Origin of the sequence: Labedaea rhizosphaerae (assembly GCF_004362825.1) — a bacterium.
Classification (GTDB): domain Bacteria; phylum Actinomycetota; class Actinomycetes; order Mycobacteriales; family Pseudonocardiaceae; genus Labedaea; species Labedaea rhizosphaerae.
On record NZ_SNXZ01000012.1, the window covers coordinates 1 to 57671 of the forward strand.

At 67.1% G+C, this 57671-nt stretch carries 33 protein-coding genes and 4 pseudogenes (1 of these 37 running past the window's edge); 26 read left to right on the forward strand and 11 right to left on the reverse strand.

The features are described 5' to 3' along the window. Window positions 1-209 precede the first annotated feature (209 nt). Complete coding sequence (locus EV186_RS40395) at window positions 210-1793, reverse strand: NF041680 family putative transposase (protein WP_243754529.1); 1584 nt, start codon at window positions 1791-1793, stop codon at window positions 210-212. A gap of 366 nt (window positions 1794-2159) precedes the next feature. Here EV186_RS40395 and EV186_RS40895 point away from each other — a divergent pair. The 6 genes and pseudogenes from EV186_RS40895 to drmB form a co-directional block, all read left to right on the forward strand. Continuing rightward, window positions 2160-2366: pseudogene (locus EV186_RS40895) on the forward strand (NaeI family type II restriction endonuclease); the annotation flags it as partial. 107 nt (window positions 2367-2473) lie between these two features. After that, window positions 2474-3415 carry a hypothetical protein gene (locus EV186_RS39745; protein WP_208116005.1) on the forward strand — a complete coding sequence of 314 codons (942 nt, stop codon included), beginning with the start codon at window positions 2474-2476 and terminating at the stop codon, window positions 3413-3415. After that, complete coding sequence (locus EV186_RS37480; RefSeq protein WP_133854308.1) at window positions 3412-4929, forward strand: hypothetical protein; 1518 nt, start codon at window positions 3412-3414, stop codon at window positions 4927-4929. Before EV186_RS39745 ends, EV186_RS37480 begins: the two co-directional genes overlap by 4 nt. Continuing rightward, window positions 4926-6623, forward strand: coding sequence for an NERD domain-containing protein (locus tag EV186_RS37485; protein ID WP_133854309.1), 1698 nt, complete (start codon window positions 4926-4928; stop codon window positions 6621-6623). Before EV186_RS37480 ends, EV186_RS37485 begins: the two co-directional genes overlap by 4 nt. 5 nt (window positions 6624-6628) lie before the next feature. Next, entirely contained in the window at window positions 6629-10072 is a 3444-nt protein-coding gene (locus EV186_RS37490; RefSeq protein ID WP_208116006.1) for a helicase-related protein, read from the forward strand. Further along, on the forward strand, window positions 10069-12009 hold the full coding sequence (drmB, locus tag EV186_RS37495; protein ID WP_133854311.1) for a DUF1998 domain-containing protein: 1941 nt from the start codon (window positions 10069-10071) through the stop codon (window positions 12007-12009). The genes EV186_RS37490 and drmB overlap by 4 nt, the downstream gene beginning before the upstream one ends. A gap of 798 nt (window positions 12010-12807) precedes the next feature. Here the strand turns inward: drmB and EV186_RS37500 are convergent. Further along, complete coding sequence (locus EV186_RS37500; protein ID WP_133854312.1) at window positions 12808-13530, reverse strand: MvdC/MvdD family ATP grasp protein; 723 nt, start codon at window positions 13528-13530, stop codon at window positions 12808-12810. 1289 nt (window positions 13531-14819) lie between these two features. Between EV186_RS37500 and EV186_RS37505 the strand changes: the two genes are divergently transcribed. Then, window positions 14820-15269 (forward strand): response regulator, encoded by a 450-nt coding sequence (locus tag EV186_RS37505; protein ID WP_133854313.1) that lies wholly within the window; start codon window positions 14820-14822, stop codon window positions 15267-15269. A 301-nt stretch (window positions 15270-15570) separates the two neighbouring features. Further along, the gene (locus tag EV186_RS37510) at window positions 15571-16029 is read left to right on the forward strand and encodes an NAD(P)/FAD-dependent oxidoreductase (RefSeq protein WP_133854314.1); all 459 of its coding nucleotides are present in this window, start codon (window positions 15571-15573) and stop codon (window positions 16027-16029) included. Between the two features lie 56 nt (window positions 16030-16085). On the opposite strand, the gene EV186_RS39295 is transcribed toward EV186_RS37510, so the two are convergent. Beyond that, a complete protein-coding gene (locus EV186_RS39295; RefSeq protein WP_166659523.1) occupies window positions 16086-16232 on the reverse strand; it encodes a hypothetical protein in 147 nt (48 codons plus the stop codon). A gap of 1247 nt (window positions 16233-17479) precedes the next feature. Here EV186_RS39295 and EV186_RS37515 point away from each other — a divergent pair. From EV186_RS37515 to EV186_RS37530, 4 genes are all read left to right on the forward strand, one after another. Next, window positions 17480-18181: a hypothetical protein gene (locus tag EV186_RS37515; protein WP_133854315.1), complete on the forward strand. Its 702-nt coding sequence runs from the start codon at window positions 17480-17482 to the stop codon at window positions 18179-18181. Window positions 18182-18251: 70 nt separating this feature from the next. Beyond that, a complete protein-coding gene (locus tag EV186_RS37520) occupies window positions 18252-19523 on the forward strand; it encodes a glycosyltransferase family 4 protein (protein ID WP_133854316.1) in 1272 nt (423 codons plus the stop codon). A 41-nt stretch (window positions 19524-19564) separates the two neighbouring features. Then, window positions 19565-22105: a tetratricopeptide repeat protein gene (locus EV186_RS37525; protein ID WP_133854317.1), complete on the forward strand. Its 2541-nt coding sequence runs from the start codon at window positions 19565-19567 to the stop codon at window positions 22103-22105. Next, the gene (locus tag EV186_RS37530; RefSeq protein WP_133854318.1) at window positions 22041-25103 is read left to right on the forward strand and encodes a CHAT domain-containing protein; all 3063 of its coding nucleotides are present in this window, start codon (window positions 22041-22043) and stop codon (window positions 25101-25103) included. Before EV186_RS37525 ends, EV186_RS37530 begins: the two co-directional genes overlap by 65 nt. 6 nt (window positions 25104-25109) lie before the next feature. Here EV186_RS37530 and EV186_RS37535 read toward each other — a convergent pair whose 3' ends face one another. Both EV186_RS37535 and EV186_RS37540 read right to left on the reverse strand, forming a co-directional pair. Continuing rightward, entirely contained in the window at window positions 25110-28946 is a 3837-nt protein-coding gene (locus EV186_RS37535; RefSeq protein ID WP_133854319.1) for a CHAT domain-containing protein, read from the reverse strand. Further along, the gene (locus tag EV186_RS37540; RefSeq protein WP_133854320.1) at window positions 28943-29299 is read right to left on the reverse strand and encodes a CATRA system-associated protein; all 357 of its coding nucleotides are present in this window, start codon (window positions 29297-29299) and stop codon (window positions 28943-28945) included. The genes EV186_RS37535 and EV186_RS37540 overlap by 4 nt, the downstream gene beginning before the upstream one ends. Before the next feature lie 36 nt (window positions 29300-29335). On the opposite strand from EV186_RS37540, the gene EV186_RS37545 reads away from it, so the two are divergent. Continuing rightward, window positions 29336-31594, forward strand: coding sequence for a CATRA conflict system CASPASE/TPR repeat-associated protein (locus EV186_RS37545; protein ID WP_166659524.1), 2259 nt, complete (start codon window positions 29336-29338; stop codon window positions 31592-31594). Between the two features lie 226 nt (window positions 31595-31820). Here EV186_RS37545 and EV186_RS37550 read toward each other — a convergent pair whose 3' ends face one another. Continuing rightward, window positions 31821-32252 (reverse strand): hypothetical protein, encoded by a 432-nt coding sequence (locus tag EV186_RS37550; protein WP_133854322.1) that lies wholly within the window; start codon window positions 32250-32252, stop codon window positions 31821-31823. Window positions 32253-32988: 736 nt separating this feature from the next. Here EV186_RS37550 and EV186_RS37560 point away from each other — a divergent pair. The 7 genes and pseudogenes from EV186_RS37560 (at window position 32989) to EV186_RS37590 (ending at window position 40140) form a co-directional block, all read left to right on the forward strand. Beyond that, the gene (locus EV186_RS37560) at window positions 32989-34248 is read left to right on the forward strand and encodes an MFS transporter (RefSeq protein ID WP_208116007.1); all 1260 of its coding nucleotides are present in this window, start codon (window positions 32989-32991) and stop codon (window positions 34246-34248) included. Between the two features lie 8 nt (window positions 34249-34256). Further along, the gene (locus EV186_RS37565) at window positions 34257-35135 is read left to right on the forward strand and encodes a cupin-like domain-containing protein (protein WP_208116008.1); all 879 of its coding nucleotides are present in this window, start codon (window positions 34257-34259) and stop codon (window positions 35133-35135) included. Continuing rightward, entirely contained in the window at window positions 35132-36382 is a 1251-nt protein-coding gene (locus EV186_RS37570) for an 8-amino-7-oxononanoate synthase family protein (RefSeq protein ID WP_133854323.1), read from the forward strand. Before EV186_RS37565 ends, EV186_RS37570 begins: the two co-directional genes overlap by 4 nt. Further along, entirely contained in the window at window positions 36379-37233 is an 855-nt protein-coding gene (locus EV186_RS37575) for an HpcH/HpaI aldolase/citrate lyase family protein (RefSeq protein ID WP_133854324.1), read from the forward strand. The genes EV186_RS37570 and EV186_RS37575 overlap by 4 nt, the downstream gene beginning before the upstream one ends. After that, on the forward strand, window positions 37230-38165 hold the full coding sequence (locus EV186_RS37580; protein ID WP_133854325.1) for an acetaldehyde dehydrogenase (acetylating): 936 nt from the start codon (window positions 37230-37232) through the stop codon (window positions 38163-38165). Before EV186_RS37575 ends, EV186_RS37580 begins: the two co-directional genes overlap by 4 nt. Before the next feature lie 5 nt (window positions 38166-38170). After that, a pseudogene (gene dmpG, locus EV186_RS37585) lies at window positions 38171-39214 on the forward strand (4-hydroxy-2-oxovalerate aldolase); the annotation flags it as partial. Continuing rightward, complete coding sequence (locus EV186_RS37590) at window positions 39211-40140, forward strand: ornithine cyclodeaminase family protein (protein WP_133854327.1); 930 nt, start codon at window positions 39211-39213, stop codon at window positions 40138-40140. The pseudogene dmpG and the gene EV186_RS37590, both read left to right, overlap by 4 nt. A 1-nt stretch (window position 40141) precedes the next feature. On the opposite strand, the gene EV186_RS37595 is transcribed toward EV186_RS37590, so the two are convergent. Continuing rightward, the gene (locus EV186_RS37595; protein ID WP_133854328.1) at window positions 40142-40633 is read right to left on the reverse strand and encodes a MaoC family dehydratase; all 492 of its coding nucleotides are present in this window, start codon (window positions 40631-40633) and stop codon (window positions 40142-40144) included. A 29-nt stretch (window positions 40634-40662) separates the two neighbouring features. Here EV186_RS37595 and EV186_RS37600 point away from each other — a divergent pair, with 29 nt between their 5' ends. The 4 genes and pseudogenes from EV186_RS37600 (at window position 40663) to EV186_RS37615 (ending at window position 46322) form a co-directional block, all read left to right on the forward strand. Beyond that, a complete protein-coding gene (locus EV186_RS37600) occupies window positions 40663-41997 on the forward strand; it encodes a hypothetical protein (protein ID WP_133854329.1) in 1335 nt (444 codons plus the stop codon). 49 nt (window positions 41998-42046) lie between these two features. Continuing rightward, window positions 42047-42211, forward strand: a pseudogene (locus tag EV186_RS37605) (transposase); the annotation flags it as partial. A gap of 483 nt (window positions 42212-42694) precedes the next feature. Then, on the forward strand, window positions 42695-42889 hold the full coding sequence (locus EV186_RS37610) for a hypothetical protein (protein ID WP_133854330.1): 195 nt from the start codon (window positions 42695-42697) through the stop codon (window positions 42887-42889). A gap of 238 nt (window positions 42890-43127) precedes the next feature. Further along, the gene (locus EV186_RS37615) at window positions 43128-46322 is read left to right on the forward strand and encodes a hypothetical protein (protein ID WP_133854331.1); all 3195 of its coding nucleotides are present in this window, start codon (window positions 43128-43130) and stop codon (window positions 46320-46322) included. 567 nt (window positions 46323-46889) lie between these two features. Here the strand turns inward: EV186_RS37615 and EV186_RS37620 are convergent. Both EV186_RS37620 and EV186_RS37625 read right to left on the reverse strand, forming a co-directional pair. Continuing rightward, a complete protein-coding gene (locus EV186_RS37620; protein WP_133854332.1) occupies window positions 46890-47366 on the reverse strand; it encodes a protein kilB in 477 nt (158 codons plus the stop codon). Between the two features lie 509 nt (window positions 47367-47875). Further along, a complete protein-coding gene (locus EV186_RS37625; RefSeq protein WP_133854333.1) occupies window positions 47876-51148 on the reverse strand; it encodes a tetratricopeptide repeat protein in 3273 nt (1090 codons plus the stop codon). 127 nt (window positions 51149-51275) lie between these two features. Here EV186_RS37625 and EV186_RS37630 point away from each other — a divergent pair, with 127 nt between their 5' ends. Both EV186_RS37630 and EV186_RS37635 read left to right on the forward strand, forming a co-directional pair. After that, window positions 51276-52568, forward strand: coding sequence for a helix-turn-helix domain-containing protein (locus EV186_RS37630; protein WP_133854334.1), 1293 nt, complete (start codon window positions 51276-51278; stop codon window positions 52566-52568). Window positions 52569-52606: 38 nt separating this feature from the next. Beyond that, window positions 52607-56230, forward strand: coding sequence for a TIR domain-containing protein (locus tag EV186_RS37635; RefSeq protein ID WP_166659525.1), 3624 nt, complete (start codon window positions 52607-52609; stop codon window positions 56228-56230). A 303-nt stretch (window positions 56231-56533) separates the two neighbouring features. On the opposite strand, the pseudogene EV186_RS37640 reads toward EV186_RS37635, so the two are convergent. Together EV186_RS37640 and EV186_RS37645 are read right to left on the reverse strand one after the other, a co-directional pair. Continuing rightward, window positions 56534-56701: pseudogene (locus EV186_RS37640) on the reverse strand (IS5/IS1182 family transposase); the annotation flags it as partial. 55 nt (window positions 56702-56756) lie between these two features. After that, window positions 56757-57671, reverse strand: the 3' portion of a protein-coding gene (locus EV186_RS37645) for a phospholipase D-like domain-containing protein (protein ID WP_133854336.1). Its footprint extends 348 nt past the window's final position; the window shows 915 of its 1263 coding nt (coding positions 349-1263); its start codon lies beyond the right edge, outside the window; its stop codon occupies window positions 56757-56759.

The following is a 57671-nucleotide window of genomic DNA, read 5'->3' on the forward strand; positions in this document are numbered from 1 at the left end:
GCCATCCACCCAGCCTGACCGCCAGTCGATCACCCACCCCGAACGCTGACCGGCGTGTCACCAAACCGGCCAACGTTCATGGACAGAGCACTAGGGATACTTCGACGAACTTGGGATAGCAGCAGGTGCCAGCGCGTTGACGCTGCTACCCGCTGCAACGCCGGTTCTTCCACGTCGAACGGCTCAGCCAGCATGTTGCTGATGTCCACTCACATCCGCAGCAGCCACGATCGCCTCCGCGCCGCGGTTCGTCGTCGCGAGCGAGCCACGACGAAAAGATTGGTGCCCGTCATGCTCTGCACCATGACTGCGGCCGGCTTGCTCCTGATCCTGGTAGACGTCACTAACCCTGGAGACCGGATCGAGCTGCTCAAAACTGGGCGGGGTCGTGGGTTGTTGGGCTTGGTCTTGTTGCCGCGCTTGAGCTTTTGGGCGTTTGGGCTGGTGATGGTGTGGACGTCGTGGCGTGGTGCGGGTTGGTGGTTGGGTTGTCCAGCTGGGCGTCCGGGGCCGGGTCGGGAGGATTTCGGGACACGGGCGGGGCAGGCGAGTTGTGGAGGTAGGTTCCGAAATCCTCGGCGGACTCTGGCTGGGGTGAGTCGCTGGGCGGCCTGGGGTTTCTCCCAGGGCCGGCGGAGGTCCGCGGTGTGATCGCGGGCGAGGCGGAGTTGGGTGTAGGCGGTGATCAACAGCCAGGTCCAGCGGTCTGCCGCCTGGGGTGAGCGAAGTTTCGGGGTGGTCCAGCCGAGGGTTTGTTTGAGCATGCGGAAGGTGTCTTCGATGTCGAAGCAGCGCAGGAACGCCTGCCAGGCCAGATCCACCTCAGCCGGGGTGAGGCTGGTGCCCGAGTGCCAGAGCCACATGGGTTTCGGGATCGCGCCGGAAGGCAACCGCTCGACCTGCAACCGGATCACGGTTCCCTCGATGATGGGTAGCGCGCCATCGTGACCGGCCCAGGCGATGCGGTGGGTCAGCCGTGGGTGCAGCCGGTCCCAGGCCCGGATCAGCGCAGGACCATAGAGCCGGGTCGTAGTCTCGGTGAGAACATCCGGCTCGCCCCAGGTATCCGGGTCACCGAAGACGAACTCGCCGCCGTGACGTCGGGGCCTGCCCCTCGTTCGCGGCATGGCGGGCGGTTGGGGCCGGACCGGGCGGTGCAGGACCCGATCCGAGCGCATCCGCACCAGCACCGTGATCGGCAGGTCACCCAGCACGTGCGCCAAACGCGGGCCGTCATAGCCGGCGTCGGCGACCAGCAGAATGTCCGGATCGCCTGATGACCAGTGCCCGGCAGCGATCAGCCGGCCCACCACCCCGCGGATCTGCCGGGCGGTCACGCTCGCGGCGTTGTCTCCGGGTGCGAGCCGGACGACGTCCAGCGGCGCGGTCCACGAACCACGGCCGGTCTCCAACGCGACCACGACCGAGTAGGGCCAGCCGGGCACCATGATGTGCTGGTCTTTGCCGCGGCCGTAGGTGTGACACAAGATCCGCTGCGAACAGGTATGCGCTTCCGGGCGCAGCCAGCAGGTCACATCCACAGCCAGCACCAGCCGCCCATCCGCGGCCCGGGGAAGCGACACCGACGCAAGCGCGGTGCGCAGCCTGTCGGCATCCACCGACCCGCGAGCCAGTGCGGCGTAGCCGCTGCCATGGCCGCGGCGATGCTCACCGACCAACGACAGCTCCGCGACCGACCGCACCGGCCCCTCAGCGCATAACACCGCATCGGTGAGCTCGAACAACGCATCCGCCCGCCGGGGCAGGCACCGATAGAACTCCTGCCGCAACACCGACAACTCCCCGGACATACCGGGACCACCGGCGTGGTGCACACTGATCAACTGAAGCCCTTGGCTCGATCTTCCCTCTGTCGCAAGAGGAATGATCAACCAAGGGCTTCACTCATGATCAACAGGGTCACCCGTCAACCACCCAGACGTTAAAACTCAAGCTAGTCTCTAAAACTGATTGAGGTTGTTGACAGTCTGGGCTACTGAACAGGCCAATCAGGTCGCCAAACAGACCGCCGCTGACGGCCGCCACGACGCGGAACAGCGGCGGATCACCGAGCTCTCAACTCCGGCGTGAATCGGGATGCCAAGCGGACGCTCTCGGCCTCCCGGAGGAAGGCGACCGGATGAAACCACCGCGACGCCCCGCTCCCGCAGAACACCCTGCTGCACGTGCCGGAGGGCGACGTAGACACCGTGTTTGCGTTCGGCTGGGGCACATCCCGCGTGAGTGAGCTGTTCCGGCGGGATTCCGACCGGATCATCGGCGAGGCCGCGGTGGCGACCGCAGCGGCACAGCTGGATGTCACCCGGCGTGTCCGAGGCAGTCAGGGCGGGTCTCAGGGTCCGTGACTTGGTCGCGATGACCGCATCCGGCGAGGCGATCGATTTCCGTCAGCCCCCGCCTTATTATCCCTTCGGAGTGGCCGAGACCACACCCCATGGGAGGAGTACGCGGCATGCGCAGGGAGGACGCGGGTTCGCGCACCGTGATCGGCCTCGCCGACGAGGCAGGCGCAGCCATTGAGCCGGCGGCTTGGGCGGAGCCGCTCGTCCAGCTCGGGAAGGTGGCCTGCGGGCGGCTGCGGGATCTTGGTGGCAGGCAGCTAGTCATCGCCATTTCTGTACCATGTCGGGACTACGCTGCTGCGCTCGTGGCGTCTGGATGGGCACTGGCGGCTCCCGCGCCGACGGCGGAGGCGCCGATCGACGTCTTCCGCAGGGTTACGGCGGGAACGCCCCTGCGAGTCGTCACCGAGAGGTTCGTGGCTGCAGGCCCGTTCGGCTGGCTCGATGAGGAACGCCCTGACCCACGAGTGTTCGTCGCAGGAAAGACGGTGCCAGTCGAGCGGTACAAGGTGGCCACGGTCCTGCGCGACCCCATCGAGGCTGTCGCGAGCGACCTGCCCCAACCTGGTTTTCTGGGACGCGAGCCAGCCGTTGCATCTACCTGGCTCGCGCGGATTGCTGAGCCAGCCGCTGACCTCGCACTGGTCGGCACCGCGTCGTGGCTGCGCGAAGACCTGGCCGCATATGTCGGGAGTCCACGCCCGGCGACAGCCACCGCTGTCCCCCTTGCGAACTACGTGTTGCCGGAAGGGCGTCAGGCGGCGACGTGGTCGACCAGGATCTACTCGGCCTCCAAGCTGGCCGACGAGCTGCCGATTCCGAGGTACTACCGCGGGGTGATCTTGGATGGATACGGTGCCATTAAGTACCTCGACAACATCGAGGCGCCGGTTGTGGTGTGCGTGATCGACAGGTCGGTCGCCGATGAGTCTGCGGCCGAGGTTGTGATGCAGGCGCGTAGCGCGAACAGCCGACCAATTTCTCTCCGCGAGGAATACGGCTGGCGACCACCTGCGGGGGTCGAGGCCCTCGCATTCACGGTGGCCCTATGAGCCGCATCCGCGATGTCATGCTTCGTTATGAAGCGGCAGCAATGGCTCGACACCACGGCGTCGAAATCCTTTCCGTAGGTGACCCCGCAGGAGCTGAGCTGAATCAGGCTGTGCACCGGGTTGCCTTCCTGATGCAGGAGAACGGCGCCGATGTATGGGGCGGCCTTTTTCGTGCCGTCAACGCGCTACGCTGGCGGCGCCTGACGCAGATTCAGCCCGGTGCTCTGAACGATGCGGCGCGCGAGGCGGCGGACGGGACGATTCGGGAAGCTGGCCACCTCCGGCGCACCGTTTCTGATGAACGGCTGCTTGATCAGGTGATAGCGGCGGCTCACTGGGTGCTGGGTGCTGACTCGCCAGCCGGGGCGCTCTTGTTGGAGTCGATCGAGGAGGTCGGCGCCGCGGGCTGCATCGTCATCGCCGGCAGCCGCGCCGCCCAAGCGGGCATGCGACCATGGCTGCGTGAACACGGCGTGTCCGTGTTCACTTTCGGGGACTTGGGTCTTGGAAGTGCCGACATTGAGCAGGCATACGTCGTCGGACCGCCGCGGTTCTTTCCGTCGACGCTCGTGACCGCCCCGCCCACCGGGCAAGTCTCATTCGTGGCGCCAGCCTGGTTCCGTGACCGCGCGCTCCCAGTCTCGCGGCTGGCTGTCTATGCCGAAGGCGCGCTTCGGGTCCAGTCCCATATCTCCCCCATCGGTGACATGACCGAGCCTGTCACGTCGGTCGCCGAGGCTGACCTGCACGAGGACGTCTACGCCCCCGAACCGAACTGGGACCGTCCAGAGGCGCCTACCCGCGAGCCATCCAACGATGAAGTCGAAGCGAGCAAGATCCTCCTCGGCGGTGGATACGCGATCTGGCTCGATGACGGCGAGCGCATCCGCACACTGGATCCGCGCCAGCCGACCGGAGAGCGTGTCACATACACGCCGGTCGATCGCGTGATGCCGGGCACGTACCTCGTCCTCCGCGTCGGCGCCACTGAGCGCCACGCGATGCACGACGCGGCGTTGGCGCTGATCGGCAAGCGTGCCGCGAGCACCGCTGCGACGCAGGCCGCGTGGAAGGACGGACTCGCGGCCCGCATCCAAGCGCGCGGACGCAGCGAGGTGGTGAGCCAGCTCCGTGCCCTCGGCGTTAAGTCAGCTCACCGAGCGCCAGCCTGGACCGAGCCGACGTTGATCTGCCCAAAGAATGATCACGACCTGACGCTATTGCTTGGCTGGCTCGACCTGCAACCCGAGCCATCGCACGGAAATGCGGTGCGGCTCCGGCGGGCCTTGCACCGGGCCAGCGCAGCGCTGCGCGAGGAACTTGAGACGGCCGCCGCCAAGGCCGACCTGGCGGCGCTGGAGGCGGACGGTCACTTGCGGCTCGACCTGGAGCGGGAGGGCTTCCGCGGGATGGTCGTCGCCCGCGTGCTCGCGATCTCTCCCTATACGGAGATTGTTGCCCGCCAGAAGGCACGCGTGCCGTTCCGGGACGGCGGTGCGTTGTGGCTCGAATGATCCCGGCCTACTTCCCGGAATCGTCACCCCCCGGCGAGAAGGCCCTCTACTCTGCGCTCGCCGGGTGTGAGGGGACCGACGGCTGGACGGTTCTCCACTCGGTGGGCATCGCGGACCACATCAAGAATCCGCAAGGCGAGGCCGACTTCGTCGTCGTCGTGCCGGAGCAGGGCGTGCTTGTTATCGAGGTCAAGTCGCACCTGACCGTGGAGTACCGCGACGGGGTTTGGCACCTGGGACGAGACAAACCGACGATGCGCGGCCCGTTCCGGCAGGCGAGTGATGCGAAGTTCAGCCTCCGCAACTTTCTGCAGCGCAAGCAGATCGATGTGAGCTCGCTGCCGGTCGTCAGTGCGGCCTGGTTCACTGCGGTCCGCGCCCGGGCCTCCCTGGGCAGCTCGCCTGAATGGCACGTGTGGGAAGTCCTCGACTCTCAAGACCTCCGGACCGGTGTCAAGGCGGCAGTACTCCGGACGCTTGCCGCAGGCCGAGCCCACCTTGAGGCCACGGTTTCTGGCTTCGTGTCTGGTGGCGGGCGGCCTGACGCGGCAACTGCGCAGCGTATCTGCGCGGCGCTGCGTCCGACGTTTGAGTTCGGCGTCGTCGCCGGTGATCTGCGGCGCGCACGCGAGGACCAGCTCGTCCACTTCATCGCCGAGCAGTTCGACGCACTTGACGCGATGGCCGATAACCGAGCGGTGCTCTTCACGGGGCCGGCAGGATCCGGGAAAACGCTGCTCGCCATGGAAGCGGCCCGGCGCGAGATCGAGATGGGCTACAGCGGAAGGTTGATCTGCTTCAACCGCTTCCTCGGGCAGCGGCTTGCAGCCGACATGCCTGGCAACGAGCGCCTCGTTGTGGGCACCCTCCACCAGCAGATGCTCCGCGTGGCCGGGATCAGCGCACCGGCTGGAGTGGACACGGACTTCTGGACCGAGGAGCTCCCCAGCCTGGCCGTGGAGGCAATCGCCGAAGCCGGCGATCAAGCAGCGGCAGATTTTCTGGTGGTCGACGAGATCCAGGACGTCGCATGCGAGGGCTATCTCGATGTGCTGGACCTGATGCTTAAAGGAGGACTGGAACGGGGCAGACTGCTGCTGTTCGGCGACTTCGAGCGACAAGCCATTTACGAAGGTGCAGACGGGCGTCAATTGCTCCGCGACCGGGTCCCCCGCCTGACGAGCAGCAGGCTCGGCTACAACTGCCGGAACCTGCCCAGGATCGGATACATCGTCAACCGGTTCAGCGGTCTCAAACCGGGTTACGAACGATTCCGTCGAGCCGATGACGGCACCAATCCGGAATGGCGGACCTACCGAGCGGGAGCAGACCAAACGCCCAAGCTGCTCGATGCGATCCACACGCTGCGCGACGAGAACTACGAGCTGCACGAGATCGTTGTGCTCAGCCCGCTCGCCGAAGGCTCTGTCGCTGCATCGACAACAGATGGTTGGTTGCGCCAGGTGCTCCGGCCAGCTGACGGACGCCCGCGCAAGCGCGGAGAGCTTCAGTTCTCGACGATCCAAGCATTCAAGGGATTGGAAGCACCGGCCGTTGTCGTGACCGATCTTGATCGGACCGTCGTCCCCAACTTCGACTCAGTCATGTACGTGGGGCTGACGAGAGCGACCGACCGCCTGTGGGGCGTTATCGAAGAGGGAACCCTCCGAGCCGGGCTGGAAGGAACGCTGTGACTGGGGTGGAAGCACGCGACATCGTCCAGGCCGCGGTACGACGCGAGGTCTTCGGTCCGCCGCAAGGCGAGGCGCCGATGGGTAAGCCGATCGACTGCTCGGGTCCGACCTACAGCTTCGACAAGAAGGAGGACGCCGACGGCCAGTTCCACGACCGGGACACACTCGAGGAGGTGCTGACCCGGTCAGACCCGATTCGTCGCTACGGGATCGGCGTTCTGTTCGGTGGTGCGAGCACGGCGGGCACCGCGATCGCAGACGAAGAACCCGTGGTGATCCCCGGTCTCGCCGAAAATGAAGACAACCCGGACGCCGATCAGCCGCCCGTTACCGTTGAGGGAAGGCTACGTCACGACGAGGCTGACTCGGACGACTTTGACCTATCAGACGCCAACCGCCGCAGGCCGGCGGCGATGGCGATCTCGTTCAAAGTGCGGGTACCCGTCGGCGGCGCCTTGAGTGTCAGCGTCGCCGGAGCGTATTACGATCGTGTTCGCGTGACCATTCCCGCGGTCGCCACGCCGCGCGATTGGTGGGTACGGCGGCCGTTTGAGCTCATCGGGGAGATACCTGGCGATACCGTGCTGCGCGACCTGAATCAGTTGAAGGTGGTCCCAGCCAAGGCCGTCGCCCTCAACAGCAAGCTGCCGCCAACGCGGACACCGGCGGTGCGGGTCTTCAGCCGAATGGTGCCGCGCGAGACAAGCGAGGACCTGCGACTCGTCACTGTCGCCGTTGTGAACGAGGCGCCAGAGACCGGCGCGGCCAGTGCCTTCTTCCAGCTCGACTTCATGGTGACTGCGACGAATGGCGTCGCCATCGAGCCGTATCCGGACGTGGATCAGCCAGATAGCGACGATGAGGAGCGGTCCATCGCGTTGCTGTACCGAAACCGCCGGACGTACGCGATCGGGCATGGCTGCGCAGCAACCTGGGGCGGTTCGGACGGCGTTGCTTGGGTCAAGGCTGACCCGGTGCCGACGTATGAGGTGGAGAGCCTCACCCCCGATGTCGTCGAGAAGCACCCTGATGGCACGAGGACGCCGGTGAGCGTCAGCATGGCGGCGCTGGCTGACAACACCCCCGAGGGACGCGCGCAGGTTGAGACGGTACTGCGCCTCTACAGCAGGTGGATCGAAGAACGCCACGCACTGGTTCCCGGCCTGGAGACGCAGGCGTTCCGCGACACGGCCATCCGTCACCTCGACCTATGCAGAGACCAGCTCGCGCGCATGGCGGAAGGCTGGCGGCTCGCTCAGACGGATCCGCTCACCGCTCGGGCCTTCCAGCTCGCCAACTACGCGATGCTGTTCCAGCAGGTCCGCTCGCGACTGAAGCCCCGCGATGTCATCCGTAACCGTGACGGTATCTACCGGCCAGAAGGCGCCCACCCAGACGCTAAGCCGGGCGAGCGCGACGGCATGTGGCGTGCGTTCCAGATCGCGTTCGTCCTCGCGAGTCTGCCCGAGCTGGTCAACCCAAAACACGAGCGGCGGCCACTCGTCGACTTGATCTTCTTCCCGACGGGTGGCGGCAAGACCGAGGCCTACCTTGGCGCGGCGGCCATTTCGCTCCTCGCGCGTCGCTTGCGCAACAAGGACGACGCCGGTACGGACATCCTGATGCGGTACACGCTGCGGCTTCTGACTGCACAGCAATTCCTCCGAGCGTCCTCCCTCATCTGCGTCCTCGAAGATATTCGATCGAAGAATGAAGACGAGCTCGGGACGGCGCCCTTCGGCATCGGCGTCTGGCTGGGCGGTTCATCGACACCCAACACTTGGAAGGACGCAAAGAAGAGCCTCCGGGAGTTGCAGTCCAACTACACGGCCTCCAACAAGTTCCTGCTTCTCAAGTGCCCGTGGTGCGGTACCAAGATGGGACCGATTCGGAACAAGAACGGCCAAGACACAATCGGCTACGTACTGGCCGACCCCAAGGTCGTATTGCGCTGCGTCGACGACGAATGCCGGTACGGCGGTCGGCGCGGACTTCCGGTCCACGTCATCGACGAGGACATCTACGAGTCGCGTCCCTCGATCGTGATCGGCACGGTCGACAAGTTCGCGACGATGACCTGGCGGCCGCAGGCTCGGAGCCTGTTTGGGCTCGGTGACGACGGCGAGCGCGTCGTCTCGCCGCCCAGCCTGATCATTCAAGACGAGCTGCACCTGATTTCGGGACCGCTCGGCTCCATGGTCGGCCTCTACGAACCGGTCATCGACGACCTGGCGACCGACCGTCGCGGCGACGACCCGGTGCCCGCCAAGATCATCGCGTCGACGGCCACCGTTCGAAGGTACGAAGATCAGATCAAGGGTCTGTTCGGCCGCAAGAAGGTAGCGCTCTTCCCGCCCCACGGCATCGAGGAGGGGCACTCTTTCTTCGCAGAGCCAGCCACCGTCGACGGCGAGCGTGCCCCCGGGCGGCGCTACCTCGGGATCATGTGGGCGTCAGATGGATCAACGCAGACGGTTCAAACCCGCGTCGCCGCCGCCACGCTCCAGGCAGGGACATCGATCCCGGAGGAGTTCCGGGATGGCTACTGGACCAACCTGAACTTCCTCAACAGCCTGCGCGAGCTCGGCAACACCGTCTCGCTTCTGGAATCGGACGTGCCCGACTACCTGGTCGGTTTGAAGCGCCGCGACGGCATCACCCCACGGTGGCCACGCAATACGATGGAGCTAACGTCACGTCGCCGGAGTGACGAGATTCCAAAGGCCATCCAGCAGCTCGAAACTTCGCTGCCATCGGATGATTGCGTCGACATCTGCCTTGCCTCGAACATCATCGAGGTCGGCGTCGACATCGACCGGCTTGGTCTTATGACAATCGTTGGCCAGCCCAAGACCACAGCGCAGTACATCCAGGTAAGTGGTCGCGTCGGCCGCAAGGCCACAGTGCCGGGCCTGGTCATCACGATCTACGGCGCCACCAAGCCCCGAGACCGCTCCCACTACGAGCGCTTCCGCACCTATCACCAGCAGCTCTACGCGCAGGTCGAACCAACGTCGGTGACACCTTTCGCCGAGCCCGTCTTGAAGCGCGCGTTGCACGCCTCGGCCATCGCTCGGATGCGCCAGCTCCAGCCGGCACTCGAACCAAATCCCTTCCCGAAGGACGACTTCGACGCAGCGATCGAGCTGATCCGAACACGAGCCGAACTCGCAGACCCCGAAGAACTCACGATCTTCGACCACTGGGTTCGAGCGCGGTCGCGGCAATGGGACACGGGCGAACGGACAGTGTGGGCCGCCAGCACGTACTTCGACGGCGATCCGAAGGAAGGCATCCTTCTTCCTGCCGGTTCGCTGGCTGATCCAGATAACAAGGCGCTGGTGTGGGAGACGCCGCTCAGCATGCGCAGCGTCGATGCCGAGTGTCGGCTGAAGGTGTCGCAGGCCTACCTCATTGAGGACGCTGGACCCGAGGAGGGGGACCTATGAGTACTGGCAACATGCGGCGGGCGCAGCTCGTGACGCCATTCGGCGTCGGCGCCATGAGCGTGCTCGTCGACGGCACATCCGTGATCACCGCGGGGCTGGATCACTGGTTCCCAAAAAGCGACCCGACTTTCGCACCTGAGGACTTCATCGTTCATGACTGGCGTCTTGAGTCCCGCCTGAAGGTCAAGGAGTTCCGCCTGCCGCCGGACTATCGGACCCAAGCAGGTTCAGACCCCCGGAACGTCCGGCTCACGGTGCCAGTGCTCCGATTCCCATGCTGGTCATTCTGCATGTATTGCAAGCGCTTGGCGCACAAACCGCTGAGTTTCCAGGACGTCGTGCGCTGTGACGATCCAGCGCACGAGGGTCGCAAGCGCAAGGGACCTCGCATGTCGCAGGTGCCCTTCGTCACCATCTGCACCGATGGGCACCTCGACGACTTCCCCTTCGCCGAGTGGGTCCACCGCAGCCACAACCCACGTTGTCGCGGTGTGCTCCGGCTGTTCTCAATCGGTGGAGGCGGCCTCGAAGGCCAGGTCGTCCGCTGCGGCTACGACGCGCAAGGCAAGCGCGACGAGAGGCTCGGCTGTGGTGCGTCGCGATCTCTCCAGGGCATCACGACCGTTCGACCCCGGGGTAGGGATGGTGCGGAGCGGACCGTCCTGACCGAAGACCTGGCAGGCAGCGGTGGCGACCCCTACTACTGCACCGGCGCCAGGCCGTGGCTGCATCAGGTCGACGGCCCGTGTGACAAGGCAGTGCGCGCGGCGCTCCGCGCGGCCGGCAACGTCTACTTCCCCAAAGTCGAGTCTTCGATCTATCTGCCGCAACAAGAAGGCTTGGTCAGCGCAGCAATGCGAGACCTGCTGCGTCGTGCCGATGTTGGCCCGGTCCTGAGCCTGCTGTTCTCCTTCGCCGGCGCTGCAGCTACGGCTGCGCAGATCCGCGATGCTCTCCCGGCCGAGCTGTTCGCCGACCACTCCGATGAGGAACTAGTCGCGGCCTACCGCGACCTACACGGCATCGGCGCCGAGCCTCCAGCGGCAATCGACGAGACCGACCTCGATGACCTCGAAGTTGAAGGCCTCTGGCGGTACCCGGAATTCAAGAAGATTCGCGAAACGCCAGACGACGACGCGCTCCGCGCGACTGACCCTGAAGTTCACCCTGACCTCACATCGCACATCGGTCGCGTCCGGAGCGTCAACGTCCTGGTAGAGACGCGGGCACTTCGTGGCTTCACCCGCGGGCAGGACGGCGAGCTAAAGCTGCCGGTCGGCAAGGCAATGCTTCGCCGGAAAGGGCTGGCTCCGGACAAGGACTGGCTCCCCGCCTACGTTGTCAAGGGCGAAGGCATCTACATCGAGATCGACCCCAAACAGCTGGCGCGATGGGAAGCCCGAGGCGATATTCAGGATCGGGCGGACAAGATCGGCACCCGCTACGGCCAGGTCATGATCGATCGCGGCGCCCGAGCCCGCGACCTGAGCCCACGATTCATCATGATGCACACGCTCGCCCACCTGCTCATCAACGAACTCGTCTTCGCTTGTGGGTACAGCTCGGCCTCGCTCCGCGAACGGCTCTACGTGTCACGCCAGGGCGGCCGAGACATGGCCGGCCTCCTGATCTACACAGCCGCAGGCGACTCAGAAGGCACCATGGGCGGCCTCGTCCGCATGGCTCGAACCGAGCGCCTCCGTTCGGTGTTCGCCGCCGCCTTGCGCGACGCACGGTGGTGCTCGACTGATCCAGTGTGCATGGATGCCGGGCAAAAGGGGCAAGGCCCGGACTCATGCAACATGGCAGCCTGTCACGGCTGCGCCCACCTGCCCGAGACCAGCTGTGAGGAATTCAACCGCTTCCTCGACCGCGGCCTCGTCGTCGGCACGTTTGCCGACCCAACCCTCGGCTTCTTCTCGGGCATCACCCTGTGACGTGACGGATTCGTCCTTTAGCGGCGTCCCAGGTACGCGCGTGCTGGTCGTCATCGAAATCGGCAGGCAGACACCGCAGTGATCTGGTGCTACGGGCAGCCGCCGACCCCGGTTTCTTAGCTTGAGCAACCAAGCCGAGACCGATGTCAACGACGTCGTGAGCTGTCCCGACGCCGACCTATGCGGAATCCGCATCGCGGCACGAATACACGACCAACCTCCTATACGGCACCCGTCGCGTGATCGTCGACATCGGCGCAGGCGAACACGATCAAGGCGATCCCTTCGGCCAGCCAGATCGCCACGACAGCCGAACGCGTCGACGAGGTGGGCATTTCGCCTGCAACTGCCTTACAGGGGTACGCCATCGAATAGCAACCCTCGGCCCGCATGCGGGATCGACCCGGATTCTGCTCTACGCGTCGCCGTTGGGCGCGGACGCCTTGGCCGAACCTGCTAGCGCCCACGTAGACCGGTCGCCAGCCTGACTCAACACCCGGCGCTGACCTGCCGTTCAGGTGAGCCGCCGAGCTCATCCGAGCAGCGGGCATCGTGGCGATCCAAATCTTGCTCGCCACTGCGCCTCGGCCCCGAACTCGCCGACGCACTCTACGACGCGACGTTGCGACACAACCTCACCGACACCGCCCAACGCCAATTCAATCAGGGATGGGGCCAACCATGTTCCCGCTTCCCCCAGGAGGACTCGCCGCGACGCGAACTGGCCACATCAGCGAACGCAGCCGCGAGCTCACCATACAACAGATTCGCTCTAGATTCCTACCTATATGATATGGTTCATGCACCACTTAGCCAATCTACAATTCCCGCAGTGATCGTTAATCCTGTAAGTGCTTCGATCCAGGAGAATTGCCCGGAGGGGTTCGCCTCAAGAAATCGGTGATCTCCATTCGGTTCAACTATCATGTCTATCGCGGCAAAGACTAAACCAGCCCGATGCATAAACTCAAAGAGTGCCCTCTCAACGCCTGTATCAATTTGAACAGCATCATGCGGCACCGAAGCAGTATCGTAATGACGCCAGTCAACTTTAGCTCTCGGACTCTTCTGCGAATCTATTCGACAGGCGAAGATCCGTTCACCAACAACCGTGATACGCAGCTCATAGGACTTCTCCACATACGGCTGCACGAGCACCGGAGAGCGCGCCACGCGAGAAGACAGCCGAAGAGCATCCGCCTGGGCCAGGCGTCGAGTATAGGTACCGTAGGGCGTTTCCGAGCCGACGACATCGCTATGCCAAGAGATCGGAGCCTTGACGGCAACATCGTCTCCCTGGAGCGACGCGACAAAGAGCGAGTATTCCTCAGGGTTATTGGTGAATATCGTAGGAACAGTCAACAAACCCGCGTCACCAGCAATCCGAGCTTGAAGCAGCTTGTCACGCTCAAGAGGTCTGCTTGAAGAGTAGGGATTCATCCATGCAGCTTTAATGGAATATAACGACTCCCACGCCGCCCGGTAGGTCTTCAACTCGAAATCGGCGACACTTTCGCTCACTGCACGAAAGGATGATAGAGACGGCATTCGCGGGCGTCTTAGCCAGACCCTCGTATGACTGTTGATATCCACCCTCCTGCCGCCCTCGTCAACTATAGAGGCAACACCGTCGACAGACGAGATACTCACCTTATGGCGACCCGGTTCCGATGGATCAATAACCGAAACGGAAAAACCCTTTTTCTCCAGCCCAAAATAGACTGGGCTGAGAACGTCGTTAGTCTCGCTTGAGATGATGGCGAGCCGCAAATCTTGGGTAGACATATGCTAATATTGAGGTTTTCAGCAGTGAGCTCGCGCGCTAGTCATCATCGTCGTGAAAGTCATAGTTCCAATGCTTCTGACCGTTAGTCTCCTCACCCGTAAAGGTCTTGTATTTAGTCATAGCACCGAGCCGCGCCGGCGCCGTGTCGTCTTCCATCGGCTCCGCGAGAAATATCATCAGCGGCGTGTCAGCACATTGCATTTCAGAACTCGTTATTTGCATTTAGTCCACTACCTCTGTCATGTCTCAACTAGATGGTCCTGAGTCCAGACCCTGATGCTGAGTCGGCCAAGAAGCCGATACTGTTACATGCGCCGCAATGTAAACCCCTTCACAGCACTGCTATAGACGCCGTACAGGGAGGTCACGACCGCACTCGACGTGGGCGTGTGCTGCCAGGACAACAGCCCGCGACATGCCGGTCATGGTCGGGATGGTCTGGTTGCAGACCAACGCAACGCCGTAGCAGATGCATCGCGTTTCCAGCCAGGTGCGGGACTTGCAGTCCTTGCCGTACACCCCATGAGCGGTCGCCCAAGTCGTCGGAACATCGGTATCCAGCGCTCAAGCGAGCATGTCCTGGGCCAGGAAGGTCTTCGTGGCGAACTCCACCTCATCGGGTCACGACTTCCCGACACTGTTGCCGGTCGCTTGTCCAGGACTTCGGCAGATATCGCATCCGCTCGTTGCCATCTGTTGTTCAGCCGACCCGCCGGCGGGTGAATAGTGTGCACGACCGGCCTCGGACACATCATCAACTCTCTGACCAGCGGTTTTCTTCGCTCAGTTGATCTTGCTTCACTGACTTGCTGGTCGCGGGCGTGGGGTTCGTGTATCCCACCCGGTTACGCGCATGCTTCGCTCGGCGTCGACTGCCGCACTCAACCATCAGCCGGCGAATGCGGTCGGCCGCAGCCTGCGGGTCATCGTGCTCCCAGACCCAGATCGCCAACCAGGCAGCTGCCGCAAGCTCTTTATCGGTGTCTCGATCCCTGAAGGCGACACCGCTATCCGTGCACCGCGCATGCCGGGCATAACCGGGATCGAGTTCCTAGGCAAGTCCCAGGCCCGGTTCCCGTCGGCCCGGCGGGTCCTGCTCACCGGCTACGCCAACACCGAGGCCGCCATCGACGCCATCAACCAGGTGAAGCTGCACCACTACCTCGTCAAACCGTGGGAGCCGCCGACCGAGCGCCTGTACCCCATGCTGGACGACCAGCTGGCGGAGTGGCAGTCGACCTACGAGCCGCCGTACAAGAGCATCCGCATCATCGGCCACCGGTTCTCCCCCGCGACGCACCAGCTCCGCGACTTCCTCACCCGCCTGCTGCAACCGTTCCCCTTCGTCGACGTCGCGGCCGAGGCCCCGGACACCCGCGAGGTGGCGGCGGTGGAGCTCCCGGACGGCCGCCGGCTCGTGCAGCCGGATCGAGAACTACCTCGGCTTCCCGCCGGGGTGAGGGGGCCGAGCTGACCCGCCGCGCGGTGACGCAGGCCCGCCGGTTCGGCACCGAACTGCTCATGCCGGTCCGGGCGGTGTCGTTGCGCCGGGCCGGCCGGGCGTACCTGGTCGGACCGTCCGACGGACGCGAGATCGAGGCAGGGAGCCTGTTGCTGGCAACGGGTTTGTCGCATCGCCGGCTCGTGGTCGGCGGCGGCGGGCGGTCCGAGGCCACGCTGTACTCGGGCCAGCAGGTGGTGATCGTCGGCGGCGCGAACTCGGCGGGCCATGCGGCGCTGCACTTCGCCCACACGCCGGGCAGGTCCTGCTGGTTGTGCGCGGGCCGTCACTGGCCGGCCGGATGTCGCGCTACCTGGTCGGCGAGATCGAGGCGACACCGAACATCGACACGCACCTGAACACGGAGGTCGCCGCCGTGTCGGGCTCCTCGCACCTGGAGCAGATTCTGTTGCGCGACAACCGGACCGATGCCGCGGAGACGGTCACGGCGTCGTCGATGTTCAGCTTCAGCGGGGCGCCCCCGCACACCGAGTGGCTGGCCGGCGCCGTACGCCGCGACGCCAACGGCTACCTGCTCACCGGTTCGGCCCTGACCGGCCTGCTCGACGAGCGCTGGGACCTCCTCCGCGAGCCGATGCTGCTGGAGACCAGTGCGCCGGGCGTGTTCGCCGCAGGCGACGCCCGCGCCGACTCGGTCAAGCGCATCGCGTCGGCCGTGGGCGAAGGAGCGCTCGCGATGGCCCTGATCCACCAGCACGCGGCCAGCGTCTGACCTTCATCGACGAAGATCAAGCCGGTCAGTAGTAGCTGCGCAGGTCGAACAACATGTCAACACGCTGGCCATGACGGCCCCAGCCTGGTCATGCCCAGCGCAAGGGCCTGATCGACGACGGCGATCAGCGTGTGCCGCTGGGTCTCGAGGAACTCCAGCGGATCGGCGAGCAGCGCGCCGGTGGCGGTTTCGTCCAGGGACATCCTGCCAACGTTCGACCGCACACGCACCTCTGCAACAGCGGCGCGCACCAACAATGGCACCCCACAGGGGCAGCCCAACCTCCATAAGCCACGACGTGAGCGGCAAGTTCTTGCACGCTGACGGCTACATCGGGAACCTGGTCGTCTTCAGATCCACCACCGAGACGGCGTCCCACTGGGTGATCTGCCAGGTCGGAACGATCTGACCCTGCACCCTCGCAGTCCGACCACCGCGGCCAAAACAGAGAGTGATCGCCAAGGTGGCAGCGGTGGGGCGTCAAGTGATGGTGCCCTCGCGCCGCCGGCGGCCCCGGCGGTCGCCGCTCCCTATCGGCAGCCGCGTGCGCGGCCAACCCCAACGACTCCTGCGCGCTCAAACCGTTGGTGATGGCGATCCTCGCGGTCAAGGGCCGCGGCCACCACCGGCTCGACATCCGATATGACCGCTACGTCAACCAGTTCTGCGCCTTCCTCACCTCGCGACACAGTCTTAGTGGACACAAATTGGACAGTATGATTCGAGGCGTAACGGAACTGTCACAGCTGCGATTACTCCGAGTACGTATGACGGATGGCCGGTCGTGTTTCCGACTAGTGAATTTGACGCAAAGGAGAAGGCTTGTGGCATGCGCGTGCGAGAAAGACAGGGGCCGGGGGAACAAGTGCGCCTGGTGCAAGGAGGCAATCGCCCATGGCAAGCCTACGTCCCAACACAGGTGTTCATCGTTCGGAAAGTGTTCCTGAGCTCGAGGTTCAACTCACAATCTATATGACCGCAGTGACGCACAGTAAGGGTTCGCGCGAAACAATTAGTTTGGCAACGCCGGTATTTGGGCCCTCTTGGGGCCGGACCGCAGAGGTCCGGCCCCACGGACACGAGCGGGGCCATAGCCCGCTCTTGCACTTCCGGATGAAAGGCTCAAGGACAATGACGAGTGCCATAGCTGTCGTGCATGTTATTGGATTCATCGCAGCGGCTGGCGTCGGGCGCTCGCGCGCAGGCATCAGCCAGCGGGGCCGACTCTCCGCCGATCTGGTGTTCGGGAGCCTGCCATGGTCTCTCGTGCAGATGGCCTCAATGGTCACCTGGCCCGTGGTTCTCTGCGTCTGGCCTGCTCGCGGTCGACCGAAAAGCCCATGGAAAGCCGTCACGACGAACGACGGATCCCTGCGGGTCCGGCGCAAGGCCCACGCCGAAATCAGATGACAATGGTCAGGCAGGCTAAAAAGTCAGGCTCTAGGGGTTCATGATGGGACTGTTCGGCCCGAGAACGTTACCGGTCACGTCGTACGGCTATCAGCCTCCGCCTGGTGCCACAGCAAAGGGATGGGTATGCCCGAACTGCGGCGTCGCGGGATGGGAGCCGGTCAAGCGGTGGCCGAAGGCATGTGATGACTGTGGTTCTTCGGCTGATCCGCTCTTCGATCAACCGTGGGAGCATCAGGCCGAAGGTTTCCAGATCCAGTGGATCCTCCGGTACGACCCCACGAGTTCCGGGGGCTTCTACGAGGACAGATGGGAGAGCTGGCAGTTCACGGACGCAGCCTATCGCGGCGACAGGCTTGCTATGTCGCAGGCACGTGGTCGAGCGAGGGCGCGTGCCCAGTGGCGGTTGACGGTCGACAGCAGCTGGTGGCCGCCGAGCGACATCTTCTTCCGTTTCGTGTCCGTCGGCATGGAAGTAAACGACTTCGACGGAGCAGCGGACGACCTGTGCTATTGGCTTGGCATCTCAAGTCCGGTTGATGTCGACAACAACAACGCCAATAGGACCAATTGCCGGCTGGTGATCGGTTCGACATCCCAGTTCCTTGCGCTACCTCACGGCGCCAGCCATCCTCGCGCCTTCGAGATTCGGCGCGCCTGCGTGGCTCTCGCTCGAGGCGGAGCCTACAGCGTTCTCAACGCGGATCTTCAGCGTTCGGTTTCCGGCATGGCCCAGTACTGATAATGGCTTCCGTGCCGCGCGCTGCACCTGACTTGCGCCAGGGAGCCACTTGGCCTGCGATGATGTGTGCATGGCCACCGACATCGCTGATGAACCACGACACACGCGGTCCGAGGTGACCGAGCATCTGACTGTGCTCACAGTATGCGACGAGTGGTTCCCTGCGTCTGGAGGAATCAGCGCGTTCAACCGGTATCTGTGCCGCGCGCTTGCCCAAGCTGGGCACAGCGTGTTCTGTTTGGTCCCTTCTGCGTCGTCTGACGAACATGAAGACGCCCGCAGGTGCGGGACGCGATTGGTCGCCGCCGCCGCCACGTTCGACCATACGACTTTCGAAGCTTTGGCAGGTCGGCCGGTGCTCCCGGACGGAGTGCGGCCGACAGTGGTCGTGGGGCACGCCCGGTTCACCGGGCCGATGGCCAAGGCCCTGGCGGACCAAAGCTATCCCCAGGCGACGCGGCTGCACTTCGTGCACATGCACCCTGACCGCATCGAGTGGGGCAAGGGCGACCGGGAGGATGCAGCTCGCACGGCAGAACAGCACACCATTCAAGAACGAGAGCTGTGCGAGACGGCTACCCGCACGATCGCGGTGGGACCGTTGCTCCACGAGTACGCCCTCAGCAAGCTCACCTACGGGCCTCGAGTCGCCGACGCCGTACAGGTCGTGCCAGGCTTCGACGCGATGCCGCCAGTCCGGCGGCAGCGGCTCGGCCGCGCGCTGATCATGGTCCTCGGCAGGGTGCACAACGAAAACAAGGGGCTCGCGCTGGCGGCGAAGGCCGTCGGATACGCCGTGAACCAGCTCGGCCATTCGGAAGAAGACTTGGAGCTCTACCTGCGCGGCGTGCGACCGGGTCGGGGTGCCGACGTTCGCCGCGCCTTGCTGGAGTGGTCCGGGCTTCCAGGCCTCACGACGACCATTCGCAACTACACCGAGAACCCGGCCGCCGTGCTGGCCGACCTGGCGACGATTAGCCTTGTCCTGATGCCGTCATTTGAGGAGGACTTCGGGCTCGTCGGCTGGGAAGCGCTTTGCGCCGGGGTTCCTGTGCTGATCAGCGCGCGCAGCGGCCTCGGAACATTGATCCGGGCAAGCGGTCTTCCGGATGATCTGGTGGCGCGGGTCGTGCTGGATGTGCGCAAGGACGGCGCCGTCGACGTGCCGCTGTGGGCGAGTCACATCAGCAGGGTCCTGCACAATCGCGAAGCCGCGTTTCGCACAGTGGAACAAGTCCTGGCGTTCATGGCCGACCGTTACACCTGGGCCGCAGCGGTCGAAGTGGTCGAGGACGCCGTACGGGGTCGACAATCGCCAGCCCTTCCCGGGAACGGCGGCTAGCATCGTGGTGAGGCGGCATTTCGGAGCCTGCGGAGGTTCGCGTGCCGGACATATTCATCAATTACCGGACGGCTGACGCCCGGTTCGGCGCCGCCGCGACGTACGAGCTCCTCGCCGCGCGGTTCGGCCGGCATCGGGTGTTCCTGGACAATCAGTCCATTCCCGCCGGTATGCCATATGCCGCCGAGCTCACCTATGCGCTCGAGGTCATGCGCGTCCTGCTCGTCTTCATCGGTCCTACCTGGCTGGGGGACGACGACGTCACACCAGGCCGGTCGATGCTCCACCGTCCGGGCGACTGGGTCCGGCAGGAGATCCGACGGGCCCTCCAACGGCAAGTGCCCATCATCCCCGTGATGCTGGACGGCACGTCGATCCCCGACGAGCGGCTCCTTCCACCGGACGTCCGACCACTCGTGCGGCACCAGGCGATGGAGGTCCGCCACGACATGCTCGGCACCGACGTCGGTCGGCTGGGCGATCGGCTCGCTGCGCTGATCCCTGTGCAACCCGGTGCGACGACACCTCCCCAGCAATTGCCCACCCAGCTGGCCGCATTCGTGGGCCGCACCGCAGAGATGGCCGACCTGACCGGCCGGCTGAGCGAGGAGGATGGCGACACACCAGGGGTCGTGGTCCTCTGTGGCACGCCAGGCGTCGGCAAGACCACACTCGCCACGACCTGGGCCCATCGGGTGAGGCACCTGTTCCCAGACGGACAACTGCACGTGAACATGCGCGGCTTCGACCGACGGGGCGCTCTGTCCGCCGCCGAGGCTCTGCACGGATTCCTCACCGGACTCGGCACTGCGCCAGAGGTCATCCCTGACAACCTTGATGACCGGGCCGCGCTCTACCGCAGCATCGTCGCCGGACGCCGGATCCTGGTGCTCGTCGACAACGTCCATTCGGCGGATCAGGTGCGGCCGCTCCTTCCCGGCACACCATTGTGCTTCGTACTGGTCACCAGCCGCACCCAGTTGCCCAGCCTCGCCGTCCGGGAGGGTGCCCGGCACGTGCCACTCGACGTCCTGACCGACTCAGAGGCACATCTTCTGCTCAGCAAGCGGATCGGCTCCGACCGGATCTTCGCCGAGCCGGCGGTCGCGGACGAGATCGTGGCGCGGTGCGCAGGACTCCCCCTGGCGCTCTCCATCGTCGCCGCGCTCACTGACCAGCGACCCGGCCCGCTCGCCCGAGTGGTCCACGAACTCGGGCAGGAGCGGACCCGGCTGGACGAACTCAGCTTCGGCGACGACGACCTCGATCTGCGTTCAGTCTTCTCGTGGTCTTACCAGCGACTGTCCCCTTCGGCCAGATCGTTGTTCCACCTGATCGGCATCCACCCAGGGCCCGACATCAGCCACGAGTCCTGCCTCGCGCTGGCGTGCACCGACGACGCACGGCACGCGATCGCCGAGCTCGTCCGGTCGAGCCTGCTCGTCGAACACGTCGCGGGTCGCTACAGCCTGCACGACCTGCTGCGCATCTATGCCGCCGAACGAGCTGAGTTCGACACCGAAGCCGGCGAACGACAGTCGATCCGCCACGCGATCGCGGACCACTACCTGCGCCACGTGACCGCCGCGGCCCATTGGCTGGATCCGAACACCGCGAAGATCAGGCGGGATCCGGGCGAGGCTCCAGGGTTCGCGAACTATCCGGATGCCCTCGCCTGGGCCGTCGGCGAGCACGCCGTGGTGCTCGCGGTGACCGAGTTCTGCGCCCAGCACGGGCTCGACTCCCACGTGTGGCGGATCGCGTCCAGATCCAACGCGGTTCTGCGTCGCACGGGCAGACGGCGGGAACGCGTGGCCGTGCATCGAGCCGCTCTCGCCGCAGCAGCCCACGCCGGCGACCAGCTCGCCTGGGCCACGGCGGCCTGCGAACTCGCCAGCGCCCTCGCGCGCCTAGGCGAGCACGTCGAAGCACGCTCCCTCCTGGATGCCGCGCTACCGGTCCTCCAGTCCGCGGACGATCAGTTTGGCATGCTGCAAGCCCATCTTTCCTACACCCGAGTCCTTGACGCGCAACAGCAACACGCCGCTGCACTCCAACACGCACGAGCGGCGTTCGAACTCGCCGACGCACAGGACGAACCCGTGTCCCGCGCCGACGCACTGATCCACCTGGGGCATCAGCAGGCGATGCTCGGCCGGCACGAGGAAGCCCTGGCGGTGTGCACCGAGGCACTGCAACACTACGAGGACCTCGGTCACGAGGAAGGACAGTCCAACTGCCTGCTGACCATCGGCATCATCCACCAGGAGCTGAGGGAATACCGCGCCGCGATCGAACACTACGAGCGATCGTACACATTGGACAGAAGACTGGGCGATCGGTATTGGGAGGCGATGAGCCTCGATCGTCTCGGCGACGTGCACTCGCTGCTCGGGCATGCCGACGCCGCTGTCCGCTCCTGGAGTGCGGCGCTGGCGATCTTCGATTCCCTGCACCATCCTGAAGCCGATCGCGTGCGCGGCGCGCTGGGAGCCATCCATCGCCAAGGAGACGTGAGTGGATCGACAGAAGCTGATCCTGGCCCTGGAAAGGCGGATCGACGAGTTCGACGAGACCGGTGATGCCGCGGTCGTGCTCAGCGACCAGGCGTCCGCTGAGGCGCGCGAGCTGGCGGAGTCGCCCGGCGGTCTGCAGGTCGCGTACACCCTGGGCATGTTTCACCACGCCAGGGTTGTGGCGAACGCCCAGCAGGGCCGCGAAGATCCCGCGTCCGCTGACGGCCTGGCGGCGATGACCCACTTCCACACCCTGTACTTCGAGGCTCCTGACCTGCTGCCGAACGGCCTTCTGGACACAATGGCACAGGTTTGGCCCGTCACCGACGACATGATCACCCGATGGGCGTCGCGCGCCCTCGATCTGGTGCGGGCGGGCCGGCAGACCGGTGCGCCGGAGGTCGTCGCGGACGGGATCGCACTGCTCGAACACGTCACCATTCGATGCCGGACGGCCGGATACCTGTCGAACTTGGCCCTGGCCCACCGCACCAAGTTCTTGCTCACCGGCGAGGAAACGGACATCGCCGAAGCGATCCAGACGGCGGAACTCGCCATGAGCGAGGCCGCGAACGAGAGTGACCTGCGGAGTTTCCGGTCCAACCTCGCCATCTGCTGTACAGCGCGGTACGAGCGGTTCGGAGACCTCAAGGACCTTGACCGGTCGATCCAGGAACTAGGCGCCTGCACCGAAACATCCGGCAGCGAGAAGGTGGCGCCCGGCCGGCTGTCGAACCTCGCCGCCGCACTCGCCTCGCGGTACATGACAACCGGCTCAAGGCATGACCTGGACGAAGCCATATCCCTGTTCTCCCAGGCCGTGGCCGTCGCCACCGAGCCCAGAGAACGTGCCGAGTACCTGGCCAACCAGGCCGGTGCTCACCAACTGAGGTTCGTTCTCACCGGGGACACGATCGATCTGGATCTCGCCGTCGAGGCGGCGCGCACGGCCGTGCGTGATGTCGAGAACGACTCCATCGTGTTGCCCGCGATGGCGAACACCCTGGGCCTGGCCTTGAAGTCCCGCTACCAGCGAACCGGCATCGACGACGACCTTCAGGAGGCGATCGAGCATTTCCGGTCGGCCGCCGACTCTCCCGCCGGTGCCCCTTGGCGCGCCAGTCATCTGAACAATCTGTCCTCCGCCTTACGTCTGGCTTTCGTCTCATCCGGCGACATGGCGACCATCAACGAAGCCGTGCGGTCGGCGGAGGCGGCCGTGTCCACCAACGGCGCCGAGGCGACGATGGCCGCGCGCCACCAGTCCACCCTGGGCGCCGCGCTGTCGAGACGCTTCGCCGCCACCGGCGAGCTGGCCGACCTGGATCGGGCGTGTACCGCGACACTGCGGGCAGCCCAGTCAACATCGCCAGAGGACTCGATTCGTGCTGCTGCCTACGCCAATGCCGGCCTCGCGCGGCGTCGGCGCGCGAACCACCACACAGGAGCCACTCGGCGCGCCGATCTCGAATCGGCGGCCCTGGCCTACGCGACGGCGGCCGCAGCGGCGACCAGCCCACCGCTGGTGCGGGCGATCAGCGCACAGGACGGCGGCCTGGCTGCCGTCGAGCTCGGCGCCTGGGCTGATGCCGTCGCCGCGTTCGAAGCCGCGATCACCCTCCTGGGTGAGGTCACCGACGACCGCCTGACCCCCGATGACCAGGGTCACCAGCTGACCAGCCTGTCCGGACTGGGCTCGATGGCGACCGCGGCGGCATTGGCAGCAGCTGAAGAAGCAGGCCGGCCGGACCACGTGCGGGCGTTCAGCCTCTTGGAGCGAGGGCGCGGGGTGATCCTCAGCCGGCTGCTGTCCACCCGGGACGACCTGGACGACTTGCGGGTGCGACACCGCCAACTCGCGGCTGAGTTCGACCGGATCCGACGGGAACTCGACCAGGACGCGCCCGCGGACGTGTCGCGCTGGGCGAGTCCCGCCGCGCGGCGGCGGCGTCTGTCCGACGAGCGCGACCACCTGCTCGAGACGATCAGGGCGCTCCCCGAGTTCACCGGGTTCCTGCTGCCGCGACTGGCCGCCGGCGAGGTGGTCACGCCGGTGGACGGACCCGTCGTCGCCATCAACGTCGCCGCTCATCGCTGTGACGCCTTGGTCGTGACACGTGAAGGCGTGCGGCACCTCCCCTTGCCAGGACTCGGGCAGCACGACGCCGTCACCAATGCAAACAAGTTCCTGGGCGCCCTCCACTCGCCGGGTCAAGCCGACGACAAAATCGTCGAGAGCGTGCTCCGGTGGATGTGGAATGCCATTGCTGAGCCGATCCTCGATGAGCTCGGCGTGGACGGCGGCCGACCCGACGGCGACCACCTGCCCAGGCTGTGGTGGATGCCGACCGGCGCGCTCTCTATGCTGCCGATCCATGCCGCCGGGTACCACCATATCCCCGGCAAGTCGGTGCTGGACCGGGTCGTCTCCTCCTACACGCCGACGCTGCGCACGTTGCGAGACGCAGCGGCACGGCCCGCACCAGCCCACGAGCGGCCACTTGTCGTGGCGGTCCCCGAAACGCCCGGTCGACGCGCCCTGGTAGCCGCCAGGGGTGAAGCCGATCGGGTCGCAAGCCATTTCGCGGCGGGAGCCGTCTGCCTGATCCAGGACGACGCTGTGCCCGAGCGGGTAGTCAGCGAACTCGCCACCGCCACCTGGGCGCATTTCGCCTGCCACGCGAACACCGACGCGGTCGAACCGTTCCGCAGCCACCTGACGTTACGAGACGGCCCACTATCCGTGCGACGCCTGGCTTCGCTGCGGATCCCTGATGCCTGGCTGGCTTACCTGTCCGCGTGCACGACCGCATTCAGCGGCACCGCCCTCTCCGATGAAGCCATCCACATCTCGTCGGTGTTCCAGCTGGCCGGCTTTCCCCACGTGATCGGCACCCTCTGGAACGTCCTGGACTTGCCCTCCGAGAGGATGGCCGAGTACGTCTACGACGAACTGACCCGGCATTCGCCTGCTCGCGCCGTACACGCGGCCCAGCATCGATTGCGGGACCGATACCCTGAGTCGCCGACCACCTGGGCGCCCCATGTCCACCTCGGTCCGTAGCCCGGTTCACGCGCCGAAGTGGACGTATCCTGCCCAAGCTGCAGGGGATCCGCCATAACGGTCACGCAGATACAGGGACGTCCGATGCGCGGCCTCGGACGGCGTGCAGCTCGAACGGCGCACCTCGCTGTAGAAGGTCCTGGCCGCCCGTGCGGCCACCGCGTCCGGAATCCGCCACAGGGTGCCCACGACGTGCGGAAATCCGGCCAGTTGGAATGCGCCGGTGAGGTGGATCGCCTCGTCGGCCAGCTCGCCACTGGTCAGCGTCGTCTCACAGGCCGAGAGGTAGGCGAGCCACGCGTGGCGGACGTCCAGTGCGGCGACCTCGGCGACGTCCAGCCGCGTCGTGCCCAGCCGCAACCAGCTGCGCGACGGATCCTCCAGATCCGACACCGCGTGCACGGCGAGGTGCAAGTCCGTTGCCGCGGAGAGAGCCGACAGCAGCTCCTGCCGATTCGCGGTACTGGCGTCGACCGGGGCGACGCGGTGCCAGCCGGCCACCTCGACGGCCTCGTCGGTCGCGTAGTGCAACGGCCGAGCCCAGTCGTTGCGGCTCGAGACCACCACGACAGGCCGCCGTCCGGACTGGGCGCCGTGCTGTCGATGCCGGACGTGCTCCAGAGCCGTGATGGTGGGTGCGTAGGAGGACACGAACCGGTCGAGCGCGGAGTCGCTCCGGTCGGCCGCGGCCGCCGCGTGCAGCGGGAGCAGGGCAAGTGCTCCGGTAGGTACCCATGTGATGGTGTCCGTGCGCTCGGCCACAGGCACGGCCTCCAATATCCGGCCGACCACCGAGGTCCACAGCTCGTCGAGCACCTGTGTCATCCGGTCCTCCGCGGCTGCGCGAGCCGGGGCCAACACCGTCAGGTCGTTCGCGGTCACGACGGATTCGTGCAGATCGAGGACCATGCGTGTCACGTCTTCTTCGCGTACCCATAGCGGCACCACCCGTGGACCGCCTTTGCCCAACAAGATCGCGTCACACCGGTACTGGCTCACGTTCACGACCGCGACGGTGCCGGAAACCGCACCGTCGAGAACGTCATCGAGCGCCTGTGCGCCCGGGAAAGCCGAGAACCCCGGTACCAGGCGAATGCGATCGATCACCTCGGCGAGCCGACCGACGGCGTCGCGGCGCCGTTCACGACGGGAATCCGCAGCGGTCCGCGCCCGCGCCTGCACTCCAACCGGCTCGACGTCGATCACGACTCCGACCTGCTCCGGTCGGTCCAGTGCATCCACTTCGGACCGTGCGTGGTCGAAGTCGACGGCGAGGCTGGGGTCGGCGTCGCGCAGGAGCGAGATGTCGTCGCGGATCCCTAGGGCGCGGTTGAGCAAGACTCCACGCCCGAGCTCGAGAAAGGTCACCGCGCGCCGGGCATCACCGTTGTTCAAGCACATCGCGGCGGCCGAGGTCGCGAGGCCCGCCACCTCGGCTAGCCACCGCTGTGCGTCCCGGCGTTCGAGCCGGGCGGGCGCGAGCATGGCGAGCTGCTCGACGGCCAGTCCGAAGGCATCGGCGGCAGTGGCCGTGTCGCCGCGCTGCGCTGCCAGCTCGCCCCAAGCCCGTCCCGCGCGAAGGCGGACAACAGGGATGGCCGTCTCCGCGCGGGCCGCGTCTCGCAAGCACCGTTCGGCACTGGCCAGTTCCCGCGGATCGCCGGTGCGAGTGGCCACGTCACGGAGGATCGCGCCCAGGGCCGTCGACCATTCGGCACGGTCCGGGTGATCCGGCGGGATGATCCGGATCGCTTCCTCGACCTCACGGATCAACCTGGCGGTGTCCTCTGGACGTCTACGTGCATGCAGGACCAACGCGAGATTCACCCGAAGGCCGCTCAGCCGCGGATCTTCGTCCGGGAGAGCGCCGATCACCTCCTCCGCCACCGCCAGTACGGCGTCGACCCGGGACGCGACGGCCTCATCGTCGAAAGCCGTGCCTGGACCGAAGAAGGACATGAGGTTGCCCAGTCGCCGCGGGAGGTCGGCATCTTTCCTGCTGCCGATCACCACGGAGCTGAGCACGTCGATCGCTTGTGACCGCCAACCCTGCTCGCCGGTCGCCTCGCCCATGGCGTAGAGCGTGATGCCGTGGGCATCGGTGATCACGGCGTCCACATCGGACGGAGTGCTGATACGCCTCGCGTCCGCCAAGGTTCCGAGGGCCTCGCGCAGATCGTCCAGGGTGCCCAGCCGCTCGTGCCGCAACCGGAGCCCGGTCGCCAGGCTCGACATGATCGGGGCGACCGCCGCGTCTCGCACCGGCACGCAGGCGACGGCTTGCCGGAGCAGGTCGATGTCCTCGTCCAAGTCCCGGAGGTCGCCGAACCTGGTGTAGTGGTGGTACAGGGCGTTACCCAGGTTGCTCAGGACCTGGGCACGCTCGATGCCCGTGTGGTTCGTCGCGGCTACCGCGGCACGGCCGTGCAGCACGGCTTCGCGCAAGTCCTCGGTGGTACCCATGATCTGGTAGCGCTGGCACAGTGCCACCGACAGGTTCGTCAGGTAGCGCGCCCGGTCGTGGTGGTCCGAGGGCAACGCGGCGAGGGCGCGCCGACGTGTCGCGATCGCCTGCTCAAGATCCGCCGAGTCACCGAACGCGGCGTAGCGATCGAGCAGCGAGACACTGAGGTTGACCAGCCGGCCCGCCTCGTCGTCGGCGCTGCCGACCGGATACGCCAGAATGTCCGTGCTGATGGTGACGGCTTCATCGACGCGGTCGCGGTCACCGTTGTCCAAGAACAGGGCGTGCAGCACTCGCGCGAGAAGGTCGAGCGCGTCGGCGGCGAGCCGGTCATCGCCGCCGGCCGCCACGACCGCACGACGGGCTGCCGTTTCCGCCTCGGCCAGTCGTTCAGACGCGTTCTGATCCTGCAGCTGCTGCCATGAGAGCAGCACCGTCGCGGCGATATGGCAGGTCTCGTAGTCGGGTTCGTCAAGCCCTGGCCCCAGCGCCTCGCGAACTTGCGCCAGGACGTCGTCCAGAGCGGCGGGCCCGCCCAGTTGGTGGCTGACGAGCAAGGCATTGGCCAGCGCGGCATGGCGGGCTCGCGCCCATCCATCGGCCGGATCAGTCGATGCCACCGCCTCCCGCCAGACGTCGGCCGCCCGAAACGCGTCGGCAGGGTCATCCGTCATCTGGTGCCGAAGATCCAGCACATGGCCCAGTTCGGACAGGAGCTCGGCCGGTGTGAGCCCATGGTCAGCGCTGATCGCGGCGGCATCCGTGAGGATCCGCTCCGCCTCCGTCAGGTCATCGGCGTGGCCCTCGCGTTCGAACCGCAGCCGAAGCACGGATCCGAAGTTGAACAAGCTGGTGCCACCGGCCGCCAGGCCCGCGCGGGCCGCAGCCACCGAGTCGTCGAGCAGGTCGGTGTCATCGAACAAGTCAGCCAGTTCGGCGAACCACACCACCAGGAAGTCAAGCAGGTCGACGCTGTGCACCGCAGCCGCCGACACGACGGCCGCCCGCGCCGCACGCACCGCCTCGGCCGACGCGTCTTCATCGCCGGTCACCGCGTGCACACGCGCATGCGCCTCGGACAGCTTGATCAGCAAGCCCGCGCGCACCTGCTGCTCAGCAGGATCCGCACCTACGGCCTCCGCCAGGGCAGCGACGGCCGCCCGCGCGGACGCCTCGCCACCACGGCCGCGCTGGACGTCGGCGGCGTGGACCGCGGCCATGCCTACCAGCAGTGTGATGCGGTCCTCCGCCGAGGCACCACACCGGAGCGCGGATCGGATCACGGGCCTGGACAGCGGCCAAGGGGTCTCGCGACGCTCGGCCGCACGCGCGACGGTGACCCCTACCCGGATCAGCAGCCGGCGGCTGATCCGGATCACCGCTGGCGAGGGTGGTTTTCCCCCCGCTCCCCGAGCCGTTTGAGATCCACGTCCAGCTGCCGCTGCAGGTGCACCATCCGATCGCGCAAGGGCGGAGGTGGTGGTGCGTCCTCGTCGGGGCCCAGGTCGTCTACGCGGGTGCTGGTCATTCGTTCCAGCACGCTGGTGGCCGACGCGACCTGAGCCGGATCACCAGAACCCAGCGCAGCCTCCAGCCGGCCAACCGCCTCGTCGATCGAACCCCATTCCGCGGGCAACCGCGACACGGTGTCCAGGTATCCCAGGACCTGGCGTGCGTCTCTGACCAACTGCGTGCCCAGCCAGTCGCCGACGAGCCCATAATCAGATTGCACGCTGAGATGGTAGCGGTAGCACTGCCTGGAGGTGCGGTGGTCGAATCGGGCACGTCACTTGTGCGCGCACAGGAGCTGGTGGCGCATTTCTACACCGTGCATGACGACCAGGACACCGCGATACGGGCGATCTGGTCCCGCTGCGGTACAGAGTTGCTCGCCGACAGAGCCGTCCCCTCGACCGGCCTCCCGGTCGAGATGCCCGGCACTGTGCCGACAAGCTCGGCCCTGATCGCGGCACGCAGAACTGCCGACGGATCCGTTCAGGCGATCGCGCGGCGCGAACACGAGATCTTCAACGTCTCGGTGCTGCTCAAACATCGTTCAGGGCAGTCCTGGGCCGATCTCGATCGGACTCTCGACGCTCTGCTCGGTGACTCCCCCGCGCCGCTGCTCGGTGGCGCACGGCTCTATCTGGGCCTGGTAACCAACGGTCTGCCCGACGGGCCCGAGGAAACCGTAGGTCTCGGGCGCGCGATCGCCCAGCGGCTGCCCGAGCCCCAACTCACCACGGGATGGTGGCACCAGGGTCTGACCACGGACGTTCAGCTCCTCGTTTGGGAGACCGGCGACACTTCGGACGACCGCGAAACCCGGCGGTTCGCGATAATCACTGATCCGGCACACGAACCGGAGCTGAGCGCTTGGACGTGGTCACGTCGCGGCGCGACCGATCTACCGCCGTTCGCGCGGTATCTCATGCACGTGGCGAAGATCCGAGATCAGCTGCGCGTGCGGCGCCAGGCGCCCGGCACGACCGAGCTGTGCCAACGGGTCGAGGACACAGTCGCCCGGTTCGGCGACGCGGGTGTTCCCACCGCCGCGCACTCGGCCTTGTCCAGGATGATCACCTCGCTCACCGTGATGGCGAAGACCGTGCGAGTCAGCTGGGATAACGCCGCCGCGGCAATCGGCATCGAGTCGTCCATCGAGACGAACAGTGTCATCACCCGCGACCACACGCTGGCCACCTGGCTCCACCAGCAGCTCACGGACGACGCCGAATACCTGATCCACTTCGACGAAGAACTCTTGCGCGGCAACGCTTTTCGATCGTCGTCGCAAGCAGTCGAGCCGACTCCAACCGCAACACCGCAGCGCCAAGAGTCGCCCACGCAGACCGTACTGGTGGTCGCGGACAGCTGGTCGGGTCACGTTGAGAGCATCGCCACGCTCAACCGGCCACTGTGCGAGGCGATGGCACGAGTGGGTGCGGACGTCTATTGCCTCGTGCCCACGTCCACCGGGGAAGAACGCGACCAGGCAAGGAATGCGGGTGTCAAGCTGGTCGACGCCCTGACCGTGCCGGGCATGTCCGAACGCGAGTCGCTGCTGCGCAAGCCACCGATACCCGACGACGTTGTCGTGGACACGATCATCGGGCACGGTCGCGTCACCGGTCAGATCGCGCAGGCCTTGGCCAGGGATCATTTTCCTACGGCGACGCACGTGCACGTCGTCCACGTTGCTCCCGACCAGGTCGAGTGGTACCAGCTCGATCAAGAAAGCGACGCCGGTCAACTGGCCGCGGAGCGTTCCAAAATCGAAATTGCCTTGGCCGTGTCAGCGGATCGCGTCGTTCCCGTGGGTCCTCGGCTCGACGAATGGATGCAACGAGAGCTGCACGTCGCGGGCGGCAAACCACCGGTGTGCCTGGACCCGGGTTTCGACCTCGGTCCGACGACCGCACGGTCCGCACTTCCAGGCATACCGCAGATCCTGCTTCTGGCCCGGCCGGAGGACGAACCCCGCAAGGGAATCGGCATCGCCGCTCGTGCCACGGGTCGGGCCATGCACTTCTGTCCGGCGGGAACCAGGTGGGAACTGGTGATCCGCGGCTCAGCGCCGCGACACGGAGCAGCGTTGCGCACGGACGTACTCGGCTGGGTCGGCCACCCGGCGGTAGATGTCGTCGTGCGCGACGACTCACATGACCGCGCCGAGCTTAAAACCGATCTCCGCAGAGCGTCACTCGTGCTCATGCCCTCCCGCACCGAAGGATTCGGCCTCGTCGGTTTCGAGGCCGTCCGCGCGGGCACGCCCGCGCTAATCAGCGATCAGACCGGTTTGGCGACCTTGATGGGGAAGGTCCTGAGCGCAGCGATCACTAGACGCATCGTCGTGCCGGTCACCGGAAGTACCTCAGTGGACGTCGAAGCATGGGCCAACCGCATCGCCGGGTCACTACTCGATCTCCCCGCCACCTTCGAGACAGCCGACCTGGTCCGGCGGACCATGGCGCAGGATCGAACCTGGGCAATGGCCGCACGGACTATTCTCGACATCAGGCCGTGAGGCCCGTTCAACCCTCAAGGCCGTCTTCACGCCGGCGAGGTCATTGGCTTGAAGCCGGATAGTCGTCAGAATCGCTCTCGTCGACCGGTCCGGTTGCGGCCATAGTCGACAAGCACCGTCGGGGACGGCGCGGTCCTTCACCGACTGAACGCTACGAGGGCGTACGGCGTACGCAGCGCAGTTACGTGCCGAACCTACAAAAGTCAATCTCACGGCCGACGATCCTTTAGAGAGTAAGACGTGTGGTTAGTGCGCATATCGCCTCTCGGACACGTTCACCAGCTACACGAGGGGATGCCGTCGCATAGACGGCCTGCTCACCCGGTTCGTAGCGAAGCGCCAAGCCAAGGTCCTTGTAGAGCCGCGCGAGCGTGCCCGGCCTGGCATCTCCCATCACGGCGCCGATGTCGCCGAGCGAGTCGATCATCGCGTGGATCTCGGCGTCGGTGAGCTGCGCGCCTTCGGGCGTGTTCGCCAGCGCAGCCTCGGCGGCAGCTCGCTCGGCCTGTGCCTCGTTCATCGGCTCGACCAGCGCGACCGGGTCAACACCTGCCTCGATCGCGCTCGGTAGCGCCTGAGCTTGGCGTTCGCGGCCTTCACCCTTTCCTTCGCGCGCGCTCGCCCGTCGTCGATGGCGCTGTCCTGAGAAACCCACCAACTTGGCAACCGTCCGCTCACCCCGTGGACCGCCACGGCTGCACGCAGGTGTCCGGCAGGTCCCGCGACGGCAGCGGCCCCGCAGGCCAGGATTCCGCCCGGTACAGCGCGGTGTCCTCGTCCGGGTGGATCAACGCCCGCAGCTCTGGCAGCCGTCGCTCGGCGACCGCGGCGGTCAGGTCCGCGGGCGAATAGGCCGAACCGAGCCTGCTCTACGGCACGAGGTCGACGTTCGGAGCCACGGCGGCGGTCGGGTCCAGCCGCAGCGCGCCGGCCAAGTGGTGGGTGCCGTTGGCCGGGCAATCTCCCGGCGCCGCGCCGATGCCCATTTGGCAACTGGTCGCCACCCGATATGGGCTCCGCCATTCACCCGACCAGTTCCCGCGCCTCGGTGAACGATCTTGTCCGCCGTTCCGGCGATCGGCACGGGTTCCTGATAACGACTCCGGCCGCGGGCACGATAACTGCATGGCACGACGAAAGGGAATGGGCATGCGGACGCACCGACCCTCGGATATCGGCGTCCGACCGGGCCGCGACTACGCTGTTCGGCCGCCGCTGCGATCTCATTCGGGCGCGTTGACACCCTGGCCAACGGTTGCCTAGCATGGCAAACCGCCGCCGGCGAGCAGCGCACGAGGTCCACCTGTCCGGGAAATTCACACCATTTCCTGACCCTTGACAGCCACGCCGTTGGAATTTCCCACGTTCCTTCCACAGACATTGACAGGAGCACTGTGTCCGCGGGCGAAGACCAATCGGATCGGCCACTGACTTCGGGATTCGGCTCCTATTTCCTGTTGTTGCGGGCGCCGGGCGCGGCGACGCTGGCGCTCTGGGGCGCGGTGGCCCGCTTCCCCATCGCCATGCGCTCGATCAGTATTTTGCTGCTGGTCTCCGCGGTCAGCGGCTCGCTGGGCGACGCGGGCGCGGTGGCCGCGGCGATGCTGGTCGCGCAGGGCGTGACCGGACCGGTGCTTGGCCGCATGGCCGACCGGCTCAGCCAGCGGCGGGTGCTGCTCGCGGCCTGCGCCGGACACGCGCTCACGCTCGGCCTCCTGCTCGTGGCGATCGTGCTCCGTGCGCCGCTGTGGGTGCAGGTCCCCGTCGCCGCGGCGGCCGGGTGCACGTCGGTGTCGTTCTCCTCGTTCATGCGGGCGCGGTGGGCGGCGCTGGCCGACCGGGACCTGCTGCGCACGGCCTACGCGCTGGAGTCGATCCTGGACGAGACGATCTTCCTGCTCGGGCCACTGCTGGTCACCGTGCTGGCCTCGGCCGTGCACCCGGCGGCGGGGTTGCTGGCCTGCGTCCTGCTCACCACGACCGGGTCGGTGGTCGTCGCGCTGCACCGCCGGTCCGAGCCCGCGGCCCACGACGCCGGGGGCGGCCGCCCGGCCCGTGCGATCGGAGTGGCGGGTGTGCGGGTGCTGATGCTCGCCTACGCGGGCATGGGCTTCCTGCTCGGCGCGGTGGACATCACGATGGTCGCGTTCGCCCGGGAGCACGGTGCGCCGGGGCTCGCGGGCGTGTTCCTGTCGCTGACGGCGGTGGGCAGCCTCGCCGCGGGCGCGGTCTACGGCGCCGGGTCCTGGCGGATCTCGCCGCCGGTGCTGCTCGCGGTCACCGCGGGGGTGCTGACCCTCGGCGCCGTGCCGCTCGCCTTCGCCGGGTCGCCGCTGGTCATGGCCTTGCTCGCCGTGGTCGCGGGCGTGGCCATCGCGCCGGCGCTGATCACCGGCAGCACGCTGCTGGAGTCGCTTGCGCCCAAGGGGTCGCTGTCGGAGGGCTTCTCGTGGCTCAACAGCGCGGGCGCGCTGGGCATCGCCCTCGGCACGGCCGCGAGCGGCCACCTCGTCGACACCGGCGGCTCGGCGCAGGCAGCGTGGGCGGCGGTCGGCGGCGGCGCGGCCGCCCTCGTCCTGAGCCTCGCCGGGCAGCAGGCACTGCGCACCGGGCCCGCCGCGCGGCCCGCCTCGGAATTGGCACTAGAACAGTGAGGAATCACGTGAGCACAACGCAGCCGATCACCGAACGGGGCCGCCTGGGCGGTCTGCCGGTCCCCCGGCTCTCCTTCGAGGAGTTCACCGCCTTCGGGCGCAAGGCGCTGATCCGGGCCGACGTGCCTGTGGTGATCACCCTGCCCCGGGGCACCCAAGGCCTGGGCCGTGACGGGGTGGCCGAGCGGCTCGGCGAGATGACGGTGACGCTGTTCACCGAGCCGTCGAACAAGCAGAACTCGCAGCGCTGGAGCACCAAGGACATCAAGCTGCGCGAGTTCTTCGAGGACGAGAAGTACCTGACCGATCCGGACACGTGGAACCGGATCGTGTCGAACATCCGCAACAGCCCCGGCGACGTCGACGCCATCCTGGGCTTCGACGCGGCCGAACTGTTCGACTACCAGCGCTCGCTCAACGCCGCGAACCTGTGGATCAGCCACAAGGGCGTGTTCACCCAGAGCCACTTCGACGAGCTGGAGAACTTCAACATCGCGCTCGCCGGGCGCAAGCGGTTCGTGCTGGCCCCGCCCGGGTCCTTCGAGTACTACCCACGCTCGCTGCGGCACGGCTTCGGCGACAAGTCGCAGGCCTTCGACTTCGACGACGTCGACCCGCGGCGCTTCCCGCGCCTGGTGGACAAGCTGCACCAGCGGCGCGAGCTGATCCTGGAACCCGGCCAGATGCTCTACCTGCCGCTGGGCTGGTGGCACCAGGCCGAATCCCTGGAGGACATGAACATCAACGTCAACTTCTGGTTGCGGGACAAGAAGATCCTGCGCCGCCCGTACGTGCTCGGCGTCGCGCTCTACACCGCCGTGTACCGCAAGCTCAAGGGCGTCTACAACTACCAGCCGGCCGAGGCCCCCGCGGCGGCCGGCTCATGAGCGACCGCGTCGCGATCACGCCCCCGCACCGCTACCGCAACAACGACAAGGCAATCGGCGTCGGCAACGCCTTCTGGGACATGTCCGAGCAGAACGGGTTGGCCGGCATCGTGGCCGAGCTGCGGGACGGCGTGCTGACGACCCCGGACGGGCACGAGTTCGTCAACTTCACCTGCTGCTCCTACCTGGACCTGGACTCGCACCCCAAGGTGATCGAGGGGGCGGTGGCGGCGTTGCGCCGTTACGGGGTGCTGGACCACTGCATCCCGCGCAGCCGGGTGCAGATCCCGGCACTGCTGGAGCTGGAGTCCTCGCTCGGCGAGTTGTTCGGCGCGGACGTGGTCAGCGCGATCTCCGCCGGGGTGGCGAGCGCCGGGCTGCTGCCGCTGCTGGCTTCCGGGCACCTGGGCAACGGCACCCGGCCGCTGATGGTGTTCGACAAGAACTGCCACGTCTCGATGGCCGGCGCCAAACCGACCTGCGCCGACGAGACCGAGGTGGTCGTCTGCGAGCACCACGACCTCGGCTTCCTCGAGGACATGTGCAAGCGCTACCAGCGGGTCTGCTACGTCATCGACGGCGCCGACAGCCTCGGCGGCTACGCCCCGGTGCTGGAGCTGGCCGAGCTGCAAGAGCGCTATGGCATGCAGGTCTACTACGACGACTCGCACTCGGTCTCGGCCTACGGCGAGCGCGGCATCGGCTACGTCCGCACGCACTGCCCGGTGCTGGACGAGCGGACGATCACCGTCGCGACGCTGAACAAGGCGTTCGGCACGAGCGGTGCCGCGATCCTGCTGGACGGCTACGACAAGAAGACGCTGCGCGTGATCGAGCGGTTCGCGGGCGCGCTGTGCTACTCGCAGCCGGTCAACACGGCGGCGGTCGGGGCCTCGCTGGCCTCGGCGCAGATCCACCGCACGGACGAGCTGACCGCGTTGCAGCACAGGATGCACGCCAACATCGAGCTGTTCGACCGCTTCGTGGCCACCGCGCAGAGCGGGACGACCTACCCGATCCGGGTCGTGCCGATGAGCGACGAGACGGTGATCGCGGCGGGCCGCCAGGTGTTCGAGGCGGGCTTCTACGTCTCGCCGGTGTTCTTCCCGATCGTTGCGCGAGGCACGGCCGGCCTGCGCGTGATGCTGCGCGCCGGGCAGACCGAGGAGCAGGTCCGCGCGCTGTGCGCGGTGCTGGTCGAGGTCGGGGCGCAGCCCGCCGCCGCGCCGCTGGAGGTGGTCCGGTGAGGGCGATCCCGCGCAGCATCCTGTACACCCCGGCGCTCTCGCTCGACCGCGTGGTCAAGGCGTGGTCCTACGACGCGGACGTGCACCTGATCGACCTCGAGGACGCCGTGCCGGCGCCGGAGAAGGCCGCGGCCCGGGAGATCTGTCAGGCGGCGCTGGAGAAGGCGCCGAACCCGGCGAACGTCGCGGTGCGGGTCAACGAGCTGGGCACCATGGCCGCCGTGCACGACCTCGTCGCGCTCACCGAAGGCCCGGTGGCGCCGGGCTTCATCGTCATGACGATGGTGCGCTCGGCGGTCGAGGTGGCGCTGGTGCGCGACACGTTCGCCTCCGCCGGTCTGCACCCCGAGCTGTACGTGACGGTGGAGACGGTCGAGGCGGTGACCGGCGTCGACGCCATCGCGGCCGCCGCCGACGGGCTGGTCCTGGGCTCCGCCGACCTGGCCGCCACCCTGGGCGTGGAGATCACCTGGGCCGGCATGTTGGCCGCGCGCCAGGCGATGGCGCTGGCCTGCGGCCGCCACGGCACCGCGTGCATCGACACCGCCAACTACCGGCTGGCCGAGCCCGCTGTCTTGGCCGAGGAGACCGACCGCGTGCGGGAGCTGGGCTTCCACGGCAAGGCCACCGTGCACCCCGCGGAGCTCGCCACCATCAACGCGGCGCTCCGGCCCAGCGCCGACAGCCTGCACGCGGCCCGCCGGATCACCGAGGCCGTGCGCGCGGCCGGCGGCGGGATCGCCGTGCTGGACGGGAACATGGTCGGCCCGCCGTTCGCCCGGATGGCCCGCACCACGGTGGCCCTCGGCGACGCGTGGACCCATCGCTTCGGAGCGGAGGCCCAGCGATGACCGTCATGCAGGAACGGGTCCCGGCCGGGACCGACACCACCAGGCCGGTCACCGCCGCGGTGATCGGCACCGGGGCGATCGGCCAGGACCTGGTCAGCAAGATCCACCGATCGCCGGTCCTGACCTGCGGGCTGGTCGCCGGGCGCAACCCGGACTCGGTCGGTCTCGCGCATGCCGCCCGGCTGGGCTACCCGGTCACGGCCGACGGCATCGACGCGGTCCTGGCCGCGCCCCGGCCCTTCGACGTGGTCTTCGACGCCACCAACGCCCACGACCACGCCCGGCACTGGCAGCTGCTGCGGCCGCTGGGCACGCTGCTGGTCGACCTGACGCCGAGCCGCGTCGGGCAGATGGTCGTGCCCACCGTGACCGGTATGGCCGCGCCGGCCGAGCGCAACGTCAGCCTGATCAGCTGCGGTGGGCAGGCGGCCACGCCGATCGCGCACGCGCTGGCCGCCCGGTTCACCGTGCTCTACCTGGAGGTGGTCTCCACCGTGGCGAGCACCATCGCGGGCCGGGCCACCCGCCTCAACCTCGACGAGTACGTGGCCACCACGCAGCACGCCATCAGCACGTTCTCCGGCGTGCGTGAGACCAAGGCGATCCTCAACATCAGCCCGGCCGTACCACCCGCGACGTTCCGGACCGCGGTGCACGCGGAGATCCCCGGCGCGGACCCCGAGGCGGTGCGCGCGGTGGTCGCGGCGACGGCCGAGCAGGTGCAGGACTTCGCGCCCGGCTACGAGGTGATGGCCTGCAGCGTGGCCGGCGACCGGGTGGTCGTGTCGCTGGAGGTCACTGCGGACAGCGACGTGCTGCCCCGGTATGCGGGCAACCTGGACATCATCAACTCGGCCGCGGTCATGGTGGCCGAGCAGCACGCCGCCCGGCTGCGCCTGGACGCCGGCCTGGCGGCGGGAGCGGGCCGGTGACCGCCGCGAGCCGGCTGGTCACGATCTACGACCCGACGTTGCGGGACGGCCAGCACGCGGTGCGCCACCAGCTGGGTGTGGCCGCGCTGCGCGGGTACGCCCAAGCGGCCGACGCGGCCGGGGTCCCGGTGGTGGAGGTCGGGCACGGCAACGGACTCGGCGCGTCCTCGCTGCAGGTCGGCCGGGCCGCGGTCGGCGACGACGTGATGCTCTCGACGGTGCGGGAAGCGTTGCCACACAGCCGGATGGCCGTGTTCATGCTGCCGGGCTGGGGCACCTCGGACGACCTGCGCAAGGCGGTCGCGCACGGCGCGGACGTGCTGCGCATCGGCGTGCACTGCACCGAGACGTCGCTGGCCGAGCGGCACCTCGGATTCCTGCGCGAGCAGGACGCCGAGGCGCAGTGCGTGCTGATGATGAGCCACATGGCGACGCCCGCCCAGCTGGCCGAGCACGCGGCGATCGTCGTCGGCTACGGCGCGCAGGCCGTCGGGATCATGGACTCGGCCGGGCACTTCCTGCCCGCCGACGTGAGCGCGCGGATCGGCGCCATCACCGCTGCGGTCGGCGTGCCGGTGATCTTCCACGGGCACAACAACCTCGGCATGGCCGTGGCCAACTCGGTGGCCGCGGCCGAGGCGGGCGCGACGATCCTCGACGCCTGCGCGCGCGGCTTCGGCGCCGGTGCGGGCAACACGCAGCTGGAGGTGCTGGTGCCGGTGCTCGAGCGGACCGGGTTCAGCACCGGGATAGACCTCTACGCGCTGCTCGACGCCGCCGAGTTCGCCGAGCGGGAGCTGATGCCGGCACCGCCGGTCACCGGGTCGTTGTCCATCGTCAGCGGGCTGGCCGGGGTGTTCTCCGGGTTCAAGCACCAGGTGCTGGACGCGTCCGTGCGGGCGGGCGTCGATCCCCGCGACGTGTTCTTCGAGCTCGGCCGCCGCCAGGCGATCGCGGGCCAGGAGGACATGATCGTGGACGTGGTGGCCGAGCTGGGTGCGCGGCAGCTCGGGGTGCATGGGGTCCGGGCGCAGGAGATCGGCGCATGAAGGTGATCACGGCCCAGGACATGGCGGGCGAGGAGCGGCTGCTGCGGGTGGTCGACGTGCTTGCCGAGGTGTTCGCCGACCTGGCCGCGGGCTCGACCCGCTCGCCGTCGCGCACAGTCGTGGAGCACGGCGAGGGCAACCAGCTGCTCGCCGGCACGGCCGTGTGGGAGCGCCGGGGCGTAGGCAGCGTCAAGATCACCACGATCACGCCGGCCAACCCCGGGGACGGCTTGCCGCTGATCCACGGGGTCGTGGTGCTGACCGACCTGGCGACCGGGCGGATGACGGCGATGCTGGACGGCGCGGAGCTGACCGCTGTGCGCACCGGCGCCGTCGCCGGGCTCGCGACCCGCCGGTGCGCGCCACCCGAGGCCGACGAACTGGCCGTCGTCGGCGCCGGGGTGCAGGCGCGGGCACTGGTGCGGGCGGTGTCCGCGGTGCGCCCGATCGCCTCGGTGCGGGTGTTCTCGCGGACCCGGGCCCATGCCGAGGAGTTCGCCGACTGGGTCCGGGACGCGGTGGGGCACCGGGTGTTCGTGTGCGACGACGCCAAGAGCGCGGTCGCCGACGCACCGGTGGTCTGCACCGCCACGTCGACCGACGGCCGCGCGCCGGTGGTCGCCGCCGACTGGGTGGCGCCCGGCGCGCACGTGAACGTGATCGGCGGAACGCACGAGGACGCGCTGGAGCTCGACCCGGCATTGCTTGCGCAGGCGTTCGTCGTCGTCGAGCAGCGGGCCGCCGCGCTGGAGGACGCCGGTGAGGTGCGGGCCGCGATCGCCGCCGGCCTGATCGGCGAGGACGACCTGCACGAACTGGGCGCGCTGGCCGACGAGGTCGTACCCCCGGGCGCCACGACGGTGTTCCGCAGCGTCGGCATGGCCATAGAGGACACGGCCGCGGCGGCCGCGCTCCATGAGCGCTGAGTCAGCCGTCCTCGCGGCAGCGGACCATGAACGACCGCTCGAAGACGATGACGGCTTCGCCCGTGGACTTCGTGCCGGTCGTCTCCACCGTGATGATGCCGTTGCCCGGGCGCGACCGCGACCGCCGCTTGGCCAGGACCCGGCTGGTCGCGTAGAGCGTGTCGCCGACGAACACCGGGTCCTTCAGCCGCACCTTGTCCCAGCCGAGGTTGGCCACCGCGCGGGCCGAGAGCGCCTGCACGGTCATGCCGCCCACCAGGCACAGGGTGATCCCGCTGTTGACCAGGACCCGGCCGTACTCCGCGCTCTCGCCGTAGGCGCGGTCGAAGTGCAGCGGGTGCTGGTTCATGGTCAGCAGGGTCAGCCAGGTGTTGTCGGTCTCGGTGATCGTGCGGCCCGGCCAGTGCCGGACCACCATGCCGGGTTCGAAGTCCTCGTAGTCCCCACCGTGTTCCTCGACGTACTCGTTGTCCCCGACCCGACGCAAAGTCATGAACCATTGTCCCGCATGGAGGCGAGCCGATGAGCACCCCCGACCCGTGGTTCGGCGCGTCGCCGATCGCGCCGCCCGCCGTGCCGGCCCCGGTGGTCCGCCGGATGCTGCTGGCGGCCACCCGCGACCTGGGCTGGCCGTACCAGCCGTACCTGCCCGCGGCGCCGATGGCGTTGCCGAGGTCGTCCTACGCCGAGCTGTTCCGGGCCACGGCGGCGTTGCTGGACCTGGTGCGCCGCACCGCGCTGGCGGTGGCCACCAGCACGGAGGGCAGGCTCGCGGCGTACTGCATGCCGGACAGCGAGCGGCAGTTGTTCGTGGCCGACCAGGTCGTCGAGGAGCGCTACGCCGACTGCGTGGCCCGCCCGGACGTGGTGATCGGCCCGGACGGCCCGCAGTTCCTGGAGTTCAACGTCAGCGGCGCGCTCGGCGGGCCGATGGAGTCGCGTTGCCGGCTGGAGGTGTGGCGCGCGCTCTACGCCGACGAGGACGGGCGGCTGCCGTTCAGCCACCCCGACCCGTTCGCGGTGCGCGCGGAGATGTTCCGCAACCTGTGCGTCGAACAGGGCGTGGCGCCGCGGGTCGCGCTGGTCGGCAGCGCGCGCGACCAGGGCGTCGAGTCGACCCGGTATTTCGACCTGGAGGTGGACTACCTCAACAACCACGGGATGACCGCCCGCTTCTTCGAGCCGGAGGACCTGCACGAGGCGTGGGACTGCCCGCCGCAACTGCGCTACGGGCTGGGGCTGCGCAACTTCACCATCCCGGACTGGCTGGACAACGGCATCGACACCGCGCCCGTGCAGGCGGCCCTCGACCACGGGTGCCTGCTGGTAGGCACGCAGACCTCGACGTTCCTGTCCAGCAAGCTCACCATGGGCCTGGTGTCGGAGGGGCAACCGTGGATGAGCTCGGCCGAGCGGGCACTGGTGGAGAAGTACCTGCCGTGGACGCGGGTGCTGGGGCACCGCCGCAGCACGTGGGGTGACCGCAAGGTCGACCTGGTCGAGTTCGCCGTGGCGCACCAGGAGTCGCTGGTGCTCAAGGAAGGGCTCGGGATGAGCGGGCAGCAGGTGCGCATCGGGCGGCTGGTGCCGCAGGCCGAGTGGGAGGCGTCCGTGGTGGCGGCGGCCGAGACCGGCACCAGCATCGTGCAGGAGTTCGTGACGCCCCGGTCGTGCCGCCTGCCGGTGATCGCCGACGACGCGACCGAACCGCACGAGGTCGACGTGGCCCCGGTACTGGGGCCCCTGGTGTTCGGCGGGAGGGCCGCGGGCGTGTTCGCCCGCTTCTACGGCGACGGCACGGCCGGGGTCGTCAGCATGGGGAGCAACGCCTCGGACAACGCGGTTGTGGTCGTCTAGAGAGTGCCCTGTAATTGATCCAGCTGCGGGGACTGGTTTGATCTTGGGCTTGTGGTGGATCGGGGTCAGGTCACAGACAAGGCGGGCGCGGATCGAGCCGTTGCTGCCGAAGGGTTCTGGGCCAGGTCGGCGGTGGCGTGATCACCGCCAGGTCTTGAATGCGATCTTGTGGAAGCTGCGGACCGGTGCGCCGTGGCGAGACCTGCCCGAACGGTCGAGTTCGCGGGAGACGTAACCCTTGTCGGCGATGATCAGCAGACCTGGACGGTCGGTGAGCAGACGAACGGACCTCCCCGGATACCGCCGCGGCGGTCGACAAGCAGCGAGCCAGTTCTACTCCGCCGCCCAATCCCAGTTCACGGCTGGTGACAGCGATTTTCGACTAGTTCGAAGTAGGAGTTGAGCTCCTACGGGTAGCCACGACCGGTGATGAGAAATCAGTCGGTGCACCCGAGCGCCGCGCCGACGAGAACCCACCGCTCGGCTGGGCACGAGCTGTGATCAGCGGTCGTTGTCACCGATCCGGGCATGCAGCCACGTGATCTCGGGGAGCCTCTCGGCTTCCAACCCTCCCTGCCCCATTCGGCCTGATGCTCGGCTCGGGCGCATCAACCAGATTCCACATCGAGCTGTGCCAGGGTCGTGCCACTCTCTGTAATGTGGCGGACACCCGACTCGATGGGTTGAGGAGGTCCCATTGCAAGGGGAGGACATTGTCCACGCGGCGCGGGTTGTGCAGGTCGAGTTGCTGGCCGCCGACCAGGACCACGACGCCGGCCCCGACGACGTCGACCACATCGACCGCGATGCCGGTCTGCTCGCCAAGTTGCAGGATCTCCTACACGAGCAGAACGTGGCGAGGACGTCGCCGACGGTCTTGTGGCGTTGTTGAGTGCGCGATGCGACCTCCGCGAACGGCTGAAGGTTCTGCTTGCTGCGGAGGAGGACCTGGAGCGGTCGACCTCGGTCTATGCCGCCTTGCCGGGGCGGGCCGAGCCGTCAGCCGAGATCTTTTACGTGTGTCCTCGCTATGACTACCGGTATCCGGTGTTTGAGATGATGAGGACATGATAAGTACTGGGGGTGGTGTCGCTGCAGCATTCGGGTTTCGGTATCAGTACCTCATTACCGTGCAGCTGCTGCTGGACATGTACGAATCGGCGCCGCAGACAGACTGGCGAGTTGACGTCGACCGGGTCGATCAAGACTCGGCGGACATTCTCGTCTACGGCCCCGCGAAGGTTCTGGTCCGGGCTATCCAGGTCAAGGCATCGATGCCTGCGTCGTCCACCACGATGGGCATACGCAGCGCGTCGGGTTGCCTCGACGCGCTGCAGTCCGAGCACCCCAACGCGCGCGAACTGACACTCATCACAAACCGCACACTCACGGTGGAAGCGGTCACGTATGCATCTCGACTGAACGAGCGCCATGGGGTCGCTGCGGAAGACCAGCTCCGGCTTATCGACGCACGCCGGGAGACATTGCTCGCGCTGACCTCCAGGCTGGTCGAACGCGTCGCCCAGATAAGGGTTCGTGGCAGTGGGGGGATTGGTCATCGACTGCATCACATCTTGGTCGCCCAGCTAGTAGATCTTGTCCACGATCGCGGATCACAAACTGCACACCAGGGCATCGATCACGATCAGGTCGCCCGCATTCTGGAAGAGTCGACGGCTGTGCTTGCGGATGCCGTAGGCGGGCGCGGCTGGGGACGGGCATTCGGCGTGCCCGACGACAGATACCTTCCGCGGTCGGGCATCGCCTCCTTCCTCTCCGCGCGGTTGCCCGGCGACGGCCTGTTGTCCGGGACACCTCCGGTCGCCGTGCTCTCCGGCATTTCCGGATCCGGAAAGTCGGCGGCGGCTGCGGCGTGGGCTGCGTCGCGCCGCGACCACTACGCCTTCACCCTGTGGCTCGACGCTTCGTCCGACGAAGTGCTGACGGAGCAGCAACCAGCGATCCTGGGCCGTCTGGGCACCGAAGGTTACGCGGGAGATGCACCGGCTCAGATCTTCTGCGATCTCCTCTCTGATCTGCCCGTTCCCTGGCTATTGGTCCTTGACGGCGCTGTCGACTGGCCGACAACGCGCAAGTGGATCCCACCCTCTGGGTACGGTCACGTGGTCGTGACGACGAATCGGGGTGACTGGCCCACCGACACCGCGCCTCTGCTAGAAGTCAACGCCATGTCCGCCGAGGAAGCGACTGCCCTCATCAGGGATCGGCTGTCGCCTTCGTCGGCCGGTCTGGCGCCGGAGCCAGATCCGGTCGCGGCCGAATTCGCCACCCGTCTCGGTTCCTGGCCACTGGCGATTGACCTGGCCTGCGCGTGGGTCCGCTCGCTTGGCGGTGACTTGTCCCAGCTTCAGGAATTCCTCGATCGGCTGGACCGCTTCGACCTGACGGAACAAGAGTCAAGGCTGGGCAGCTACCCGAGAAGCGCCGGTCGGGTGGTCCGGGAACTCCTGGACGACCTTTCCGGGCAGGCCTTCGCTGTCTTGACCGTCATCACGGCGAGCGGCGGGTCCCACGTTCCGGTCGCACTCGTCGACCAGTGGGCGTCGTCGCTTCCGGAGGACGTCCTCCCTCCGGTTGACGCCCGGACTGCGATCGACGAACTCATCGGCGCATCCCTGGCCAAGAAGCGGCTCCGGTTCGACATCAGAAGCGTTCACGGTCTCGACGAAGCGATCTATATACACGACGGCATCCTGGCAGTGGTCCAGGAATTGGCAATCGGGATCGAGATCGGCTACATGTACCACTGGATGTGCGCCTGCACTGATGTCCTGACCGAGTTGGTCGATCAAGCAGTTTTTTCTGACGCGTCGGCGTTGCTTCCAGTTGCCGACCGGTTCTTGACGGCGGTGTTGTCCGCTACTCCTGACGACGCGGCCGATTCGCAGACCGGCGAGTGGTTCCAACTCAGCGCAACAGCTCTCATGCACAATGTCGGCCTGCTCGCCACCTTGACGGGCCTGTTCGAGCTGGCTTCGAAGTGGCTCACCACCGCCTTCAGGCTTCGCGAGCGCATGGCCGGACTCGTCGCTCACGACGAACCGGCACTAGCGGTCATGCAGATCCAAACACTTGCCATGCTTGTGGGAGCAGTCCTGCGCGTGGGGCGCGTCGAGGAAATCCGGCCGATCCTCGAAGCGGCCGTCCGCTTTGTGCCAACCAACCGAGGGTCCGAGTTGACTGCGCCCGGCACATCTGTCTCAGCCGAGTTGCGTGCACTCGCGGAGGCAGCGAGGTATGCCAGGGAAGACTGCTCAGACCTTCGTTCCTTGATCATCAATGCGCTGAGATGGCAACAGGACGTCGTTGCAGAAGTCTCTCCGCTACAGGTTCGCGTTCGAGAGTTCGCAAGTACCATCGAGCGGGCCCAACGCTATGCCGAAGGTGAACAGTGGTCCAAGGCGGTGGATACCGTACTCGTTGTCGTCAACGAGGCGGCAGCGGCCGGAGTACTTACCCATGATGGAATAGAGGCAATTCTCGACATCGGTCTAGCACTCTTGCACTCTTTACTGACGCGCCCGCATCGCCCACCCCCTGAGTCGTTGAAGAACGCCTTGCGACGGATCACACAATGGTGCGATGAATGCTCCGAATTGCTGAATGACGATCAGCGAATCCGGCTTTCCGTTCTGATACCAGTCCCTGACCAAGACGTTCAGGGTCTGCACCGCGCCCTGGAGAACATACGTGCAGCCGCAGTGAACTCCAACCAGTTGCGCGCCTGGCTAGCACTGGGCGAGGCCGTAGAAGAAACCATCACCGCGTCCAACCGGATACAAGATCAATATGGTCTCGGACCGCTTCCCGACTGGTTGCGCGTCGTGCGGTCGATCGACGGCGGAACGGACTGCCTCTGGTGGCCGGCGATCGCGCGGAACGAAGCCGTACTCGTCTTCGTGACTGCGAGCCTGTCGATGTTCGTCGGCGACACCGTGCAGGATCCGATGCGGGAATCGATGGTGCAAGCGGGATTTCCTGATCGGCTCGACGTCAATGGGCAGCCACAAACTGTCGCTGGTTGGACCTTGCACATCGACGGTTTGCACCTGGCGCTGCGCGACGCCATGGGCAACACCTGGCTGGAAGCCGACGTAAACCCTGATGAGCCGATAGGCGTCCCCTGGATCGAAGCCATTGGGCGAGCGGACTGGGTCCGTGTGGTTTACACCGACCCGGCGGACCAGTCACTCGACGAACTACTTGCCGTGCCGAACCAAGGGTTCGTGGCTGTCGTCGGAAAACCTGTCTCGCGGGGACGGCGGCTACGGAATCTGCTCACCCGACGCAGACGCAGTCAATGACCAAGCCGCATCGGGCTGCGGACCGGACATCTCACGAGAGGTCAGGGCGCGCCGAACGCGTCGGCGCGACCTGGACGATGGCGACCGGCCGCGCCTTGCCCAGACGTCATGTTCAAGGCGAGTGCCTTCAGCATGACGCCGATTCCGGTGTCACCGTCGGGTACGGCGACCTCTTCCCAGCAGAGTCATGGAGACGACCAGCTCACGGGAGGTCCGCAGCCTCGGTTACTGCCACTCCATTCTCCACATGCCGCTTGAGCAGATGCAAGGCGGACGCAAATTGTGCATTGCGGCAGCCAGTGGTGCCTCATACACCCAGTGGGTCGGCGGCCGCGAGCACGCGTCCAACCACGCTCAACGCCGCGTCCCACGCTGATCCGCAGCGGAAGGTGCAGGTCAGAATACTGGACCTGTCAGTTCAACACGGGTGAATAGTGTGCACGACCGTCCTCGGACACACTCACTATCCCTTCCTGCCTTCTGCGTTGTAGAGCATCTCCAGGTTCACGGTCTCGTAGTACGCCTGCAGCTTGTTCGGCGGGGCCTTGCGCAGCCCGCCAGGTGCGGTCACAGCGTGGCGGGTGCGTGCCACAGCTGCCCGGCGGCCTTCTCCAACTCGGCCACGGCGTCGACCGCGGCCTGCCGGAGTCGTTGCAGCTCGGCACCTTCGGACGTGTCGCGCAGGGCGTAGGTGGCCTGGGTTGCCCGCGTGGCGTGCTCGGCCAGGCCGGGCTCAAGAATCCGGACGCGGGTCAACGGGGCGGAGATCGCCGATCGGGTGTCGTGCGTGGCGGCCACGGCAGCCGCCACGGCCTGGTCGGTTCCGCCACCCAGGCGGATCTCACCGAGCACCACCATCGCCCTGCGGTGATCGGCCAGGGCCGACACCAGATCCGCGAGGGCGCTCAGCAACTGGTTGCGTTGTTCGCCGAGTCGGCGGTCGTTTCGCTCGGCACGGGCGTTCCGCGCGTTCCACCAAGCGCCCAGGTTGGTGCCGGCGATGGTGCCGGCGACCGCGATCAGGCTCGTCCACATCGCGTCCATTGCTCACTGCCCCCAGTGTTCGGTGTTCGCGCTCTTCGACCGCCGGGATGAAGATCAGGTTCCACCTCACCTTGGCGCATTTGCTGCCAGCGCCAACACGCCCAGCTGGATCGGCGGCCCGGCGTCGTCGACGAAGGTCGTGAGCGAGTCGGCTGGACTCGCACGATCCGGGTGCTGTCGGCTCGGGTGATTGAGCTGCGGCCGGTGCGTCTGCCGTCGGACCCTGCGAGCATCCCCTTGGTGATCGATCAGCACTGACTAGAGCACGATGAGATCGGGATCGGCCGCATGTGCCCGTGCCACCTCGTCCGACACCGAAGGGCGCCTATCGCGCAGCTTGCCCCGGCGACATAGCGACGACTCGGTGCCCGCACAACCCCAGCGGCGTCAATGCGTTCGCACCGCCGCAGCGATACCGGTCTACCGGCTGTTCCTCGCCACGCCAACACTGCCGACTGATCGTTGTGGCGTGCTGCCCGCGACTGCGGACCCAACATCACATGTCGGGGTCAGGATGCGTCGAACGCAGTCAGCGCCGCGCGGACCATGGCGATCAGCCGTGCGTCGTCCAGCCGTTGGCTGATGGCGAGTGCCTGGCGCAACACGCCAATCCCGGTGCCGCTGTCTCCATCGGCCATGGCGACTCTCCCCAACAGAGTCATGGAGACGACCAGGTCCGCCATCAGGTTCGCGGTACGTCGGAGGTCCGCGGCCTCGGTTACCGCCACTCGACTTTCTGCATGCCGCTCAAGCAGGTGCAGGGTGGCCGCAAGGTTGTGGAGCGCACCGGCGAGCGGACCCCGGTACATTGCGGGGTTGGCACCCGCGAGCGCGCGGTACACGCCCACGGCGATGGTGCTGTGGCCGACGCTTTCGACCCTCCGTTCCTTCGCCCGCATCAGGTGTACGGCCAAGTTGCTGTGCGCCATCGCGAGGCTCGCCATGACCTGATCCGAGGGCTCGCGCGCCAGCCTGCTGCGTATGTCCACCACTTCCTCGGCAGCAACGATGGCCTCCTCGCCGCGGTTTACGGTCGCGAGCCGGTTGGCAAGGCTAGTCAGCGCCACCGCGAGCGATCCGAGGTGCCGATCGGGGTAGCGATGCGCGAGATCTCTTGTCAGCTCGACGGCTTCGGTGATCGCATCGAGGCCGTCGGCTGGTTGTCCTGCATTCGCGAGAACCACCGAGTGGTTGGTCAGAACGGCGGCGAGACCCACGACATTGGCCTCCCTGCTGGTTTCGGCGAGACGCCGCCGGATCTCCACCGCTTCGGTTGACGCGACGAGCGCCTCGGCCGACAGGCCCGACCGGTCCAGGCAGATGGCCAGGTTCGTCAGCCACTTCGCCAGGTCCGGCAGATAGGCATCAGGATGCTCATCGGCGAGAGCGCGACCGATCGCGATGGCCTCCGTAGCCGCCGCGCGGCTACCGGCCAGCTCGTCGCTTGCCCCGAACTGCAGCGACTGGTTGCTCAGCGCCGACGCGAGCTGGTGTGCGTAGAGCGCAGGCTGGGCCTCGGCGAGCACCCGGAAGACATCGATCACCTCCGCCGAGATCTGCAGCGCCTCCTCCGCTTCGCCGAGTGCGGTCAGGTCGACCGCGAGGGTGTTCAGAGCCGTGGCGAGTTCCGGCAAGTAGCTCGCCGAGGTGGCGGCTCGCGCGCGCCGGCCGGCGACAACCTCGCGCAGCAGGTCCACCGCCGCTTTGTGGTGGCCGTGCTCGTCGAGTGCGATGGCCAGGAGGTACCGCGCCCTGGCCAGGTCGGCGTCGTGCCGCTCGGCATCGACGGCCGCCAGTGCAGTTAGCAGCTCGACCGCTCGCCGGGCAATCTCGATGGCGGTGTCCGGGTCACCGGCTGTGAGCAGAGCAGCGCCATGGCGCACAAGCACTCTGGCAGTCAACGCCGGGTTGAGCTCCGCGCGACGTTCGGCGGTTTCCAGACTCAGCGCCGTCGCCAGGACGTTAAGGTCGGCGAGGGCGCTGCTGGTGACGGGCATCCCCTCAACGACCTTGCCGACGGTGTCCGGGTCTGAGTGCGCCAGCAGCGTGGCACGCAGGGCCGTTGCGAACCGGGTCGGAGACTCCAGCAGCGGTGCCACGCGCAGGCCAAGCGGGAGCAGCCGGCTCGGGTCGGTGTCGAGCAAGCCGGCCAGCCCGATAGCCACGGTCTCATGGCGTGCGGCTGCGCGGCCAAGCACGGTCAACGCCTGTACAAGTTGCTCGTCGTCGACCTGGGCCGCCGAGGTCAGGAGCAGCTCTGGCTGCCCGGCCACCACGGTCGCGACCTGCTCCTCCCCGAGCCGGTCCGGTCGCAACGGGTTGAGCGTGCCCGGGCCTGGATACAGCTCCGCCGACCACCGCAGGTACCGCTCGACGACCGGGCGGGCAACCGTCGTGAAGGCCTCGGCGTGGCCCAGCAGACGATGCGCCTGGTCCCTGGTCGTCGGGCCGAACAAGGTGGCCACCGTGACGACGGCATCGAGCTGGGCGGTGTCGGCTTCGGCGAGCCCGTGTCGAGCCAGCGTGCGTTTCCAGTACCGGCGCTCGTGCGCGAGGACACGCGCGATCGGGTCGCGGTCGGGCACCGGCTCCACGGGATCGGCCGGGTCGTCCAGCAAGGACGCCAGGGCCGCGGAGTGCACGTCCAAGACGCGTCCGTACCGGTCGTCGTCCAGATCTGCGGGTTCGGTTACCACCGGGTTCGGCACCTTCAGGTGCGGGCTGAACGCCGCGACGGCCGCCGTGAACTCGGCCTGCCGCGCGGACAGCGGCACGGCGATCGGGCCGAGCCGATGTTCGACCGCTGCGGCGAGCGTGGCCGCCACCGCGTCACTCGACGTGTCGCGGACGTCCTGCAGCCAACTGCCTGCGGCCCGGGCAAGCAGGAGAACCCTCGCGGGATGGCCGCCAGGCCTGCGTGCGAGCGCCGCGATGATGTCGATGACTTGGCTGGTGCGCGCCTCGGCGTAGTCGAAGACCATCAGCAGCGGCATCGGGCACGCGGCGACCGTTCGGAGATGCGAGCTCGCGGCGCCGTCAGCCACCACTCCCGCAAGCCACCCGGCTTCGGTGACCCGGGCGCACAGTTCCCGCCCGAAGCGCGTCTTGCCCTGGCCAGCCGGGCCGGTCAGCACGCGAGCCGCCACCCGCGAGCCGTCCGCGCACCACGCCAGGAAGTCCGCAAGCTCACCGTCGCGACCGTGGAACGGCACGACGTCGTACTCGGGGCGCAGAAGCATGCTCGGCGTGAAATCGTCCGGCGGCCGCACGGATTCGATGAACACGGAACCCTCGAGCAGGTCCGGCTGCGCCTCGAGAAGCCGCTGCACGAGGAGGTCGACGTTCAACTCCTGGTAGTTCATGCGCACGTATTGGCGGGCGGCGAGGGCCGCGATATCCGCGGGCAACTGCCCTGCCGACGGCTTCGCCAACCGGTCCTTGCCGTCCACCAACACCGGGACCACCCGAAGCCCAAGGGTGAATGCGGTGCGCAGCTCACGGCGGACCCAGTCGTTCTCGTCGTGGACGCGTCCGTCGGTCAACCACGACGGCCCGATCACGGCCACGAGCGTCGAGCATTGCTCCATGTCGGTGAGGATCCGAGTCTCGAAATCGTCCCCGGCCAGGATGGACCGGCTGGCGAAGAAGACCCGGTCGGCACCGAAGCGCGCCGCGAGTTCGCGCGCGAGGAACGCCGCCTCGTTCTGCCGGTCCCCCACGCGGTAGTTGACGAAGATCCCGCCCCGCCGCACCACGCCTCCGGTCGCACGCCTCGTCGTCACGGTTGCTCGCGATGCGCCACTCTACGCTGAGCCGTTTCCTGTTTCCTGTTTGTGCCACCCGGGTTTTTGGCGAGACTTTCCGTTCCGCAGTACCGAGAATGGATCCCAACAGGAAGGCGGTGCGTCCATGGAGTCCGTGCCTCACGACGTCGGGCCACGCTTGCGGACCATGCGGATCGAGAAGGGCCACTCGCTGAGCGCGTTCGCGCGCCGCGTCTTCTACACCAAGGGCTATCTCAGTCGGGTGGAGACCGGGCTGCAGCTCCCGTCACTGGAATTCATCCGCCGGTGCGAAGCCGAGCTCGACGCGCCTGGCGAGCTCGTCCCACCGGCCGGGACGTCGGCGACCTCCGCAACGTCCGTTCAGTCGCCGGCTGCCGCGGCACCCGGCGACGACGAGGTCTGGCTCATGACGATGGCCCCGATCGGGAGTGCTTTCACGCCCATCACGCGCCGCGAGGCGTTGCTCGGCGGGATCGCGGCGGGGACCGCGCTCGCCCGATGGTCGACCCCGGTGGCGGACCCCGGCGACTGCGTCGCGCGCCACCGCCAGATCTTCGACGCCACCCGCGAGCTGGGTCAGTCCGCTCCCCCGTCAGTGGTCATGCCGATGTTGGTCGGCCAGGCGCAGGCGCTGCGCAGGCTGTCGGCCAGCACACCGGCCCGGGTGGGAATTGAAGTGGCCGTGCTCGCCGCGCGCACCGCCGAGTTCGCGGGGTGGATGGCGCAGGAAGACGGTGACGACGCCGCGGCTTTGTGGTGGACCGACCGTGCCGTCGAGGTCGCCACGGCCGTCGGCGACGACTACGTGGCGAGCTACGCGCTGGTGCGCCGGGCCCTCATCACATTGTACCGGGGCGACGCGCCCGCGACGATCGCGCTTGCTTCGCAAGCGCGATCCCGCCCGGGTACCCCCGCGCGCATTCGCGGGCTGGCGGCCCAGCGCGAGGCGCAAGGGCATGCCCTCGCCGGAGACTACGACGCGTGCATGCGTGCTCTCGACGAGGCGGGGCGCCTGCTGCGCGACTGGCAGGCCGATGCGCCGACCGGCCCGGTGATCGGCACCGCGCACGTCACCGATCCGGTCGCTGTCGTCTCCGGGTGGTGCCTCTACGACCTGGGCCGCCCGCGCGAGGCCGCGGCGGTCCTCGACACCGAGGTGCCCCGCATCCCGTCGTCCGCCGTCCGTGCGCGCACGAGGTTCGGCGCACGGCATGCACTCGCGCACGCGGCGTCGGGCGAAGTGGAGCACGCGTGCCTGCTCACCCGGCAGATCATCAACAACCTGGCATTCGTCCAATCGGCCACGATCCTCACCGACCTGCGCAAGCTCGCGAAGGCGTTGCGACGGTGGCCGAAGAATCCGCACGTGCGAGCGCTGGATCCGGCGTTGACCGCAGCCCTGAGCCCGGCGGCCTGAGCAAGTGGACCGCTCTCTTGAGATGGGATCTTGACGGCGTGTTGTTCATCAACTTCCGCGTGGGTGACGGCGCGGACAAGGCGGCCTGGCTGGACTCGGAACTGAGCACCGTTTTCGGCCGGGACCAAGTCTTCCGGTCGAGCCGATCCCTGCCTCTGGGGCAGGACTACGACCCGGGCCTGTGGGCCGCGGTCGAGAACTGCTCGGCGATGATCGTGGTCGTCGGGGAACGTTGGTTGACCGACTTCCGTGCCCGGCTGTTCGAGCCGGACGACATCGTCCGCAAAGAGATCGCCACCGCACTCAAGGCCGGCAAACCGGTGATCCCGGTGCTCGAGCAGGCCGGCCGAATGCGCGCGGACCAACTGCCGCCCGACCTCGCCCCGCTGGCCAAGTGCCAGTACATCCGCCTCACCTACCGCGACGGCCACTCCATCCCAGGCTTCATCGATCGGTTGATCCAGGACGCCCCGGAGCTCGGGATCGGTGTAATGGACGGGATCCAGGACCTGGCAGCCTGGGATCGCGAGCGCACGTCGCCACTGAGCACCACCCTGCCTGACGACCTGGTCTTGCTCGGCCGGGAAGGCGCCGTCGAGCAGGTGCTGTCCTGGTTCAGCGGGCCACCGCGAAACTTGATCATCCAGGGACAGACCCCTGATGAAGTGGCCGCGTTCGTGGCCGCCGTGCTGAACAGCGTCGACCGGTGGCACCGCGCGGTGCTGATCACCGCCAAGCCGGGTTGGGACCACGCGGCGAGGATCCCTATGACGTTCCCTGCGGTCGTCATGAGCGACGACGTCCCTGTCGGACCCACCCAGAGCACGCGGCACGTGATCATCGCCCGTGACTGGTCCGTGAGTCGTGCTGGCGAGCTCGTGCTGCCGCGTGTTCCCCGGGACAAAGCACGCGTCGCCTTCGCGGCGCTCGGGGTCCCGCCGCACCAAGCCGACCAGTACGCGGGGCTGGCCCGGCGCAGCCGCCAAGCGTTGATCCGGCGACTCAGCCCGAACGAGCCCCGACCGCCGTGGACCCAGGCTCCCGGCTCGACCATCGCGGTACCGCTCGTCCTGGTAAGCAGGTGGTCGACGACCAACACGGCTGATCACGACGTCATCGCGCGCATCACCGGCCACGACTACCCGGAGGTGGACCGGTTCGCGCAGTCCAGCTCGATTTCCGCGGACCCATTCCTCCACCGCAGCGGCACCCGCTGGCAGCACGCCGATCCGTACGACGCGTGGTCCCAGCTGATGTCGCAGGTCAGCGCCACCGACATCGATCGCTTCAGCGACGCGGCCGTGGAAGTTCTGACCGAAATTGACCCGGTGCTGTCCCTCCCGGACCCGGAACAACCGTCGGCCGGGCTCATGGGCATCGGGCGGACGTGGTCGGACGACCTTCGGCAGGGCCTCGCCCATGGGCTGGCCCGGCTCGGCGACGCCGGGACAGCGACGGTGGCAGGCAACACGGCGGAGAACCACGCCGCAATCGTCGTTCACCGGGTTCTCGAGTCAGCGAACGACGACCGGACCGGACTGCTCTGGCGCTCGCTGGCCGACGTCCTGCCGCTGCTGGCGGAGGCCGCTCCTCGCGTGTTCCTCGATGCGGTCCAGAAAGGACTTCGTGGCGACGAGCCGATGCTCGGGGCCATGTTCGAGGACACCGACGCCAGGCTGATGCATCGGCATTCCGCGCACACCGACCTGCTCTGGGCCCTCGAGACGCTCGCGTGGGCACCTACCCATTGCACGGCAACAGCTCTTCAGCTCGCCCGCCTGGCCGAGCATGATCCAGGCGGTCGGCTGAGCAACCGGCCGTCGGAGTCCTTGGTCAGCCTGCTGGGCCATCGGCCGAGCCCGATCCCGCTGGACCGACGGATCACCATCATCAACCAGGTGCGGCGGCGGTACCCAGCGGTGGGCTGGCAACTGCTGACCGACCTCACCGATTCGAACAAGCTCCTAATGCACCCGGCTCGGCCACGCGTCCGGGAAGACTGGACCGGCGCTGACGCGGCCATGCCGGATCCGCTGCAGGCCTACGAAGACGGGATTACCGCCGCGATGGTGTCAGACCTGACCGCGAGGCCTGAGCGGTGGGTTGACTGCCTCCCCCTTCTCGGCAGCCTTCCTGCCGACTGGAGGGAGGCCCTGCTGACCGCTCTGGAGGCAATCGATGTCACGCGGCTCGATCCGGTGCGAATTCGCGCGCTGTGGGACAAGGGAACCGAGGTACTGCGCTGGGAACAGGGTGAGCCCGCCGGTCCTCGGTTTCACACGCCCGAAGAGATCGCCCGCCTGACAGCGTTCTTGGAGAGGATCGAGCCGATCGACGATCCAGCGAGACATGCCTGGCTGTTCACCTGGCATCCGCGTCTTCCTGGAGTCGACTCGACGGACCTGGCGGCCCGCGATGCCGCCGTGGCGAAACGCCGCCGAGAGGTCCTCACGGAGGTGCTGGACCGGCACGGCATCGGCGGCGTGATCTGCCTCGCCGAGGCGAGTGAACTCGGCGACCGCGTCGGGTGGACTCTCGCGCAGGTCGCGGACGACTCCGTCCGGGACGAGGTGCTTGCCCGGCTCGGCGAACCGCTGGCGGCGGGATGGATCCACTGCCGCACAACGGAACGCGGCCGCGATTGGGCCGCTGAGACGGCCGACGCCCTTCCGCCGGATCCTGTCGGCCGGACCGCCTTCCTGATGGCGCTACCGGTGGACTGGGCGTTCGAGCTTCTCGGCTCAGAGACCCAAGAGGTCTGCGACCGGTTCTATGACCTAACCCCAGCCTTCCCGTTCCCAGCCGACGGCGCCGAGGACTACCTCGCAGGGCTGCTCGCGCGTGGCCGCGCCGAAGCGGTGATCGACGCGTTGTCGTTGGCGGTGCACCCGCACGCTGATGCCTGGCGTCCCTCGGCGGAACTCATCACCGCCGCCTTCCACCATCTGCTGAACACGACGGCTCTGAAGAGCGACCACACGGAGTACGCAGTCGGAAGCCTGCTCACCTACCTGCATAGCACCGGGCACGATCCGCGTGACGTGGCGAGGTTCGAAGTGGCGTTTGCGTCGTTGTTGCACGATCGACAGCCCGTCGCGCTGCTGGCGATGATCTCCGCCGACCCGGGGTTCTTCGTGGAACTGCACCAGGTCCGCTACCTACCAACCGAGAAGCTCAATCCCAAGGCGCTCGGGTTCTACATGACCGGCCTGCAATTGCGGTGTGTCCCGGGCCAGGACGGGAACACCGTGGACAAGACCTACCTGCTCGACTGGGTGCACAAGGCTCGCCGGCGTCTGAAGGACATCGAGATGGAGAACACTGGCGACCGGGAGATCGGTGCACTGATCTCCGCGGGACCGGACGGAGTCGATGGAGCCTGGCCATCCGAAGCAGTCCGGGAAGTCCTTGAACTCGAGGACGCCGATCGGCTGCACGAAGGATTCCGCCTCGGCCTGGCCAACAACCGGAACTTCACTTCCCGCGGCGTCTTCGACGGTGGCGAGCAGGAGCGAGAACTCGCCGCGCCGTACGACGCGTGGGCCGACACCGTCGAACCTGAGTGGCCGCAAACCGCCCAGGTACTGAGGGATCACGCCGAATCACTGCGAGGTCAGGCCAGGCATTGGGACAGGGAAGCCGAGGACGACCACGATGAATAACGATCTTTCACATGCTTGTATGTCATTTCCCCTGCCACTCGGATGCGCGCGATCCTGCACCGGTTGTAACCGTGCGACCAAGTAGGTGTTCCTGCAGGTCTGATGGACATTCGCGATCGACCGACGCTAGGTGTTCACGGGATGTGCAGGCGGGTGAATAGTGTGCACGACCGTCCTCGGACACATCATCAACTCTCTGACCAGCGGTTTTGCTCCTCAGTGATCTTCCTTCAGCGACCTAGCTGGGCGCGAGCGTCGTCGTGCTCCCGGTCCCGGATCACCAACCAGTCAGCAGCGGCGACGCAGCACCCGGTCGGCCAGATCAGCCGCCACTGCCGCCCCGGCCGGCCATCAGCGATCGCGTCACCACCACGACGGGCCACCTCTCGCACCAGCTTGCGGAACTGGCCAGGCTCCACACCCGTGAAACGGCCTGATCCACTCTGACCGCGGGGCCGAGATCACCTGCACCCAAACCTGATCAACTATCGCCGGTCGAGGTTGATCATCGGGTTACGGATATCCCTTAGGCCTCGAACGGCGCAAGTCCCTCCGCATACGCGCGTTCAGTATCGTCGGGCACTGTCACCACCGTGCCCTGGTAGTCGCGGAATGGCAGTCCCGCCCCTCGGAAGGACAACCAGGGGAAGTCCGAGACAATCCAATTCCCGTCGAACACCAATGTGTTCGTGGCACCGTCTTCAGGCCGGTGCAACTTGAACCTGCGGTAGCGCCGAGCGAGGCGGTCGAGTTCGGCCTGAGCCTCTCTGCCGCACTTCGAGAACACCAAATCTACTCGGACGCGCGCCCGCAACCTCTGTTCGAGCTTGGCGAGGAAGTTGGAGTCCACCACCGACGATGTGGCCTGGTCGGTAGAGATCAAGAGGCGTTCCGTTGCGGTCTCCAGCGCGGCCATCAGTGCGACTTGGTGCTCGACCAGCTGGATCCCGCGAACTCGCGGAGAGTTCTCGTCGAATAGCGCGCCTGGTGCGGGGCAGACCCTTTCTGCTTCAAGGTGCGCTGGCAGCAACGTGTGCGGTACGGCGGATGCCACGGTGAAGCCCAGCTTGTCCGTGCCCCCCAGGGTGCCGAGCGCTGTGTTGTGCACGTCGCTATGGTCACCGTCGACGACGATCGCGGTCTCGACCTCTCCTCGGTCCTGATCACCGTAGATCAGCAGGTTTACCACCAGGTACCGATGCATGGACGGCGCCACATCAATGACGTCCAGCACGTCGATCGAGCCGCCTCGGCCTCGGTCGTTCCGCTTCAGAATGGAATTCACCGCAGCGGGCGTGATATCCGGCGCTTTGATGCGTGTCGTGCGTTGGGCCGGAAGCAATACACAACCTTCAGCGACAGCAACGGACTTGGTGACTAGGTCACGAGGTTCGTAATCCGCAACAGACCAGGTAAGCCTGTCGAAAGCGATCTTGAAGTT

Coding starts and splice junctions, on each gene's coding strand:
- EV186_RS39745 (WP_208116005.1), top strand. CDS start 2,474: ATGCGCAGGGAGGACGCGGGTTCGCGCACCGTGATCGGCCTCGCCGAC.
- EV186_RS37480 (WP_133854308.1), top strand. CDS start 3,412: ATGAGCCGCATCCGCGATGTCATGCTTCGTTATGAAGCGGCAGCAATG.
- EV186_RS37485 (WP_133854309.1), top strand. CDS start 4,926: ATGATCCCGGCCTACTTCCCGGAATCGTCACCCCCCGGCGAGAAGGCC.
- drmB (WP_133854311.1), top strand. CDS start 10,069: ATGAGTACTGGCAACATGCGGCGGGCGCAGCTCGTGACGCCATTCGGC.
- EV186_RS37505 (WP_133854313.1), top strand. CDS start 14,820: ATGCCGGGCATAACCGGGATCGAGTTCCTAGGCAAGTCCCAGGCCCGG.
- EV186_RS39295 (WP_166659523.1), bottom strand. CDS start 16,232: ATGTCCCTGGACGAAACCGCCACCGGCGCGCTGCTCGCCGATCCGCTG.
- EV186_RS37515 (WP_133854315.1), top strand. CDS start 17,480: ATGATGGGACTGTTCGGCCCGAGAACGTTACCGGTCACGTCGTACGGC.
- EV186_RS37520 (WP_133854316.1), top strand. CDS start 18,252: ATGGCCACCGACATCGCTGATGAACCACGACACACGCGGTCCGAGGTG.
- EV186_RS37570 (WP_133854323.1), top strand. CDS start 35,132: ATGAGCGACCGCGTCGCGATCACGCCCCCGCACCGCTACCGCAACAAC.
- EV186_RS37580 (WP_133854325.1), top strand. CDS start 37,230: ATGACCGTCATGCAGGAACGGGTCCCGGCCGGGACCGACACCACCAGG.
- EV186_RS37590 (WP_133854327.1), top strand. CDS start 39,211: ATGAAGGTGATCACGGCCCAGGACATGGCGGGCGAGGAGCGGCTGCTG.
- EV186_RS37595 (WP_133854328.1), bottom strand. CDS start 40,633: ATGACTTTGCGTCGGGTCGGGGACAACGAGTACGTCGAGGAACACGGT.
- EV186_RS37600 (WP_133854329.1), top strand. CDS start 40,663: ATGAGCACCCCCGACCCGTGGTTCGGCGCGTCGCCGATCGCGCCGCCC.
- EV186_RS37620 (WP_133854332.1), bottom strand. CDS start 47,366: ATGGACGCGATGTGGACGAGCCTGATCGCGGTCGCCGGCACCATCGCC.
- EV186_RS37630 (WP_133854334.1), top strand. CDS start 51,276: ATGGAGTCCGTGCCTCACGACGTCGGGCCACGCTTGCGGACCATGCGG.